This window comes from Enterococcus sp. DIV2453a (genome assembly GCF_050533535.1).
In the GTDB taxonomy this organism is placed as follows: Bacteria; Bacillota; Bacilli; order Lactobacillales; family Enterococcaceae; genus Enterococcus; species Enterococcus faecalis.
Map to the genome: position 1 here is coordinate 848,615 of NZ_CP172899.1, position 56,386 is coordinate 905,000.

The window sequence follows — 56,386 nt, forward strand, 5'->3', positions numbered from 1 at the left end:
AGTTTTACGAGAAAGAGAAGAGTTAACTTTCCCAGCAGATATGTATTTAGAAGGTTCTGACCAATATCGTGGTTGGTTTAACTCAAGTATTACAACAAGTGTTGCTATCAATGGGGTAGCGCCTTATAAATCAATCATTTCTCAAGGGATGGTTCTCGATGGCGAAGGCCGTAAGATGAGTAAATCGTTAGGCAATACTATCTTACCTGAAAAAGTTATCAATCAAATGGGTGCAGATATCTTACGCTTGTGGGTAAGTAGTGTTGACGCGGAAGCCGATGTGCGTGTCTCAATGGATATCTTAAACCAAGTATCTGAAGTGTACCGGAAAATCCGTAATACTATGCGTTTCTTGTTAGCGAATACGAGTGATTTTAATCCAGCTGAGCATACCGTAGCTTATGCTGATTTACGTTCTGTAGATAAATACATGACGGTTCGTTTAAATCAAGTCATTCAAGAAATCCGTGAAAATGGTTATGAAAAATATAATTTCATGCATATTTATCGGACAGTTATGAACTTCTTAACTGTAGATCTATCTTCTTTCTATTTAGACTTTGCGAAAGATGTCGTTTATATTGAAGCTGAAAACGATTATCAACGTCGTTGTATGCAGACTGTTTTCTATCAAACATTGGTTTCATTAACAAAACTATTGACACCAATTATTCCACATACAGCGGAAGAAATTTGGAGTTTCTTACAAGAAGAAGAAGAGTATGTGCAATTAGCTGAATTCCCAGGTTACGAAACGTTTACTAATGAAGAAGAATTGATGGATACATGGGCAGCCTTTATGGATTTCCGTGACAATGTCTTAAAAGCGTTGGAAGAAGCTCGTCATTCTAAATTAATCGGTAAATCGTTAGAAGCCAAAGTGACCGTTTATCCAAATGAACAAATTCGTCAATTAATGACAGCTGTTGATGCAGATATTGCTCAATTACTAATTGTTTCCGACTTTGAAGTATCAAAAGAAGTAGCACCTAGTGAAGCTGTTCAATTTGAAGACATGGCTATTTTAGTTGAAAAAGCAGAAGGCGAAACGTGTGACCGTTGTCGTTCCGTTCGTCAAGATGTCGGCTCAGATGAAAAATTACCAACACTTTGTGGCCGTTGTGCACACATTGTTGAAGAAAATTATCCAGAAGCGGTTGCTGAAGGATTCGAATAAACAAGAAAAAAGATCCGCTAGTCGTTAACTAGCGGATCTTTTTTGGCTTATTTATTGATTAAGTTGACCGCGGTCACGGTACCAGTTATCTGGTTGCCATTCCCAAGTAAAGCCATCTTTTTCTAATAAGTCGAAGGCAGCTTGCGGGCCCATTGTGCCAGCGGCATAATTAGGGAAAGAAACGTCTGTTTTATCCCAAGCATGTCGAATAATGTCAACAATGCGCCAAGATTGGGCAACTTCGTCCCAATGAGAGAAGTTTGTACTATCGCCATTTAGGCAGTCTAATAGAAGTTTTTCGTATGCTTCTGGACTATTTTCAGTCATTTCAGCACTTTGACGGAAATCAAGTTTCACTGGAGTTGTATTGAACCCTTGACCGATTTCTTTTCCATTTAAGGTTAATGAAAATCCTTCAGTTGGTTGGATATAGATAGTTAAAACATTCGGTGGTAAATCGGTTTTATCGCATTCTTCACACGTATCATCTTTGAAGACATTAATAGGTACTTGTTTAAAGACGATGTTAATGCGTGTGCCTTTTTCAGTTAATCGTTTACCTGTGCGAACATAGAAAGGGACGCCAGACCAACGGAAATTATCAATTAAAAATTTACCAGCAACAAAAGTTTCAGTGGATGAAGTTTCTGCCACATTCGGTTCATCACGATAGGCTGCAAATGTTTGATCAGCTAGCTGACCTTCGCCGTATTGGCCACGCACGAAATTTTGAAGGGCTTCTTCTTCAGAATAAAGGCGGATGGCACGTAAAGCTTTTACTTTTTCAGTCCGAATTTCTTTTTCAGAAAAGGCAACAGGAGGCTCCATCGAAAGCAATGCAACGACTTGTAAAATATGATTTTGAACCATATCTTTTAGTGCGCCACTGTGGTCGTAATAGCCGCCACGATCCTCGACACCTAAGCTTTCAGCGAAGGTGATTTGGACATTATCAATGTAACGATTGTTCCATTGTGATTCAAAAATATTATTGGCAAAACGAATGGCTGAAATATTTTGGATCATTTCTTTGCCTAAGTAATGGTCAATTCGGAAAATATCTTGTTCAGGAAATGCAGCACGAATTTCTTCATTTAATTCGTAGGCAGATTCATAATCAGAACCAAATGGCTTTTCGATAATTAGACGATCAAAGCCTTCTTCCGAAATAATATGTTGTGATTTCAAGTGATTAACAATGGTTCCAAAGAATTGAGGGGCCATAGCTAAATAGTAAACATGATTGCCTTCTAAGTGGTATTGTTCATTTAGGCGATCAGATAATTCTTTTAAGGTATTATAATGTTCCGTATCATTCACATTATGTGATTGGTAATAGAAATGACTAGAAAATTCAATTGCCTCTTCGGCCGTAGGATTTAAGTCTTGAATGGTTTCACGAACGATTTCACGATAGTATTCGTCTGTCCATTCCCGACGTGCGGTACCAATCACCGCAAAACGCTCAGCTAATAATCCTTTTTTATATAAGCGGAACAGGGAAGGATACAATTTGCGTTTGGCAAGATCACCTGTCCCCCCGAAAATAGTAAATAATGCTACTTTTTCATTCATTAGTTTTCCTCACTTTCTCTAATCAACGGCTCAACAAAAATTGTGTTTGCTGCTTTAAAGCTGACGGATAGCTCTTTGTTTTCATTATAAATGGTGATCGGTCCTTCATATGCAGCAATTTCTTTAATCGTATATTCTTCTTGAATATTTAAATCAATGGAAACTAAATAATCCAGTAATTCTTTTTCGTCTAAGACACGTGCAATCCGAACTTTTGTGCCAACAGGGTAGTCTGTTAACGTTTGGCGTTTCTCCTCATGAATGGGTTGATTATCTTCGGGAATAACACCACCGTGTGGACAAAATTCTGGATGATTTAAATAATCCGCTAAACGGTTCACAAGCGTCTGTGAAGTAACATGTTCTAAAACTTCTGCCTCTTCGTGCACATCATTCCAAGTGTAATTTAAGTGCTCTACTAAAAAGACTTCCCAGATTCGGTGTTTGCGAATTAACGTACTCGCTTTTTTTAAGCCTTTTTCAGTTAATTGTACCCCTTGATAAGGAGAATGCTCAACCAAATCTTCTTTTACTAACTTTGAAATCATCTCACTAACCGAAGCTGCCGAAACATCGAGTCCAGAAACAATTTGTTTATTATTCACTTTAACTTCGTCGCCACCTAATTCAAAAATTAATTTTAAATAGTCTTCGCGATTTGGTGTCATAGGGGCTCATCCTTTCAAAAAAACATCATCCTAAGTTTATCAGAAAAAGGCGCATTTGACTATTTAATAATATTCAAGTTGTAAGAAAACTTTCTGAATGCTTTTGCAAGGGATGTAAAAAATAAATCACCCACCGCACATACTTCGTTTTATGTGTCGTGGGTGATTTATTAATTGTAAATGGCCCGTTCTAGTGTGTAGGTTTCATCGTCGGCTTCATCGTAAAGCGTCGCAGGGACACCATTTTCACATTGAATGATTAAATGGTAACCTAACTTGTCTAAGATAACTAAGCGTTTAGGGGTTAATTCAACAAGCAAGGCATGCGTTTGTTTGCCATCAATGAAAACATTGAAAGATGAGGTGATTTCTAAGGTGTGTTGCGTGGCTTTCTTCACGTCCACAAACCACCATTGCCCAGTATAGTTGTGTTGAAGCTCCTGTGGGGAAGGGAGCTGTTTATTTTTTTTCCAGAGGATAGAGCCTGCTAATCCAGTAAGTAAAGATGCACCAACCAAGAAAGTCCAATGTTTTTTCAAAGAAATTCCTCCTAACCTTCATTTTCATTTATTCGTCTTCGTTACCTTTATTATATAGAACTTGTCTAAAATATTCGACTAAATCGCTGAGAATTGACAAATATTTAATGATTGACACAAGATAGTAAAATTGTTGGTTTTGGTCTATACTTTTCCTTGTTTTTTTATGGTATAGTGTGTAAGAAAGGAAGTCTGTGTATGAAGTACCCGAATGTCCAACTTGCTTATTTTATCGAACGACCCAATCGGTTTATTGCACACTGTCGTTTAATGGAAACGAATGAAGAAGTAATCACACATGTCAAAAATACTGGCAGAGGGAAAGAAGTTTTTTTACCAGGTGCTGTTGTGGCGCTTAGTTATCAACCATCGCCTAAAAGAAAAACAGATTACGATTTGATTGCAGTAAAAAAAGGTTCTTTTTGGATTAATATTGATAGCCAAGTACCGAATACATTAGTCAATGAAGCGTTAAAAAATGGTCAAATTGTGCTTCCTGGTTTAGTTGGTACGATCCAAACTGTTAAACGTGAGCAACGATTTGCACATTCAAAATTTGATTTTCTAGTGGAAACGGATGCAGACGAACAAGCTTTTGTCGAAGTGAAAGGCATGACTTTAGAAAATAAAGGCATCGGTGCTTTTCCTGACGCGCCAACACTTCGTGGCTTGAAGCATGTCACTGAACTAATGGCTGCAACTAAAGCGGGTTACCGCTGTTACGTTTTGTTTGTGGTCCAATTTGAAGAAATTAAGCAAGCAACGATTCACCAAGAGATGCAACCTGCCTTTGCTGAAAATCTGGGTGCTGCAATTGATCAAGGTGTGCAAGTCCTTGCTTACAATTGCCACGTAACACCAGCAACGATTGAACTTAAGTCACAGGTAACCTTTGATTTATTACAGGCATTTGATGATCCTAATAAATAACTTGAAGAACTCCTAGCGCTTTAAGTCAGGGTAATTACGTGACTTTTGTACGAGAGATTACTATTATAAAGAGAGTAAATAAACAAAAAATGGAGGTTTTTGATTATGATACATTTAGGCGTAATTGGTACCAATTGGATTAGTCATCAATTTGTTGCAGCAGCTTTAGAAACGGGTGCGTACGATTTAACGGCTGTTTATTCTCGGAAACTAGCAACGGCACAAGAATTTGGTTCTCGCTATGGGGATGTGGAATATGCAATTGATTTAGAGACGTTTTTTGGTATTGCACATATGGATACGGTTTATATTGCCTCACCAAATTCATTACATTTTGAACAAGCGAAACAAGCAATTTTAGCGAAAAAAAATGTAATTGTTGAAAAACCAGCTTTTTCAACACCTGATGAGATGGCAGAAATTATTGAATTAGCGAATAAAAATCGTGTGTATTTCTTTGAAGCGGCCCGTAATATTCATGAGCAAAGTTTCCAAAAAATTGCTGAATTATTGCCATTAAAAAACCAAATTTTAGGTGCGAATTTTACGTATATGAAATATTCTTCTCGCTATGATCAAGTATTAGAAGGCAAAGAGCCAAATATTTTTTCTCCTCATTTTTCTGGGGGAGCCTTAGCAGATTTAGGCGTTTATTTAGTTTATGCAGCCTTGGGCTGGTTTGGCGTACCAAAGGAAAGCCATTATTTTGCTAGTAAAATTGCAACAGGTGTCGATGGCTTAGGAACAATTATTTTACGTTATGATCAGTTTGACGTGACGTTAAACACTGGGAAAATTAGTGATTCTTTTGCCCCATCCGAAATTTACTTTGAAAACGGGACCTTGATTTTAGATAGTGTCAATGCTATTTCTTCGGCTGAGTACCATGATCGCGCACATGAAGAACGTGATGTCTTAGATATTCAAGTAGCCGATAATCCAATGATTGAAGAAGCCCGTGATTTTGCAGCAGTTTTAAATAACCCAACAGATAAGTATTGGGGCACCAAGTATGAAGAATGGGTTGAGCTTGCTCGAAATGTCAATAAAGTAGTCACTGATTTACGTCATAGTGCCGGCATTATTTTTGATGCTGATAAATAAGAATTAAGCGATAGGAAAGGAACAATATGAGATTTTTAGAACAACTTCCAGAGGCTTGGCAAGAACAGTGGCAAGTTTCTGGCTTTAACGAACCATCAACAATTCAAGAAAAAAGTTTTACGCCCCTTCGCGAAGGAGAAAATGTTTTAGGAATTTCGCCGACAGGAACTGGAAAAACACTTGCTTACATGCTGCCTTTACTCTTAACTGTTGAAAAAGGACAGGGAAATCAATTGTTGATTATTGCTCCATCTCAAGAATTAGCTATGCAAATTGCTGAAGTTGCTCGGACTTGGGCTAAGCCACTTCAATTAACGGTTCAAACGTTAATCGGCGGGGCAAATGTTTCACGCCAGATTGACAAGTTAAAAAAACGTCCCGAAGTGTTAATCGGAACACCAGGTCGAATTTTAGAGTTAATGAAGAACAAAAAAGTCAAAGCTCAGTTGTTAAAAACAATTGTAATGGATGAAGTTGATCAACTTTTCCAAGAGGAAGAGCTAAGTTTAACCAAGCAAATTTTGACACACACACCAACCGAATACCAACTTGTTTTTTATTCAGCGACTGCTGATCGTGTCGTGAATCAAGCGCAATCTTTAAGCCAAAAATTACAGGTGATTGATGTGACGGAAGAAGATACTTCAGCAGGCCAAGTCGCCCACTACTTTATTCGGTTAGCACCAAGAAAAAAAGCTGATTACTTACGTCGTTTGGCCCATACAGAAGCATTCAGAAGCATGGTCTTTTTCAATCAAGTTGCTGATTTAGGTGCAGCAGAAGAAAAATTAGTTTATGAGAATGTGCCAGCTATTGGTCTGGCTTCAGATCAAAGTAAACAGTTGCGTAAATTGGCGATCGATCAATTTAAAGCAGAACGAGTGAAGTTGTTATTAACCACGGATATTGCGGCACGGGGCTTAGATTTCACAGGGGTCCCTTACGTCGTAAACGTAGATGTTCCTTTAACCGAAGAGAGCTATATTCATCGTTCTGGTCGCGTTGGCCGGATGGGTGCACAAGGGGCAGTGATTACGTTTATCAACGATGGCACCAAAAGGGATTATCAACGTTTGATGAAACAATTGGCCATTCCTTATCAGGAAATCTTTTTATATGATGGTGCACTTCATGAGCAACCAAAAGCCAAAGATGAACTAGAAAAAAAGAACGTAGCCAAAGATACGTATTCAGAAAAAAAGAGTATGAAAGAAAGAAAACCAGAAACAGTAAATTCTGTTGTCAAAGAACCGCAAGAAACACGCAAAAAGAAGAAAAACAAAAAGAAAAACACGAAAAACAAAGGAGCTCGTAAAGCGAAGAAATAACGCTTTACGAGCTTCAAGCAGAACGTTGTATCGAGGAGGATTCCATGAAATCTCGGAAGGAAGAAATCTTAGCGTTACTTCAAAAAAATGAAACTGGCTTAACGGCAGGGGCGGTAGCAGAACAGTTAATGATTGATCGCAGTAATGCCAGCCGTTATTTAAATGAATTATTCAAAGAAAAGAAAATTACTAGAAGTACTGGACGTCCTGTTATCTATTCAGTGCCAACAATCAATGAAGGAGAACAAGTCCATGTAGATGAGTCCACCTCTGTTAGTTTTGACACATTAGTAGGTGCCAATGATTCTTTAAAAGTGAGTATTCAGCAGGCCAAGGCGGCTATTTTATATCCACCAAGAGGTTTGCATACGATTATTTTTGGGAAAACAGGAACAGGGAAATCTCTTTTTGCTGAATGTATGTACCGTTTTGCCATTGATTCAAAAACCTTAGATGAAGATGCCCCTTTTGTCTCTTTTAATTGTGCTGATTATGCACAAAACCCACAATTATTATTTGGTCATATCTTTGGCGTAAAAAAAGGCGCCTATACTGGTGCGAATGAAGATAGTCCAGGCTTAATGGCAAAAGCAGATGGCGGGATTCTCTTTTTAGATGAAATTCATCGTTTACCGCCAGAAGGTCAAGAAATGCTCTTTACGTTTATTGATAAAGGCGTGTACCGTCCATTAGGAGAAAGTGGTCAAACCTATGAAGCCTCTGTTCAAATTATTGGTGCGACAACGGAATCCTCAGAAAACTTTTTAACCACTTTTAATCGGCGGATTCCGATGTCGATTACATTACCATCTTTAGATGCACGGACGCTAGATGAGCGTTATGCCATCATTTCGTTATTTATTCAGCAAGAGGCAACACGTTTGGGCCAACAAATTGATATCGAACGCGAAGCAGTTTTGGCGTTCATGTTATACGATGCAGAAGGAAATATTGGTCAGGTGAAGCGGGACTTAAAATTAGTTTGTGCTAAGTCATTTCTTTATTATCGGACGCACAATTTAGAACATTTGGTTATCCGTAAACGGGATTTGTCGTTACCTGTCCAAAAAGGATTATTAAAAATTAAAGAAGTGCCTGAGCGCTTGGATCAATTTGTCGACAGTAAAAGTAATTATTTATCTTTCCAACCAGGTACCAACAAAATTGTTTGGTCGCAAGATCCAGCTAGAGACATGCAAGTTTACAATGAAATCGAAGAAAAAGTCGCTGACTTGTCCGAAGCTGACTTAGAAAATGTTGATTTAGAAGAATTGATTTCCAAAGATATGAATGCGTATTTTAAAAATTATGTCGAAGAATTAACCCAACATTCTTTACATAAGGAGTTATTACCAGAAGCTATTTGGGACTTAACGAATCGTCTTTATGATATCGCAGAAGAGCGTTTGGAACACACGTACAACGAAACAGCACGCTTTGCCTTTGCGCTTCATTTACAAAGTACGATTGAACGTGTCAAAGAAGGTCACGTGATTGTCCATCCTGATTTAAATAATGTCCGTAAAAACATGAAAAAAGAATTTCAAGTAGCCTTAGATTTATCTTCTATTATTGAAGAAGAGAACAACATAGAGATTCCTTTCGATGAAATTGGCTTTATTAGTATGTTTTTATCTATTAATGTCGGTAAAGAAGAAAGAACTCCAGAAAATAATGTTGGTGTGTTCGTCCTAATGCATGGGGATTCTACTGCCTCAAGTATGTTGAAAACCGCCCAAGAACTTTTAGGAACGTCAATCGGAACAGCGATGAATATGCCGTTAACGATGGAAGTTCAAACAATGTATGAACAATTACGAAACCAAGTAATTACGCAAAAAGAATCGTTAAACAATGGGATTTTATTACTGACGGATATGGGTTCATTAAATTCGTTTGGAAATATGTTGTTTGAAGAAACAGGTATCCGAACGAAGGCGATTACAATGACGAGCACAATGATTGTCTTAGAAGCTATTCGAATGGCAAGCGTGGGACGAAGTTTAGAGGACATTTACCAAAATATTCAACTTTCTTTTGAAAGCGTTGTGAGAGAACAATTTCGTTCTAGTCTGCAAAAACGTCAAAACGTAAAAAAAGCAGTAATCGTGACGTGCTTTACAGGAGAAGGGGTTGCCGCAAAACTATACCAACGAATCTTACCCGTTATTGATGAAACAAAAGTGGAACTGATTCAAATGCAATTTATTGAACGAGAAACGTTTAAAAAACATATCGACAACTTGATGGAAGAATATGAAATTAAGGCCATTGCGGGAACTGTGGATGTTGAATATCAAAATATTCCCTTCTTTTCCGTCTATGATATTTTTGATGATGAAAAATTAAATGTACTGAAACGGATTGCTAGTGATGAAGTGGCAATTGATACAATTGTTCATTCACTAAGTGGCGTCATTACTTCTGTGGACTCCTTACAAAAATTAATTCTCATGTTACAAAAAACAGTTCATCAAATACAAACAGACATGCATATTATTGTTGAACCAGGGGTGGATGCCGGAATCATGATTCATTTGGCTTTTCTGGTAGATGCTTTAATTAAAGGAGAAGAAGCAAGAACTTTTCCAAACTTAGCGGAATATGTTAAAACACATCGTTTAGAAATCGATGTCGTACGCACGAATTTTATGTTAATTGAACGGGCGTATCGTGTGACGATTCCAGAAGCGGAAGTTGCGCATGTTACCCAAATGTTTTTAGAAAATGAAATTAAAAGTAAATAATAATAAATAAAAAAACATCAAGAAATGAGAAAACGCTCTCTTTTTTCTTGATGTTTTCTTTTTGTAAGTTACACACAATTTCATGTGTGCAAGCGTTTTCTTTTAGTGTGTGCACGCTTTTTTCGATGACAAAAGCTGTTATATCAGTATTTTAATGAGGAAAAAACTTGGCACAATTATTGCTATAAATAAAGTGTATAACGTCATAACTTTTAAGGAGATGAAGAAAAAATGGCAAAAAAAACAATTATGTTAGTTTGTTCCGCAGGAATGAGCACAAGTTTATTAGTAACAAAAATGCAAAAAGCAGCAGAAGATCGTGGCATGGAAGCAGACATCTTTGCAGTATCGGCTTCTGAAGCAGATACAAACTTGGAAAATAAAGAGGTGAATGTTTTACTTTTAGGTCCACAAGTTCGTTTCATGAAAGGGCAATTTGAACAAAAATTACAACCAAAAGGGATTCCTTTAGATGTAATTAACATGGCAGATTATGGCATGATGAATGGCGAAAAAGTTTTAGATCAAGCAATCTCATTAATGGGATAAGGAATTAAAACGTTTAGGAAAAGTGAATAGCAAATAAGGATAGTGCATGTTACCAAAGGTTTTGTTTTGTACGCTCGATTCATTCGTTTAATGAGGCTACTGCCTTTTTAATAAATATAAATGGATACAGGAGGAATAAAAATGAACGGATTAATGGCATGGATGGAAAAATATATCTTACCAACTGCCGCAAAAATTGGTGCACAGAAACATCTGGTGGCACTAAGGGATGCTTTTATTGGTACATTACCTGCGACAATGGCTGGATCAGTCGCCGTAATGATTAACGCAATTATTCGAGATCTTCCCCAAGAGTTTGTCTCAACTTATGCGGCAAGTTTGGAAGCAGACAAAGGTATTTTTGCAGTATTGAATGTCATCATTGGGATTAATGGTTTTGTTTGGAATGGTACATTGGCTATCGCTGGTTTGATTTTCGCTTTTTCTTGGGGCTATAACTTAGCGAAAGCATACAATGTGAATGAGCTAGCTGGTGGGATTGTCAGTTTAGCTACCTTAATTTCAGGTGTTGCTTTTGCACCGAATAACACAGCTGAATTAGCTGTAAAAGTGCCAGAAAAGATTGCCAACGCAATTAATGGGGCAGAAATTGGTGCGTCAATTGCTAATAATCAATTGACTGTCAATCCATGGGGTTGGTTAAATCTCAACCATCTAAATGGTAACGCTTTCTTTACAGTGATGATTATGGGCGCTTTATCAACTATTATTTTTTGTAAATTAATGCAAGCGGATTTAACAATAAAAATGCCTGATTCTGTTCCACCAGCAGTTTCAAAAGCGTTTGCGGCAATTTTACCAGCAACAATCGCGTTGTATGTCGTAGCGATTATTAACTTTACGGTGTCAAAACTTTCAGGCGGTCAATTATTAATTGACTTAATTCAAAAATATATCGCGGAACCGTTCCTTGGGTTATCACAAGGACTAGGAGCTGTGTTAATCGTAACGGTTTTTGTTCAAATTTTCTGGTTCTTTGGTATTCATGGGCCAAACGTTTTGGCACCAGTTCTTGAAGGAATTTGGGGACAAGCACAATTAATCAATATTGATATTTTCCAAAAAGGTTATGAAGGAAAAACAGGAACAGCTGCGGTTTTAGCCGCTATTGACGACGGTAAAGCCTACATGTGGGTCCGTGGTTCGTTTGATGCTTTTGCTTGGTTTGGTGGTTCAGGCGGTACAATTGTCCTAATTATTGCAATCTTGTTATTCTCTAAACGAGCAGATTATTTAACAGTCGGTAAATTATCATTAGGACCTGGGATCTTTAATATCAATGAACCGATTATGTTTGGTTTACCAGTTGTTCTGAATCCAATTATGTTTATTCCATTTGTAATTGCGCCATTAGTTGCTACTACAATTGGCTGGGTTGCAACGTATCTTGGGTTAGTCGCCCCAGTTTCTCAACAAGTCGCATGGGTGACACCGCCGTTGCTATTATCTTTCTTAGCGACAGGTGCCGACTGGCGCGCACCAATTGTAGCGTTGGTATGTATGGTAGTCACTTTCTTGATTTGGACACCGTTTGTTATCGCTGCTAACAAAATGGATCCTGCATTAGGCGAAAGAGAGCAATAAGCAATAAAAACAGCAATTACTTGTATAGAAAGGAGCGAGCGGCATGATTTCGATTGCAAGTGCAATGAAGCAAGAGGAAATTATTACTTTATTAGAGGCATATCAAGGGGAAAATGAAACATTTACTTTTAAAGAAAAGAATGGTATTAAGTTATTTTTTGAAGTTGAAGGAGACCCTGAAACTGCTGCACAAGTTGCAAAACAGCTGATTAAGGAACAACCTTGGGGTAGCGTTTTATACTTCCAAGCAACGGTAGTCTAAAAAGATAGGATGGATGAAAATGATTAGAAATGGATTATTTTTATGTAGTATTGGCTTCTTGATTGTTTTGTATTCGTTGAATCCCAGCTCCTTAAACTATGATTTATTAAGTCTGACAACGGGGATTTTTTTCATTGGACTTGGTGGTTACCTGTTTTTTAAAGGAAAAAAAGTTGCTGAAGAAGAGGCGACAAAGGATGAGGTGAAACGGTAATGGAAATTACGAAAACATTAACTATTTCAGCAGATGAATTTTACACGCAATTAATGAATTCTGTTATTTTTGATATCCGTAAGCAAACAGGCAAAACTCTTACAAGAAAGCAGTTACGTAAGTTTGAATATATCAAAGAATATAGTAAAAATAGTCGCGCGAAAATAGTTATTGAAGAAGCTGTAGAAAATAAGACCTATCAATTTCGAACATCCACAACTAAAAATGATTTCTCGGTGCGGTATGAGCTCCAGCCAATTGATGAAAAAAGCTGTGAACTGCGTTATACAGAAACAATGGTTTCTTATGGGGCGTTACAAAAACTGAATGACGCAGTATTAGGTATCTTTTTAAGTTATTTTAAAAAGAAACAGTTTTATAAAATGCTTAAAATGATGGAAACTGCTTAAAGGGAAAAAGCGGCTTTTGTCCAGTTGATTCTCTTCAGCTTTAGAAAGTGAGCGATGAGTCGTTTCGACTTATCGCTCACTTTCTTTTGTTGCCCTATTATTTTGGAAACGCACACAAAAAAGCTGTGTGTAATCGTTTTATTTTTAGTGTGTACACGCTTTCTATGTTGAAAAACGTTGTCATATCAAGGTTTTAAATGTGTTGAAACTTGGCACGCTTCTTGCTTATATAAAGGTGTAAAGCAAAACAAAGAGAATTTAGGAGATGAAGGAAAATGGCAAAAAAAACAATTATGTTAGTTTGTTCCGCAGGAATGAGCACAAGTTTATTAGTAACAAAAATGCAAAAAGCAGCAGAAGATCGTGGCATGGAAGCAGACATCTTTGCAGTATCGGCTTCTGAAGCAGATACAAACTTGGAAAATAAAGAGGTAAATGTTTTATTATTAGGCCCACAAGTTCGTTTCATGAAAGGGCAATTTGAACAAAAATTACAACCAAAAGGGATTCCTTTAGATGTAATTAACATGGCGGACTATGGCATGATGAATGGCGAAAAAGTTTTAGATCAAGCAATTTCATTAATGGGATCATCAAACTAGAGCAGAAAATGGGGTAGAGGTAATGGACGGACAACAGAACTTAGAAGCAATCATGGGTTTAATCATGTATGGCGGAAATGCTAAAAGCGATGCAATGGAAGCGATTGCCGCAGCAAAATCGGGGGATTTTGAATTAGCAGACAAAAAAATTGCAGATGCAGAAGAATCACTTGTACATGCACATCATTCGCAAACAGGAATGTTAACAGAAGAAGCAAAAGGCAATAACATGCAAGTAACATTGTTAACAGTGCACAGTCAAGATCATTTAATGACTGCGATTGCATTTACAGATTTAGCAAAAGAAATTATCGATCTTTATCGCCGTATTGATAACGAGTAATCTCGTTGTCAATACGTCTTATAAGAAAAACGCGCTTGAGAAAGCGTTAATTAGGAGGAATAACAATGGACGGATTTGTTCAATGGATGGAGAAACACTTTATGCCGAAAGCGTCAGTAATCGCAGCGCAACGGCACTTGGTAGCAATTCGTGACGCGTTTGTCGTAACGATGCCATTAATGATTTTAGGGGCTTTGGCGGTATTAATTAATAATATTCCAATTCCAGGATATGAGGACTTTTTAAACAAAATTTTCCCAATGATGTATAACGATGCACCAATTTGGAAAAGCTTTGGTGGTAACATTTGGAACGGTACATTCGCAATCTTTGCCGTTTTAGTAGCCTTTTTAGTAGCACACAATTTAGTTAAATCTTATGGAAAAGACGGCATTGCAGCCGGTACAGTTTCTGTAGCTTCATTCTTCGCAGTTGGCGGCTTAGAAGGCATGGGCGCAACTGGATTATTTATTGCTTTGATTATTGCACTTATTTCAGGAGAACTATTCCAACGTTTATCTGGCAATCCTAAATTAGTTATCAAAATGCCTGATGGTGTACCACCAGCAGTAGCAAAATCATTTGCAGCATTATTACCAGCAATGATTACAATCAGTTTATTTAGTTTAATTACATCAATTCTATTTGCTTTAGGAATTGACAATATCGTTATTTCATTCTATGAAGCAGTTCAACAACCATTTATGGGACTTGCAAACAGCTACCCATCAGCATTATTGTTAGCTTTCATTACACCATTCTTATGGTTCTTTGGTTTACATGGTGCCAACATGGTTGACCCATTAATGCAAACAATCAACGTACCAGCGATTGATGCGAACATTAAAGCTTTAGAAGCAGGTAAAGCAATTCCTTATATTGTAAACAAACCTTTCTTTGATTCATTTGTAAACTTAGGTGGAACAGGGGCAACATTAGGTCTGTTAATTGCTATCTTTATCGTAGGTCGTCGTAACAAACCATACAAAGTCATTACAAACTTAAGTTTAGCACCAGGACTATTTAATATTAATGAACCAGTCATGTTCGGTTTACCAATTGTTTTAAACCCAATCATGTTTATCCCATTTATTTTAGTCCCAATGGTTCTTGTAACTGTTGCGTATGTGGCGACAGCAACTGGTTTAGTGCCAGCTGCAACCTTTATGCCACCTTGGGTAACACCACCAATTATTGGCGGATTTTTAGCAACGAAGAGTATCGCCGGCGGAGTTTTAGCAGCTGTTAACTTATTGATTTCTATTTTGATCTACATGCCTTTCGTAAAAGTAGCAACAGATCAATACTTGAAACAAGAAGCAGCCGCAGAAGCAGCTGAGTAAAAAAATCGAAGGATTGAATCGTCCGGACTCTTACGGAGGGTTCAATCCTTTTTTTAATGATTAAATCGTAAAGGAGCAAACAACATGAAATATCAATTTCCAGAAAATTTTTGGTGGGGTTCTGCAGCCAGCGGTCCTCAAACAGAAGGCGTTTTTGAAGGTGATGGTAAAGGTCAAAATATTTGGGATTTTTGGTATCAAGAAGCGCCAGAAAAATTTTTTCAACAAGTCGGTCCAGATAAGACCTCACAATTTTATAAAAAATACCAAGAAGATATTCAGTTAATGAAAGAAACGGGACATAACTCTTTTCGAACATCTATTCAATGGAGCCGTTTAATTCCAGATCCTACAACAGGAAAAGTCAATCAAACAGCAGTTGATTTTTATAATCAAGTAATTGATGATTTATTAGAACACGGGATTGAGCCCTTTATGAACTTGTATCATTTTGATATGCCGATGGTACTTCAAGAAAAAGGCGGTTGGGAAAGCCGTGAAGTGGTTGATTTGTATGTCGACTTTGCCAAAACTTGTTTTGAATTGTTTGGCGATCGCGTGAAAAAATGGTTTACGCACAATGAACCAATTGTACCAGTTGAAGGTGGTTATCTCTATGGCTGGCATTATCCTGATAAAGTGAATCTAAAAGAAGGGATTCAAGTACTCTATCATGAAGCTTTAGCTAGTGCCAAAGCGATTGCCGTTTATCATTCTATGGACTTATCAGGTGAAATTGGCATTATTTTAAACTTAACGCCGACTTATCCTCGTGATGAGCACAATGAGGCCGATGTAAATGCGGCTAAATTTGTCGATGGTTTCTTTAACCGTTCGTTTTTAGACCCGGCTGTTAAAGGTCATTTTCCAGAAGATATGGTTGCTTGGGCGAAAGCAAATGACTTGTTGCCAGAAACAACGCCAGAAGATTTAGCAATAATTGCTGAAAATACTGTGGACTTATTAGGAGTAAACTACTATCAACCACGTCGTGCCAAAGCAAAAGAAACACCTGTTGAAACACGACCAGAAGGCTTACTTCCAGAAGATTTTTATGATGTTTACGATATGCCTGGCAAAAAAATGAATCCTTACCGTGGCTGGGAAATCTACGAAAAAGGTATTTATGATACATTAATGAATTTAAAAGAAAATTATGGCAACATTCGCTGCTACATTTCAGAAAATGGCATGGGCGTAGAAGGAGAAGAACGCTTTGTCAATGAACAAGGAGTCATTGAAGATGATTATCGGATTGAATTCGTGCAGGATCACTTGAAATGGGTGCATCAAGCGATTCAAGAAGGTAGTAATGTTCAAGGATATCATATGTGGACGTGTATGGATAACTGGTCTTGGCTTAATGCCTATAAAAATCGTTATGGCTTCATCGCTGTGGATTTAGATGATGATGCGAAACGGACCATTAAGAAAAGCGGTCGTTGGTTCAAAGAAATGACAGCAAATAACGGCTTTTAGAAAGAGAACCGTTTCTGTGATAAAATGAATTGATACAATGTGCGAGGAGGAAAGAAAATGACAACTAAAAGAGTCAAAAAAATGGGCAAAGAAGAAATGAAAGAGATGTTTGATCTTGTTATCTATGCTTTTAATCAGGAACCCACGGCGGAACGCCAAGAACGTTTTGAAAAATTGTTGTCACATACGCAAAGCTATGGCTTCCTAATTGATGAGCAATTAACAAGTCAAGTGATGGCGACACCTTTTCAAGTGAATTTCCATGGTGTCCGCTATCCCATGGCTGGAATTGGCTATGTGGCTTCTTATCCAGAATATCGTGGTGAAGGCGGCATCTCTGCTATTATGAAAGAAATGTTGGCTGATTTAGCGAAACAAAAGGTTGCCCTTTCTTACTTAGCACCGTTTTCATATCCATTTTATCGTCAATATGGCTATGAACAAACATTTGAACAAGTGGAGTATACAATTAAAACGGAAGATTGGCCACGTGTTAAACGAGTTCCGGGTACCATTAAACGAGTTTCTTGGGCTGACGGTAAAGAGGTCATTAAAGACGTATACCTTGAAAATCAAAGAGCGCACTCTGGTGGTGTGATCCGTGAAACTTGGTGGCTGGATTATACGCTGAATCGTGCCAGTAAACCAAATAATCAAGCGATATATTATTCGTCAGAAGGGAAAGCAGAAGGCTATGTGATTTATCGGATAGCTGCTGGCACCTTTGAAATCGTAGAATGGAACTATTTAACTAATACAGCTTTTAAAGCTTTAGCTGGGTTTATTGGCTCACATAGTGGTTCCGTTCAATCGTTCCATTGGATTAATGGTTTTGCTGGAAAAGATTTAAATGATTTAATGCCAACGCCAGCAGCTTCTGTAAAAATTTTACCTTACATGATGGCACGAATCGTTGAGTTACAAACATTTCTGGAAAAGTATCCATTTCAATCAGGAGAAAAAGAAACGTATTCTTTAGAGATTGAAGATTCCTATGGGCCATGGAATGAAGGTATTTGGACAATCACAATTGACGAACAAGGAAAAGCGACAGTGACTAAAGGTGCTGTGGAAAAAGAAGGAACTGCTGCTTTGAAAGCAGATATCCAAACGTGGACGCAACTATTCTTGGGCTATCGTTCAGCAGAGACGTTATCTTTTTATGAACGCTTGCAAGGAGACGCAACGACAGCTCAACGTTTAGGCCAACGTTTAGTCAAAGGCATGCCAATTTTAGAAGATTATTTTTAAAAGTGTGTTTATTCGCAAAAAATGACAGAACCTACTATAATAAAAATGTAAAAAGAATTATTTTAGAAAGGTGATGGGGACAATGGCGAAAACGAAACAAGAAAAAGTTGCACGCAATAATAAAATTGGGCAATATATAGCTATTGCGACAGGACTTTATTATTTAGGAAAAATGATTCTTGATCGGCGGCAAAAAAAATAATAGATAAACGAACGACGTGTTTCACTGAAAGAAAGTATCTCGCATAATTATTTATGCAGGATACTTTCTTTTTGTCTATTGACAGATGTAGTGAAGACTTCTAAAATTAAAACAGATTGTTCTCGTAGCTCAGTAGGATAGAGCAACCGCCTCCTAAGCGGTAGGTCGCTGGTTCAATTCCAGTCGGGAACGTAAAAAGGCAAGTAAATTTAGGGAGGAAGACAGATGGCGATTACTATAAATATTTATTATAGTGGGACAAATGGAGGTGCAAGAGAATTTGCCAAAGAAATGATTGCCAGCGGAATTGTAGAGGCGATTCGTGCAGAAAAAGGGAATAGTCGCTATGAATACTTTTTTCCAATGGACGATGAAGAAACAGTTCTGCTGATTGATAGTTGGACAGATCAGGAAGCATTAGACAAACACCACGCTTCTCCAATGATGATCCGTATTACGGAACTTAGAGAAAAATATGATTTGCATATGAAAGTAGAAAGATATGTATCAGATGTAACAGACCCCTTGACAAAAGATGCCGCGTTTATAAGAAAATAACCAGAGTACAATCATTGATCTTAAAATTTAGTGCTAGGAACATCAAGCGTTTCGACTGATGTTCCTAGCACTTTTTATCTTGTAAGGATGAATCATTTGTTACACACGTTAAATTAAAGAAGGACCATTTGTTCTTCAGTCACAGCCGGTTCGGTTAAAATTTTGGCTTGGGCAGCTGCGAGTTTCGCAATAGGTACCCGATAAGGTGAGCAAGAGATGTAGTTTAGGCCAAGTGTTTGGAAAAACGTGATGGATTGCGGATCACCACCGACTTCTCCACATACGCCAATACTCATATTTGGTTTAGTGCGACGCGCTTTCTCTACAGCTAATTGAATCAATTGACCAACACCTGTTTGATCTAATGATTGAAACGGATCTTGGGTAATGATTTTCTTTTCCCGATACGTATTAATGAATTTACCGATATCATCACGAGAAAAACCATAGGTCATTTGTGTTAAATCATTTGTTCCAAAGCTGAAAAAGTCTGCTTCTTCTGCTAACTGATCCGCAATCAGACAAGCTCTAGGTAGTTCAATCATTGTCCCGATTTCGTAAGGGAAAGGAGTCATTTTATGTTCTTCAAAGAGACCGTCAATCGTTTCTTTTAAAATGCGTTTGAGATAGAGAAGTTCTTCTTTTTCGGCGATTAGAGGAATCATCACTTCTGGATAAACAGTAATTCCTTCTTTGACTAATCGAATGGCACTAGTAAATAAGGCTGTAACTTGCATTTTGTATATTTGTGGTTGGGTCACACCTAAGCGACAACCACGATGGCCCAACATTGGATTGGTTTCTTGTAACCGTTCAATTTGTTTGGCGATGGTCACTGGGAACCGTTGTAGTTGCTTCGCCAATAATTGAATATCATTCTTTTCATGAGGTAAAAACTCATGCATCGGCGGATCTAACAAGCGGACCACCATGGGCTTGTCTTGAACTACTTTCAGCATTTGATAAAAGTCTTCCTGTTGAAAATGAAGAAGTTGCTCCAACGCATAGGCTGCTTCCTTTTCAGACTCTGCTAAAATCAGGCGACGCATTTCCAAGACACGCTCTTCCCCGAAAAACATATGCTCTGTTCGCGCTAAACCAATCCCCGCTGCGCCAAAACGGATAGCAGTCTCTAAATCTTGTGTAGTTTCTGCATTGGCACGAACAGTTAAATCAGCGTACGCATCTGCCCAAGACAAGAGCTCTTGAAGGTCATCGTTATTATCAGCAGAAATTGTGGGAATTTCGCCAAGATAAATTTCCCCCGTTGAGCCATCGACGGAAATGATTGTTCCTTCTAAGATGACTTGTGGCCCGCAGTGTAGTTGTTTGGCTTCTTCATTGACGGTTAAACTTTCACAACCAGTCACACAGCAAGTTCCCATTCCTCGTGCCACCACAGCGGCATGAGAAGTCATTCCGCCACGACTGGTCACAATTGCTTCGCTTACAACCATGCCTTCAATATCTTCTGGTGAAGTTTCTTGACGAACAAGAATGACTTTCTTTCCTAGATTGGTCAGTTCTTTGGCTTTTTCTGCTGTAAAAACAATTTGGCCACTTGCTGCACCAGGACTAGCAGGAAGACCCATAGCTAAGCGTTCCATGTGTTGTCGTTTCTCTTGATCAAACACGGGATGAATTAATTGATCAATCGTATCAGGTGTCACACGCAACAGTGCTTCTTGTTTAGTAATGCGATTTTCTTTGGCTAAGTCTAAAGCAATTTTAACCGTAGCTGCGGCGGTTCGTTTCCCGTTTCTTGTTTGTAAAATATATAATTTTTCATTTTCAATGGTAAATTCAATATCTTGCATGTCACGATAATGATATTCTAAAAGTTCTGCGTAATGGCGAAAATCTTGATAAACTTTTGGCATAGTCAAACGTAAACGACGAATGGGTTCTGGCGTCCGAATACCAGCCACTACATCTTCTCCTTGCGCGTTCAAAAGAAACTCTCCAAACAGTTGATTTTCCCCTGTGACCGGATTTCTAGTAAAGACAACGCCAGTGCCACTGTCTAGTCCACGATTGCCGAAAACCATTTCTTGAATGTTGACAGCTGTACCTAAGTCATGTGCAATATGATGTAAGTTTCGATAAACCACTGCACGTTGATTATTCCATGAATCAAAAACAGCTTTGATTGCTTCAAAAAGTTGTGCGACAGGGTCTTGCGGGAAGACCACCTGATGTTGTTCAAAAACTTCTTGGTAGCGGACAATCAAGGCGAAATGATCTGCTTCTTGAAAAGCGGTAATTTTTTTGTTTAGCTCTTGTTCCAAGCGCTCTTTTTGTTGGTCAAATAATTCTTTGGGAATGTGATAGACGACGTCTCCAAACATTTGAATAAGTCGGCGATAACAGTCAAAAGCAAAACCAGGAGAGGTTAAGGTCGCAAATTTTTTCACACGTTGATCATTTAAACCTAAATTTAAAATAGTATCCATCATACCAGGCATCGAGAAGGCAGCACCGCTGCGAACGGAAACTAAGAGAATCTCATTGTCCGCGGTAAAAGATTTGCCTGTTTCAGTTTCTAGATTTTTAACCGCTTTCAAAATTTCTGATTGTAAGTGTTCTTCAAAGAAAGTAGCATCTGCCAAATAGTCCATACAGCAACGGGTTGTAATCGTGAATCCTTGTGGAATCGGCAAACCTAAGCGTGTCATTTCTGCCAAGTTTGCCCCTTTACCACCAAGAGTCTCTTTACCTTCATTGTGTGTTTCGTTAAAAGAATAAATAAACTTTTTCATGCGTGACCTCCGTTTAATATGTGTCTTATATGTTCAATAAACATCATAATAGACGGAAATAAGTTTGTCAATAGAAAAAGTTTCTTGTCAATATGTTGAAAAAACAATAAATATGTGTATAATTGTAAGCGAATGCACAATTTGTTTAAGAGGAATTGAGGAGGAAATGATGAAATTAAGTAAACGACAAGAGCAAATTATCGCTGTTGTAAAAGAGCATCAGCCAGTTAGTGGTGAACGCATTTCGGACATACTAGCCGTTTCACGTGCGACATTGCGTTCTGATTTGTCTTTTTTAACACTTTCAGGAATTTTAAAAGCAAGTCCGAAAGTTGGTTATACTTACGAAAGTGATAATATGGAGGCTTTTTTCTTTTTTGATGTTTTTCAAACAAAAGTTCAGGAGATCATGAGTCCACCATTGATGGTTGCCCAAGACACCTCAATTCGAGATGCGATTACCAACTTGTTTATGTATGATGTCGGTTCTCTTTATGTCATGGATGAAGCAAAAGAATTATTAGGGGTTTTGTCACGAAAAGATTTATTACGGGCCTCTTTAAATACAAATATTGATGGCACACCTGTTGCTGTTTGTATGACAAGAGTGCCACATGTGAAAACCTGCACACCAGAATTTACTATTCTTGAAGCTGCTGACACTTTGCAAAAATACGAAGTGGATTCTTTGCCAGTCGTTGAAAAAGAAAATCCTAAAAAAGTTATTGGAAAAATTACGAAAACGAAAATTTTAACCTATATTACGCAACAAGCGAAAGAAGCCGCACAAAACAGATAAGGGAGCTTAATTATGAAAAAAGAAATCATTGTTTATACTATTTCCGATTCACTTGGAGAAACATCACAAAAATTGTTAGCTGCAGCAAGCGCACAATATCCAGATATTTCTTTTCTTAATCGATACAATTTTTCTTTTGTCACAACAGAAGAAGAATTATTGGAGATTTTAAAAGATGCCTTAAAAGATAAAGCCTTAGTTGTCAGTACATTAGTCAGTAAACAACTAATCACAGCGGCGAAAGAATTTAGTGAACGAACAGGGTTGTTATATTTAGATTTAATGGCGCCATTTTTTGAATTAATTCAAGCGAAAGCCGGAGTAGATCCTATTGAAGAGCCTGGACGACGCCATCAACTAGATCGTGCTTACTTTGATAAAATCTCAGCGATTGAATTTGCTGTAAAATATGATGATGGCAAAAATCCTCAAGGGTTTCTTGATTCTGATATATTGTTGTTAGGCGTTTCGCGGACCTCAAAAACGCCAGTCAGTATGTATTTAGCAAATCAAGGCTACCGCGTTTCTAACTTACCATTAATTCCAGAAGTTCCATTGCCGCCAATTTTGGAAGAAATGGATCCACAAAAAATGATTGGTTTAGTTTGTTCGCCAGAAACATTAGGTCAGATTCGTAGCAGTCGGTTGGCTTCTTTAGGTTTAGGTAATGAGACCAGTTATACCAATGTTGAACGGATTGAACAAGAATTAGCCTATGCCGAAGAAATTTTTGCGAAGTATGGTATCCCAGTGATTGATGTAACCGCAAAATCTGTCGAAGAAACAGCCTTTTTAATTAAAGAAAAACTAGATGAAAGAAATTAAAAAGCTTGGCAACCTCACTAAATTTCAGTGAAGTTGCCAAGCTTTTTATACTTAATTGGGCTTCTTTTTGTTAGTCAATATTTTTTTGATCGACAATGAGTAAAGCAATCATCACGTAGACAATCCAGCTACTTTTAGAATAAAGTGTATAGCGGGGTTGCCATTTGCTAGCAAATTTTTCCTTGTATTCGCGTAATCCTTGGAAGGAGTAGATTTCTGAACCAAATTCATAAATTAACGCAGCAATCCGTTCTTGAATAAAACTTTTTCTTGATTGACCAACGTTGGCTAACGGAGCCATCCCTAAATTGAAATAATGAATATTTTCTGTTTTCATATATTCAAATAAATGAATAAATAGGAAATCCATACTTCCAGAAGGGGCTTTTTCTTTATGGTGACGCATCAAGTCGATGGTACCAACTTCATTTGTGTAACTAGGAATGATATTAGCGAAAGAGACCATTTCTCCTTCAGCATTTCGGACAACAGCAATTGGGTTTCTTTGAAGATACGCTTCATCGAAAAATCCCAGTGAAAAGCCTTTTTCTTTTCGATTGTCTAACCAACTATCTGAAATAGCTTTTAATTCGTGCATTTGTTCGGCACTAAAAGGAGGTTGGAGTACGTCAAATGAATAGCCGGCTTTGGTAATTTTATTAAACACTGCTCGGGTGCCTTTGAATTTTTTCCCAGACATCGTAAATGTTTCTAGATTAACTAAGGCTTCTTCGCCCATTTTGATAAATTCGTAGCCATATTCGTGTAGTAACATCACGCTGTCCTCATTGGTTTCGTAAAAGACGGGGACATAGCCGAAACGATCTGTTTCTTTAAGGAATGCATCAATCGCCGCAGGAAAATCTTCTTTGTTCCCCGAAGGATTGCCCATCACAACGCATTTATTATTAATGGTGTTGAATTGTAAAAAGACAGTCGGTTCTTCTTTGGGATATAAGAAAACCTGTTTATCATGAAGAAAGACAAGTTCACTGTCAATATTCCCGCCATAAGTTGTTAAGATATTATGCAAGATACTATCTTCTGGAAACTCACCCACTTGGTGTTTTTTCCCTTGGAGGTAGCGAACAAATAGAAAGTTAAAACTCATAACTAAGAGGATAGCGATAAATCCTGACAACCAGATCCGTTCGGAAGGGAACAAGAAAAATTCCACAAAATGATGACGATGGTGTGGGAAGTTCGGTAAATTATAAACACCAATTACCAGGTATAACAAAGTCAACAAGCCAAAGATAAACCCATCAATCGTCATCCACTCCCAAGAGTAAACCAGTTGTTCACGGTATAATTCTGATTTTGAAAAAATAACGATAAATAATAAAATAGCTAAATAGAAAATGGAAAACATACTAAAGTCAACAACAAATGAATACAAGATAGCACCAATTAATAAAATAATCGTTGGATAATAGGCTCTTTTAACACGATCAGCAATCCCACGTCCCATAATTAATAATGCAAAGCCTAAAACAATACTCGGAATTTGAATAATAATATGTGAACGGAAGGGGTTAATATCTCTTAACCAATGCACTTGAGTGAAGGCTTCTGGAATAGTGGCTAGGAGCACCATCATAATTCCTGAAAAATAAAGTAAAACCACTTCTAATTTGTGGGCAATTTCCAAAGTAATTTGTTTCAGTAATTGTCGATAATGAGTATCCAATTTTTGGCTTAAGTGTTTTGTAAAGAACAAACAGCCAATTAAGAAAGGAATAATATAATAGAATAAACGATAGAGCAATAACCACAAAACAATAATTTCACGATCGACACCTAAGTTGCTCAGTCCTAAAATCATCATGACATCAAAACTACCTAAAGCCCCTGGAATCATCGAAGCAATCCCAATAATCGAAGCTGCTACATATAAAGGAACAATATCAATTAAAGGAATCGGTACATCTAATAAGTAACCAATACTGATAAAGGTAATTAAAACACCTGTCCATTCTAAAAACGAAGAAACAACTAAAGATAAGCGATTTTTTGCATCGAGGTTACCAAAGGAACTATTTTTTTGGAAATGTAAAATAAGATAAAGTAATGGGAAATAAAGACCGCCACCTAATAACCAAATCCAATATTGCTGTAAATAAGCCATCTTTGGATCAAACTGAACAAGGAAAAAGCAAAGAATACTATAAATAGATAGACCGGATAACACAAAAAGTAAAATATGGGTTAACGCAGGTAAAATTTTCTTTTCCTCTGTTTTATTTCCATAAAATTCAGAACGAAGTCCCATGCTGACCAAACCACCGAATCCACCAATATTATTGATTGTATTGACAATCCAGCTAGATTCAAGGAGTTCCCGTTTTGAGACTTTCAAGTTTAAAATGCGATTTAATGTTAAGTCATAATTTAGCATCGGAGTAACGGAAACTAAACCGATAACCATCATCAATAACAATTTCCATAGCGGAATCTCATCAAAAATCTGTTTTAACTGTTCAAATGAGATCGTTTTACCAATTGATAAAAGTTGGGCAACAACAATAATTGAGACCGCAATAACAAACAGTGTTTTTAGTAATCCTGTATGCGTTTTGATCCAATGAATAATTTGTTTCATTTAGACACCTTCATTTCCTTTAAGAATTTTTCGATTGTTTTATTAAAAATATCTGGTGAGTTTTTGGCAAATAAATGACCCTGTTTATTTACCAAGACCAATTTGCCATCAGGAATGGCATCAGCAATCGCCCGTGAATGGGAAAGCGCAATTAAATCTCGACTGCCAGTAATAACAAGAGTAGGACAGGGGATGTGTTCTAAATCTTGTTTTGTCAGTCCAGTATCTTCAAATAACAGAGCCACGATAGGGAGCCGTGCGCGCAATTTTTTTGAAAAAAAGGCGCCAATACGACAAAACCAATATTGAAAATAAGTGGCAATCGTTACATATTTTTTCAGACCAGACATGGTGACATTTCCAGAATTTAAGACGAGTTTGTTGACGAAATCAGGATATAAATGGGTAAAAACCATGGCAATATTTGCTCCGTCACTAAAGCCCAATAAATTAATTTTTGTTAAGTGTTCTTGTTGAATAATACCAGCTAAATCTTCTGCCAAAAGCGGAAAAGTTAATTGACTTTGTGTATTGGTGGAACGTCCATGTCCGCGGGTATCCACCGCAATAACTTGATACTCCTTGGAGAAATAAGAAATTTGATAATTAAAAAAAGTATGATCATTGCCATTACCATGAAGTAACACAAGGGGGTAATTTGTTTCTTTGCCAAAAATTTGATAAAAAATTTGACTGCCATCTATTGTTTGAAAATATTTTTCTATTGCCATTCTCCGTCACCTATCTCATCTATAATCAATCGAGTCCTCTCTCATTATAGAGTCTTTTGTCTTTTTTTTGTAATAAAAAACAGAAAATTTTCCGAACAGTTTTGTAAGGTGTTGTAATATAGTGTGATATAGTAGAAGATAGCCACCTAAAAATTAGACTAGAGGAGGGAAAGTTGATGTCTTTAATCGTTTTAATTGGTGCCCAAGCTGTCGGGAAAATGACCGTTGGCAAGGCTTTAGAAAAGCAGTTAGATGCTAAATTACTATTTAATCATCAAACCATTGACTTATTTGCAAACTATCTTGGGTATACGGAACGTGCGTTTCAATTGTCTGATTCCGTTAGAAAGGAACTTTTTCATGCCTTTGTAGAAAATCCAGCCACAAATACAACAAAAAACATTATTTTTACAGTGGTGATTGCTTTTGATCAAGAACAGGATTTTCAATTTTTAGAAGAAATATCAGAAATTTTTCTTAGTAAACATGAGTCCGTTTATTTCGTCGAACTCGTCTCTTCAACAGAAATCCGCCTAGAACGGAATGTTCATCCAGAGCGGCTAGAGGCAAAACCTTCAAAACGCGATGTCGACTTTTCTCGAAAAGAATTACTCAATACCTTCAAAGAACATCGGTTAGTAAGCCACGAAGGCGAACTAGAAAGTACATTTCCAAATGTAAAAATAACGAAAATAAATAATTCAAACATGACACCAGAAGAAGTAGCAACGAAGATAATTGCTACTTTTGGTTTGACATAATGTGAAAGGAACATCGGAATCAATGAAAAAGTTTTTTAAATATCTCGGTAGCTTGATGGTCCTTCTTCTAAGCATAGCTTTAATTTTGATAGGATATTTAACCTTCCGAGAGTTTCGACCACGAGCGGTTGAACCAGTTGCTATAAATAAACAATTTTCAGAGCAAACCATCGAAAAAAAGCAATCCATTTCTTTAGTCACGTATAACATAGGCTATGCCGGCCTAGGACAAACAGAAGATTTTTTTATGGACGGTGGCAAAACTGTCCAACCAGTTAATAAGGCAATGGTCCAACAGAATTTAACGGGCATTGAAGAAACCTTGAAAGAATTACCAGCGATGATTTACTTATTCCAAGAAGTCGATCGTCGCTCGCAACGTTCTTATGAAGTCAATCAAGAGGAAGAGTTACAAAAACAGCTACAGCTGAACAGCGCATTTGCTTATAATTTTAAGGTAGATTATGTGCCCATTCCTTGGCCGCCGATTGGACGAGTAGAAAGTGGTTTATTAACATTATCAAATGAAAAAATAACAGAGGCCCAACGCATTGCTTTACCCAATCCCTTTCGTTGGCCCGTTAGCATTAGTAACTTAAAACGAGCACTTCTAGAAACGCGCTTTCCAATTAAAGGCACAGACAAAGAATTAGTGGTTTTTAACTTACATTTGGAAGCCTATGACAATGGGGAAGGGAAGATTGCTCAAAGCAAAAAGTTAGCTGACGTATTATCCCAAGAATACGCTAAAGGAAACTATGTAATTGCTGGAGGTGACTTTAATCAAGTTTTCAAAGGCAGTCATCGATATCCTGACTTAGGGGAAGCTGGTTGGGTACCAGGAGAAATTGATCCTGCAGACTTACCTAAACATTTTTCACTTGCTTATGATGATCAACAACCGACTGTGCGGGTGCTTAATAAGCCTTACACTGGCTCTTATGAAACATCCCAAGTGTATGTAATTGATGGTTTTATTGTTTCTGATAATGTGGCTGTTCATAGCGTGAAAACAAAGGACGAACAATTTAAATATACAGATCACCAACCTGTGAAGATGGAAGTGGGGTTGAAATAGAAAAAGTACAAACGGTGCTCATTGCTTGCACCGTTTGTACTTTTTATTTTATAGATAGCCTTTAGTAATAGAATGAGTGGAATTTAACATATTTGCTGGCGTTCCTGTAAAAAGAAGCTGTCCGCCATTTTCTCCACCTTCGGGACCTAGTTCAATCAACCAGTCGGCACTTTTAATCACATCAATGTGATGTTCTAATAAAATTAAGCTGTTTCCTTCTTCTACCATTCGATTGAAAAGTTGAAGACTTTGTTGGATATCAATTAAGTGTAAGCCATCTGTAGGTTCATCCATTAAATAGATAGCTTTTTTTTGGTGAAGTGTGTCTGCTAATTTTACCCTTTGCAATTCGCCACCGGATAATGTTGAGAGCGATTGATTGAGTTTAAGGTAGCTTAAGCCAACTTCTAGTAAATTTTTTAATGAAAGAGCAAAAGGCTGGTCTTTGAAAAAATCATAGCCATCTTTAACGCTTAAAGCTAGTACTTCAACGATATTTTTTCCGTTATACAGATAATGAAGCACCTCTTCTTTGTAACGCGTTCCGTGACAGGTTTCGCAAATACTAGTGACATCCTCCATAAAAGACATATCGGAGACAATTATTCCTTTCCCCTTGCAAGTAGGACAGGCGCCTTTGGAATTATAGCTAAATAAAGCTGGACTAACATGATTTTCTTCCGCAAACAGTTTGCGGACCTTATCAAAAATATTGAGATAGGTCATTGGTGTGGATCGTAAATTTGCGGTAATGCTTTTTTGTGAAAGATGAATAATTTCTTGGTTATCAGCCTGGGCTTTTTGATAAATTTCTTCCGCTAATGATGATTTACCTGAACCAGCGACCCCACAAATAACAGTCAAAACTCCTAACGGAACTTCGACAGATAGATTGTTTAAATTATGCAGTGTCGCATGTTCGATTGATAAAGACTTCCTTGCTTTTCTTGGTTGGTCGTTTAAAGGGAGCGGCTCTTGAAGCGCTTGACTAGTCAAGGTTTTGGAGACTAAAAATGCGTCATACGTTCCTGAAAACTGGACATGGCCACCATTTTCGCCTGCGAAAGGTCCTATATCGATGATAAAATCAGCTTCTCTAATTAATTGTGGATTATGTTCCACGAGAACCACGGTGTTTCCTTTATTTTTTAAATTGAGCAATGCACGACTGATCCGTTCGATGTCCTTTGGATGTAAGCCAGCACTTGGTTCATCTAAAATATACATAATATCGTTTAAGGAGCTGTTTACATACTTAGCAATTTTAATCCGCTGTGCTTCACCACCAGAAAGTGTTTCAGTTGCCCGTCCTAATGTGAGGTAGGAGAGACCGATATTAATTAATGCTTCTAGACGTACAAGTAGCTCTTCTTGAATAGTTTTTATTAAGGATAGGTCCATTGAACGAATAAAAGAATGTAATTCAGTGAGTGGCATGTCAACAGCATCAGCAATACTTTTCTGATTAATTTTGCAGTTACGAACACGTTCATTGACTCTACTTCCTAAACAATCAGGACATCTTTTTACGGTAACAAAGTGATTAAGGTATTTTTGATGACGTTTGCCTTCGTCTGTATGCAATATGCTACGTTGCATGCGCGGGACGATTCCTTCATACAAAGCTGTATGAGGCCATTCTTTGGGCGGATTAGCCAGTTTTTGTTGTGGAGCATATAAAAATAATGCTAACTCTTCAGGAGAATAGTCCTTGATTTTTTTATCCAAATCAAATAGACCACTATGGGCATAACGCTTCCACCGCCAGTTGCCAACTGTAAATGTGGGGAAATCGATAGGCCCTTCGTTTAATGATTTGTCATAATCAACTAGCTGATGAAGATTGATTTCGGTAATCTTTCCTAAGCCATCGCATGTTGGACATTTTCCATCCGGATGATTAAACGAAAAAGTATCTGAATAACCAACAAATGGAGAACCTGCTCGTGAAAACAGCAAACGTAAAAACGTATAAATATCTGTATACGTTCCCACTGTCGAACGAGAATTACCTGCTACTTTTTTCTGGTCAATGACAATTGCAACAGGAAGATTCTCGATTTTTTCAACTTCTGGACGACCATATTTGGGTAAGTAATTTTGAACAAACGAACTAAATGTATCATTTAGTTCACGACGTGATTCAGCGGCTAATGTGTCAAATACTAAGGAGGACTTTCCTGAACCCGAAAGTCCAGTAACAACAGTTAGTTGCTTTTTAGGGATATTGACAGAGATATTCTTCAAATTATTTTGTGTTGCGTGCTTAATTTCAATCCATTCCATTAAAAAACCTCCGTTTCTATTCTATTTTAGCATATAAAAAGAACCTAGCCTAAAAGTTGAACATGGGAATTTTCAAGAGAACTTTACTTTTTAATCGCTTTCATTTATGCTATAAATAATACAGATTTTTTAACTGTATTAATAGATAAAGGATGTGACTTATGAAGAAGTCGATTTTGTTCAAAAAGTTAGGGATTATTTTATTAATTAGCCAAACACTGGTAGGGGTACCAATGTTGGCACAAGAAAGTATACTAGAAACAACCGTTCAAACAGAAACGGAATCAGTAACAACAGAAACCAGTCAGACGGTAGCTAACTTGGAATCTGAAACTACTAGCCAAACGGTGATGCAGGAAAAAGAATCCTCTTCGGCAATCGCCGAAAGCAGTAGCCGAAATGTGGTTGCAGTAACCACTGAAACCACAAATGAGATACAAAATAGTGATACAGATGGAAAAGCTGTTTCTGCAGAGAGTGTTTTTTCAGAAGCAGATTATAAACAAGCAACTGCACTGGAGTTAGCAACTTTAGTAAGAGAAAAAAAGGTGACGAGCGAAGAATTAGTAAAAATTGCGTTGGCCATCACTAAACGTGAAAATCCTACATTAAATGCGGTCATTACTTTACGAGAAGAAGCGGCTTTGACAGAAGCAAAAGCTTTACAAGATACAGGTCAACCATTTCTAGGTGTGCCGCTCTTACTAAAAGGGTTAGGACAATCCTTGAAAGGTGAAAGCAACACGAACGGTTTTGGTTTTCTCCGAGATCAAGTAGCTGGTGGGACATCGACCTTTGTCAAAGCACTACAAAATGCCGGATTCATAATCATTGGTCAAACGAATTATCCAGAATTAGGTTGGAAGAATATTTCAGATTCAAAGTTATATGGCGTTTCCGTCAATCCATGGAATCCTAACCATTATTCAGGTGGTTCTTCAGGCGGAGCGGGTGCTAGTGTCGCCGCGGCATTTGTTCCCATTGCTTCTGGAAGTGATGCTGGTGGCTCTATCCGCATCCCTGCTTCTTGGACAGGCACCGTAGGCTTGAAACCTTCTAGAGGAGTAATCATTGGCAATTCTAATAGTGTAAAAGGTCAAACTGTTCACTTTGGTTTAAGTCGAACTGTGGCGGATACAAATGCATTATTTGAAACCTTATTAACCAAAAAAGATCTTCCTGCGGGACATTTAAGTCAAGCGCAACCCATTGCTTATACAACAGAATCCCCTGCCGGAACGCCTGTAAGTGCCGAAGCAAAAGAGGCGGTCGCTGAAGCTGTTGCTTTTTTAAAAGACCAAGGGTACACATTGGTTGAAGTGAAGCACCCTGTTGACGGGGAACGTCTAATGAAAAATTATTATACTGTAGCTGCTGGCTCAGCTGGGATTGCCGATTTTATGGTGCGGCAGAAATTGAAAAGACCGCTTGAACGAAATGATGTAGAACTGTTAACATGGGCGCTTTTTCAAACAGGAAAAAATATAACGAGTGAAGAGACAACTGCGGCTTGGACAGATATTGCTTTACAAGCACAAGCGATGGACGAATTTTATCAACAGTATCCTATCTTATTAACACCAACGACAGCTGCCACCGCGCCTAGTATTGATAATCCGTTACTAAAACCAGAACATGCAGCACAGATGGAAAAAATTGATCAATTGTCACCAGCAGAACAAAAACAATTGATTTATGACCAATGGCTGACGGCGTTCACATATACACCGTTTACACAACAAGCAAATTTATTTGGACATCCAGCATTAAGTGTGCCAACTTACGTTTCAAAAGAAGGACTGCCTTTGGGGATTCAATTTAATAGTGCATTAAATGAAGACCGAACATTGCTACAATTAGGCGCTTTATTTGAAAATAACCACAAGATAAATCAACCACATGTAGAAGAACCAGACAAAGACAAAGAACCAGATGCAAGTGGCGAACCAGAAAAAGACAAAGAGCCGGATGCAAGTGGCGAACCAGAAAAAGACAAAGAGCCGGATGCAAGTGGCGAACCAGATAAAGATAAAGATAAAGATAAAGATAAAGAACTAGATACAAGTGGCGAACCAGATAAAGACAAAGAAACAAAAACAAGTGAAGGACCAATCGAAGGAAAAGATCAAAACCAAAACCAAAACCAAAACCAAAACCAAAACCAAAACCAAAACCAAAACCAAAACCAAAACCCAGACAAAGCTGGAAAAACTACTAGTGAGTCATCCTTAGATAATTCGCTGAATTCATCAGCAAATCAGGGAACCAAATCAACAGAAAGTACGCATGCTTTTTCTAATAAAAGTATGATTGGGAAACAAGAACAGCTTCCCAAAAAAGTATTACCAAAAGCAGGTGCAGAAGTACCTAGTACTTTCTGGATTATTTTAGGAGGAGCTTTCTTAGTAACGAGTGGAACGATTTATATAAGGAAAACTAGAAAACGATAACCAGTGAAGGTTGGAGACAATTTATCCCCAATTGTCTCCAGCCTTTTTTCTTTGGTATACTAAAACCAATAGGGAAATGGAGGCGAAAGTAATGAGGGCGTTTGAGAAGATTCCAGCGTTTCAGCAATGGCAAAAAGTTGAAGCTATTCACCGTGGTTGGTCAACTGATTTAAAGTTTAAAGTTACCAAAAATCAAGAAGCCTTTTTATTGCGAATTTTTCAACAAGAAGAGTTATTAGCTAAACAACAAGAATATCAATTTATCAAAAAAGTAGCGGCGTTAGGATTTCCCAGTTCTAAACCTTTTTTATGTGCACCTATTCCTGAAAGTGAACAAGGATACATGTTATTAACGTATCTAGAAGGTGAAGACTTAAGCGATGTTTTACCCGCTCTTTCTCCCAAAAGACAACTGAACTTAGGCGTAGAGGCGGGCCGCTATTTAAACAAAATCCATAAGCTTTTGTTGCCTGAAAGGATTAGTCAAAGAGAGATTGCGCGAAATTTATACGAAAAAAAGCAGAGCCAACTAAATAAGTATAAGGAATCTCAATTTTGTATGCCGTACCAGCAGCCAATAATTTCATATTTAGAAAAACAATTACCGTTATTGCAACAACGGCCTGTGGTTTATCAGCATGGAGATTTCCATGTGGGAAATTTTATTTACTTGCCAACTAGGCAGGTCGGTGTGATTGATTTTAATCGATGGGATTTTGGGGATCCTTATGAAGAATTTTACAAGTTACAATTTTTTTCAAGAAATGTTTCGCCATTGTTTGCTTATGGTCAATTACAAGGTTATTTTGCTGGGAAAGTTCCTACCTTATTTTGGCAGTTTCAAAAGCTTTATACTTTTCACGCAGGACTCTATTCTTTAGTTTGGGCACTGAGCTTTGGTGAAAAAGAAATCAGGACTATGGAACAGCAATACCAACAATTACTAGAGGACTATAATTGTGGAGAATTACTAGTTCCCAAATGGTTTTCAACTATCCAAAGAAAGGGATTGAGATTTTAGGTTTATTTCGATAGAATAAAAATAAAAACAGGAGTTTAAGGAATGAAACTAAACGGGATTATTATGATAGCGGTTGTTGGAAGCGTTTTATCTGGCTGTGGTTGGCAAAAATCGAAAGAGGAATCACAGAAAGTGCGAACCGTACAAACAAACAATGTAAATACTGAAGAAACAAGAGCAATTTCAGCAACCGAAGTTAGTCAAACCACGGCGTTGGAATTAGAGCAAACAACGCAAACACAAGAATTAACTGAATTAGTTACAGAAGAAGGGACGATTTGGAATCAGCAAAAAGCAAAACAGTTAGGACAATACATGGAAACCTGGGGTCAAGAACGCAATCAGAACTATCAAGCGTACCAACCAGGTCACTCTGTAGCTTTTTACACGATTCAAGTGCCTGATGATTTATTGAGTTATGAACCTAAAATACAACCAGCTATTGGGAACAATCCCATTTGGTTAAATTGGTCAGAAACAGGTAGCGAAGGCGGTTATTGTCTGGTGGCAGTATACTCTGACAGTGCGACACAAGTTGCCCAGAAGCATGTCTATTTATTTACTTTAGTGAATGGTGAAGCCAAAGTTTATGTGAGTAAAGAACAGCCAGTAGAAGAGCAACCTTATTTGTTTTTAAAAGAAACAAGCAATACAGAACTGAAAGAACAATTCACAAACCTTGTGAATAATCTTTAATTTTTTATTTAATCAAAAGGAAAAGAAAATTTATCATTGACAAAGTATCCGCTTTCATTTTATTCTGTAGCTACCCCTTGGGAAAGGGCAAAAGGAAGTTTTGAAAGGGATGGAAAAAATGAAGGAAACAAGTTTAGTAATTATTAAGCCAGATGGCGTTGAACGAAAGTTAGTTGGCAAAATCATTCAACGTTTTGAAGATAAAGGTATTGACTTATTGCACCTTAAATTCGAACGACTAACAGTAGAAACAGTGAAGGAACATTATGAGCATTTAAAAGATGAACTATTTTTCCCTGAATTATTAGCCTATATGACAAGTGGCCCAGTGGTTGTGATGGTCGTTGTAGGGGACAATGTGGTTAAAAAAGTGCGTAAATTAGTTGGAGCAACGAATCCGTTAGATGCTGAAAGTGGCACCTTACGAGCGGATTATGGGTTGTCTGTCACCAAAAATTTAATCCATGCTTCTGATTCTGTCCAATCAGCAAAAATTGAGATGCAACGGTTCTTTGGTTAATCAGCGAAAAAGAAGCAATCCTTTATTTTTTTATAAAGGATTGTTTCTTTTTTATTAATTGTCAGAATATTCCGCTTAAATGGTTGACATCTGGAGGTAGAAGAGTAGTATAGACTACATACTAAATACTAAATGACTGCGTGTGCTTCAGGAGGATAAAATGATAACAAGTGATGAATTGACAGAAAACCTTAGTCCGTTTGAATTAAGTCTATTTTTAGAGAAGAAATTACATGAAGAAAATCATAATTTAGAAACATTGTTAAATGCAGGGCGAGGCAATCCTAATTGGACGGCGCCAACACCAAGGGAAGCCTTTTTTTTATTAGGTCAATTTGCTACAAAAGAAACGTTAAGAGAGGGGAGCGAACAAACGGCTGGTATGATTCAGCCAAGTTTTGGTAGAACGCAACGCTTCTTAAACTTTTTAGCAGAAAATCCTAGCAAAGGGGCAACCTTCTTACAAGAAATTTGGACAGCAGAGCATAACTATTTTGGGATGGATAAGGAAATGTGGTTAGATGCCATGTTAGACTATGTGATTGGGGATAATTATCCGAATCCTGTTCGTTGCTTGAAGGCGTGTGAACAACCGATTAAAGCCTATTTAAATCAAGAATTATTTTCCAGCGAAGCACAACCGTTTGATATTTTTGCCGTTGAAGGTGGTACAGCAGGGATTTGTTACTTGTTTGATACGTTGGCAAATAATTATTTACTAGAAAAAGGTGATCGTATTGCGTTGTTATTACCAACGTTTGCTCCTTATCTAGAAATTCCAGAACTACCACGTTATGATTTTGACGTGGTTAAAATCAAAGCAGAGCAAATGATTATTGATGGAAAAACGACGTATCAATACTCAAACAAGGAAATTGATAAACTAAAAGACCCGTCCATCAAAGCGGTTTTTGTCGTAAATCCCAGCAATCCAACTGCCAATGCTATGGGAAAACCTACCATTGAACAAATCAAACAAATCGTTGCAGTGGATAACCCTAAGCTAATGATTTTAACAGATGACGTTTACGGAACTTTTGTGCCAGCTTTCCGTTCACTATTTACGGAGTTACCTTACAATACAGCCTGTATCTATTCTTATTCTAAATACTTTGGCGCTACCGGTTGGCGTGTGGGGACTATTGCGGTCAGTCAAGAGAACATCTTTGATCAATTATTAAAAGAATTGCCAGTGGCTCGAAAAATGGAATTACAGGCACGTTATGCTACATTGAATGCAGACACAAGCCAAATTAACTTTATCAGCCGCTTAGTCGCAGACAGCCGCGATATTGCGTTGAACCATGCAGCGGGACTTTCTTCTATTCAGCAAGCGATGATGGCTTTATTTAGTTTGTATGCTTTGTTAAAAGACGGTCAAGCATATAAAGACGAAGTGATGGATATTTGTCATACGCGTGAAAAGCTCTTGTTCCGCACCTTAGGCATTGAAGAGCCTTTAGCAAGTTTAAATACAGCATATTATTGTGAAATTAACTTTAGAGATTGGACAGAAAAACGTTATGGCCCAGAATTTTCAAGTTATTTAACGAAATCGTGGACGATCACAAAAGTATTAACCTCTTTAGCAGAAAAAGAAAAATTAATGCTTTTAAAAGCGGATGCTTTCGGGAGTGACAAATGGTCAGTTCGAATTTCTTTAGCCAATTTAGCTACTAACCAATATAGTGAAGTTGGTAAACGAATGATTCGCCTATCTGAACACATTAAAGAAGAGTGGTTGCGCCAAAAGCGCCAAGCAATTAAATAAAAAAACGCTAAGTCTCTTAAGCTGCAAGAGGCTTAGCGTTTTTGTTTATTATTTATTCATTTTTCCGTCAGTTTTGGTTTATAAATGTTTGCTACACTGGAGACAAGAGGAAATTAAGCGTTTATAAAAAGGAGAGAAGTGAATGAAACATATTAAAGGAATGTTGGTTTTTATCGGATTATTTATTTTGGTTGGTTGTGCGCCAGATCAAGAGCCAACGAAACAAACAACAAGTGGTCCGCAAGAGACAAAGCAAGTGAAGCAAGTTACCGTCACCAATCAAACGACTTCTGCGGTGGAAAAACAAGCGCCGACTAAAAATGACGAACTGATTGCTAATCAATTGACTTTTGATTCTCATGAATACACGTACGAAGTGGTTACAGGGGCCACACAAACGACATTTGGGACAACCCCACCAGCAAAATATACACCAGAAGAAAAAAAGAAAAAAATGTTTTGGTCCAATCAACCGCCTTTGGGATTAATGACGGGTAACTATTATAAAAATGAAGGTGTATTTACTGGCGGAAATTACGGCATTGTAGAGATTATTACGGAACCTGAAACGCAAAGGATTCTGAATGTTGAGTTTACAGAGTTTGCTAGTGACCCTTATTATGATACACGCTATTCGGGTGTCAACAAACGCCTGTCGGATTATCCTGAATTTCAAGCAAGCAACACGCGCACAGACGATACGTTAGTCACCGTTGTTAATGGTATTACTTATGTAGAAAAACAAATGCGTGACGAAAATCGTGTCACAGGTAATTTTTATACGGTACGTGGTTCATCAACTTCTGCGCGTGAAGGTTTAATGCCTTTAGCAGCAGAGATGGACACTTGGCTAAAAGAGCCATCGAAAGAAACGTATATCGGTTACGCAGAAGATTTAGGCAATGGCCTAATCGCTCGACTTCAAGTGATAACAGAAGAGCAGAAAATAAAACATGTCAGCTATGATGAATACTTTTCAGATGAACAGGAAAAAATCACAGAAACAGCCCTGCGGCCTTTTTATCGTCAATCGAAATATTATTCACCAGGATATAATAAACAAACCAACAATTCTTTTATTCATTTTGTAGATGCACTAACAAAGGCCATTACGACACAACAAACTTTATCCGTTAACGAAGAACAAGAGCTACAGCATCCGTCTTTTACTACTTATCAAAGATTGGCTGAAAAAATCAGCACGTTTCAAAATTCATTGAAGGAATAAGAAAAACGAAAGTAGGGCATAAGTCGTTTCGACTTATGCCCTACTTTTGTAATCTTAAGATTATCAGCTAAACCAAAGTGAGTTCTTTTTAAAGAAATACTTTTATTTTAGCCTTTTATAGATCTAAATAATTTTCTAAGTAATCTGCTAAACCATCTTGATCATTTGTTTTTTCAGTGACATCGTTGGCTACGGATTTAATTTTATCCGTGGCATTGTTCATAGCAACACCCCAACCAGCATAACTTAACATTTCTTCGTCATTATGTTCATCGCCAAAAGCAATGATATCAGCTGGTTTGACAGATAAAAAGTTCGCCACTTGATCAACGCCATGGGCCTTTTGAATTCCTTTTGCGACCATTTCTAAAATAGGCATTGGACCGCCCCAAGTGCGGACATCAATATAATCACCATATTGTTTTGTCAATGTATCAGCAACTTTTTCAGCTTGGTTTGGCGTGGTCCGAACCATCATTGAGGTAGGATTGCTTCGTAAATTTTTAGCATTAAGTAAATTATCTAAGGTTGCTTTGGAAGCAAAAAATTTCGGATCGAACCCATCTAACGTATCGATATAAAATGTTTCTTTGTTTTCAGCAGCAACAAAATCTAATTGTAATTCTTTTTTCTGTGCCAAAATGTCAAAGACTAGGTCACGCTCAATATTGGCTTCGCTTTCCAAGTCCCATTTTTTCTCTGGAATGTGGACTAAAGCGCCGTTAAAGTTAACCATAGGGGTCGTTAGGCCAAGTTGTTGGTAAAATTGATGACTCATTCTATAGGGACGTCCAGTGGCAATACTGACATAATGACCGTTGTCAATCGCTTTTTTTAGTGTTTGTTCGGTTTTTGGACTGATTAAAGACTGTGCATTTAATGTTGTGCCGTCTAAATCAATAGCAATTAATTTTTTCAAGTAAAAATTCCTCCTAAATGCCTTTTACTCAGTCTAGCATAAAACCGAAGATTATCAAGGGGAGAAGTATGTTCATTTATAAGGTTTAAAAAAAAGCTTAAGAAGTATGCTACACTAAAATAAACCGTTTGAAAAAGGAGCGCAGAGCATCTTGAAAAATTCTAGAAATTATTTACGAGTGATCACCTTAATCTATTGTATCTATATGTGGTTATTTGCTACGCATTTTCATTTTATGGCGTTGAACGTGTTGTTAGCCTATATTCCAATTGAACTTAGTTATCTTTTAAACGCAGAAAAACGTAAAAGGGATTGGTTGATAGGTTTTGCTTGGTTAATTTTTTATCCTAATGCGCCGTACCTATTTACGGATTTTTTTCATTTAGAAACGCTATCTATTTATCGAGGCTTTAATACGATTTTTGCAAACCAAATTGGTGATTGGTGGGCGTTTGTTTGCTTAACTAGCGGGATTGTTATATATGGGCTTTTAGGGATGAAAACAGTAACAACTGTTAGCCAGAAATTGCAAAGTTATTGCGGCTATAGAACAATTGTAGTCTTTCAAGCCAGCCTTCATTTCTTGTCTGCTTTGGCGATTTATGTTGGACGTTTTGATCGATTACACAGTGTCTATCTTTTTATGAGTCCAATTGAAACAGTGAAAATTATCTTTTTTGACTGGTCCCTTCAAAAATTAATGTTTATTTTATTAATGATGTTTCTACAGATGCTGTTGTTTGGGCTAATCCAATTATTAGGAAAAGAAGAAGCAATGTAAAGCTTTTTCTTTTTTTTATATCAGCAAAACACGAACGTTATATAGAAAAATATATATAATAGTTAATATTTTGTTGTAAAAAGATAGCGATTCTCTTATAATCAAAGAGTAATTATTCGAAAACATGGATTTTAAGGGAGAGAAGTGCAATTATGAATACGTTTTTCAAATTAAAGGAAAACAAGACAACGGTATCAACTGAAATAATGGCGGGGGTTACGACCTTTTTTGCAATGAGTTATATTTTATTTGTTAATCCGTCCATTCTTTCAGAAACAGGGATGCCTTTTCAGGCTGTTTTTTTAGCGACCATTATTGCTTCAATCATCGGTACATTAATTATGGGGCTGTTTGCTAATGTACCTTACGCTCAAGCACCGGGGATGGGACTCAATGCTTTCTTCACGTTTACGGTCGTTTTTGGGATGGGGTATACTTGGCAACAAGCATTAGCAATGGTTTTTATTTGTGGTTTGATTAATATTTTGATTACAGTGACAAAAATTCGCAAAATGATTATTAAAGCAATTCCAGAGAGTTTACAACATGCTATTGGTGGTGGGATTGGAATTTTTGTCGCTTATGTAGGGTTGAAAAATGCTGGCTTACTAAGTTTCACAGTACAAGCAGAACCTCAAAATGGTGTTGTGAATGGTTCGAGTATCGTGCCCGCTTTAGGAAATTTTGATAATCCAGCCATTATTTTGGCGGTAATTGGGTTAGTTTTAACAACGATTTTAGTTGTCACGAATGTTCGTGGGGCTATTTTAATTGGCATTGTAGTTACTACGTTAGTCGCAATTCCAATGGGGGTGGTAGACACTGCTTCGGTTGATTGGCATGCTAATTCGTTGGGCAATTCATTTAAAGAATTAGGTACAACTTTTGGCGCTGCTTTTGGTGCTGAGGGCTTACAGTCATTGTTTAGCGATTCTTCAAAAATTCCTCAAGTTTTAATGACCATTATTGCCTTCAGTTTATCAGATACGTTTGATACAATTGGAACATTTATCGGTACGGGACGTCGAACAGGAATTTTCTCTAAAGAAGATGAATTAGCTTTAGAAGATAGTAAGGGCTTCAGCACTAAAATGGACAAAGCTCTATTTGCAGATGCTATTGCAACATCTATCGGTGCGATTTTTGGTACATCGAATACGACAACTTATGTAGAAAGTGCAGCAGGAATCGGTGCGGGTGGTCGAACAGGTTTGACATCGGTAGTGGTAGCAATTCTATTTGCCCTAAGTAGTCTTTTTTCACCACTTATTGCTATTGTGCCAGCACAAGCTACGGCTCCAGCGTTAATTTTAGTGGGAATTATGATGTTAGCTTCTTTCAAAGACATCAATTGGACGGATTTAGAAGATGCGATTCCAGCATTTTTTGCTTCAATTTTCATGGGATTATGTTATAGCATCTCTTATGGGATTGCTGCTGGGTTCATCTTTTATGCAGTGGTGAAAGTAGTCAAAGGAAAAGCCAAAGAAGTTTCACCAATTATTTGGGTCATTGATGCGTTGTTTATCTTAAACTTTGTAATCTTAGCTATTTTATAGTAAACAGAAGTGAGGCTGAGATAACAGCGGTTAGCTTCGAAGGTGTTGCATTTGTTCAGCTATTTATCTTAAGCCCAAGTGTTAAGAAGTCTGGCAGATTGGTCGTTTTGACCGGTCTGCCAGACTTTTTTTAAAAGAATTTTCTTTTGAGAGATTCACTCTTTTAGAGTATAGTGGTAGGTGAAGAGGTGATAAGGTGGATAAAAGTATGAAAATAAAATGGAAGCAGAATTTATTAGTCGCATGGATTGGTTGCTTTTTTACAGGGGCGAGTATTAGCTTAGTTATGCCGTTTATTCCAGTATATGTTGAACAATTAGGGACGCCTAAGAGTCAAGTAGAGTTGTTTTCTGGATTGGCAATTTCTGTCACGGCGTTTGCTGCTGCGATTGTTGCACCGATTTGGGGAAATTTAGCTGATCGAAAAGGTCGGAAAATTATGATGATTCGGGCTGCAGCAGGAATGACGATCACAATGGGGGCGTTAGCATTTGTCCCTAATGTATACTGGCTGTTGATTATGCGTTTTATGAACGGGATTTTATCCGGCTATATTCCTAACGCAACAGCGATGATTGCGTCGCAGGCGCCAAAAGAGAAAAATGGCTGGGCTCTAGGAACATTATCAACAGGTGCAATTGCTGGGACGTTAATTGCGCCATCGATTGGCGGTGCGTTGGCACAGTGGTTTGGAATGGAAAATGTCTTTATTATTACCGGTGTTATTTTATTCATTACAACGTTGTTGACTATCTTTTTAGTTAAAGAAGATTTTCAACCAGTTGAGAAAAAGGATTTATTAACGACGAAAGAAATTTTTAGTAAGATGGATCATGTTTCAGTATTGATTGGTTTGTTTGTGACTACGTTAATTTTACAATTAGGAATTACAAGTATCAGCCCAATCTTAACGCTATATATTCGATCTTTAAGTGGCGATACAGAGAATGTATTATTTGTTAGTGGTTTGATTGTTTCGATTGCCGGCGTTTCAGCAATTATTTCTTCTCCAACTTTGGGAAAAATTGGGGACCGCATTGGGAACCAAAAAGTTTTATTAGGCGGATTAATTCTTTCTTTTATTTGTTACATTCCCATGGCGTTTGTGCAAACACCTTTTCAGTTAGGTGTTTTACGATTCCTTTTAGGTTTTTCAACAGGTGCTTTAATGCCATCAATTAATACGTTAATTAGTAAAATAACGCCAACGGAGGGCGTAAGTAGAGTTTATAGTTACAATCAGATGTGTAGTAATTTCGGTCAAGTTTTAGGGCCGATGGTAGGGTCAACAGTTGCCCATGGTTTTGGCTATTCTTCTGTTTTTCTGGTAACCGCTTGTTTCGTTTTAGGAAACATTGGGTTGTCCTTCTTTAATTTCCGAAAAGTTTTAAATAAAAAGCTCTAAACAGTTGAAAAGATAAAAAAACCAGTTACAATAACTTTAGTAACTGGTTTTTTCTTATTTAACAGGTTTGGTTTCTTTCGGTACTGCAAAGTGTGCAATTAATAAAATAATAACGGCTGTTGCCAACGATAGAATCGTTGTCATTTTAAAGTCGTATGAACCACCAGATAATGCACCGCCGATATATCCAACGACTTGGCCTAATGCGAAGGTCCAGAAAAATACAACAAGATAACGCATATGAGCACCTCTTTTCTAGCTCTTAGTTTAGCATATTTTCTTTAAAAGTAAAGAATCCGCGATAGGAAAATAAGAGAAGAGGCAAAAAATAGCAAGGATTCAAAAAGGAGCTGTCCAATGTCATTTCCACAATTACATACCGTTACTTCCTATTCGCTTTTATCTAGTACGGTTAGGATTCGTTCCTATGTAAAACAAGCGAAAGCGTTAGGTTATCAAACATTAGCGATTACCGATATCAATGTCTTGCATGGGGCGGTTGAATTTTATGAAGCATGCCAAGAAGCGGGAATTCAACCAATTATCGGTTTAAGATTAGAATATACCCCAGCAGAAAAAGAAGGGCATTCCGAGTTGCTTTTATTTGCTAAAAATTTAAAAGGGTATCAGCAATTAATGCAACTATCTAGCAGCAAAATGACGACAGAGGGTCCCTTTTACTTAGCAGAACATCAATCCTTATTAAGTGATTTATTTGCCGTGACTTTGTCAGCCAAAGGAGAAGTCGCCCAAACATTTTTTGAAGATGAACAACAAGCGGTTCACGCTTTCCAACAACTTGCTTCATATTTTGATCCTCAGTCGTTATTTGTTGAACATTCTTTTTCAATGAATCAACAACGCAATCCAGCGCTCTTTTCTTTTTACCAAAGAGAACAATTACCTGGCGTGGCTTTGCAAGAGGTACGTCATTTAACAAGGGAAGAAGGCTTTGCCGTAACTGTTCTTGAGAGCATCAAAGAAAATAATCAATTGAATATTACAAGCCAAACACCGGAAATAGAAGGTCTGAATTACTTGCGTGAAGCAGAGACGACGATGGAACAAATGCTTCAAATAGCTGGTGCAGAAGTGGTCCAGAATACGATTCAGCTAGCTGAAAATTGCCGAGTTGACATTCCTTTACATCAAAAATTATTACCGCATTTTCCTGTGCCTGATAATCAAACGGCTGGTTCTTATTTACGTACATTGTGTTTAGAAAAATTACCAGAAAGAGTGCCTCATCTAAATGAAGTTTACCAAAAACGATTAGAAAAAGAGTTAACCATCATTCACAATATGGGCTTTGATGATTACTTTTTAATCGTTTGGGATGTGATGGACTTCTGTCATAACAATCAAATTGTTACAGGCGCTGGCCGAGGTTCAGCTGCAGGCTCTTTAGTGTCCTATGTGCTATCAATTACAGATGTAGATCCAATCAAATATGATTTGCTTTTTGAACGTTTTTTGAATCCAGAACGCTACACGATGCCCGATATTGATTTAGATATTCCTGATAATCGGCGGGAGGAAGTTTTAGCTTATGTCAGTCAAAAATATGGTCATTATCACATGGCGCAAATTGCCACGTTTGGTACGATGGCTGCGAAAATGGTTTTACGGGACGTTGCACGTGTTTTCGGGTTGTCCCAGAGTGAAGCGAATCGTTGGTCGGCAGCTGTCCCAAACAAGCTGAAAATTACGTTAGAAGAAGCGTACCAAGAGTCGAAACGGATGCAAGAATTGGTCAATTTTTCGCCAAATAATCAATTGCTCTATAAAACAGCTGTTCAGCTAGAAGGATTGCCTCGCCATGTTTCTACGCACGCAGCAGGTGTGGTAATTAGTGATGAAAATCTTTTGAATTTGGTTCCGTTACAACCAGGATCGAATGAAATTTTATTGACCCAATTTACTATGAATGATGTTGAAAAAATTGGTCTTCTGAAAATGGATTTCTTGGGCTTAAGAAATTTATCTATCATTGATGATACCCTTACAGCTGTTAAACGCGTCTATAATCGAACCATTCGTTTAAATCAGATTCCATTAGATGACGAAACAACGCTGGCTTTATTTAGAAAAGGGGAAACAAGTGGCGTTTTCCAGTTTGAATCTGCTGGAATTCGGAATGTATTAAGAAAATTAGGGCCAACTAGCATTGAAGATATTGCTGCTGTCAATGCCCTGTATCGTCCTGGTCCGATGCAAAATATTGATGTTTTCATCCGCCGGAAAAAAGGCTTGGAACAAATTAGTTATCCAGAGCCTAGTCTCGCCCCCATTTTAGAAAATACGTACGGAATTATTGTTTACCAAGAGCAGATTATGCAAGTTGCTGCGAAAATGGCTGGCTTCTCTTTAGGGCAAGCTGACATTTTACGTCGAGCCATTAGTAAAAAGAAAAAAGATGTGCTAGATGAAGAACGGAATCATTTTGTTAATGGTGCGTTACAACAAGGCTATCCCAAAGAAACAGCTAACCAAGTGTACGATTATATTGAGCGCTTTGCTAATTATGGCTTTAACCGCTCGCATGCATTTGCCTATTCCTTTATTGGTTTTCAAATGGCTTACTTGAAGGTTCATTATCCGAGTGCTTTTTATGTCGCATTGTTGCATTCTGTTCGTCATAATCCAACAAAAATTAAAGAATATATTGGCGAAGCTAGAAAAAACAAGCAGACGATTTTGCAGCCGTCAATTAACCAAAGTCACTACAGCTTTTACCTAAATCAGCAACAGCAAATTTTATTTGGTTTTAGTTCTTTAAAAGGAATCCGCCGAGACTTCATTCAAAATATTTTAAATGAACGCCGAGAAAATGGACCGTACAAAACGTTCGATGAGTTTCTTTTGCGAATTGACCGTAAGTGGTTGAAAGTTGAAAATATCGAACCATTGATTGCCATCGGTGCATTTGACGAAATTGCACCCAATCGCCGTCAATTAGCGGTAGGTTTAGAGAGTAATATCCAAAGTATTCTTCTCAGCGGTGGTAGTATGGATTTGTTAGAAACGTTGAAGCCAAAGGAAGAAGAAATTGCCGATTATCCGCTAGAAGAGCGACTAGAACAAGAAGAACAATATTTAGGGGTCTATTTATCAGGACATCCGACAGAAGAGTTCAAAAAAACACGCTTAGCCAAGCAAACGCAACTTGTTCATGAACTTGTTGAAAATCAGCCCACGAAATTATTGATTTATGTCAAAAACATTCGGACGATTCGGACCAAAAAGGGAGAACAAATGGCCTTTGTTGATGGGGATGATACAACAGGAAGTATTTCACTAACGTTGTTCCCAACTGTTTTTCGCCAGTTAAGACAGAGTGTCGAGAAAGGGCAAGTTTATTATGTGGAAGGAAAAGTGGAACGCAGTACGTACAATCAAGAATTGCAAATATTGGTTCAACGAATAGAAAAAGCGCAACAAGTAGAAACATCAATTAGTGACGAAACGTGTTTTATCAGAATTACAAAAGATGTCGAACAAACGGACGTTTTTCAGAAAATGAAAGAGGTACTCAGTCGTCATGCTGGACACATTCCAGTGATTGTCTATTTTGAAAAAACAGGAAAGAAAATAGTATTAAATGAAGAAAACTGGGTCGCTCATACAAGCGCTAGTCAGCAACAATTAGCTTACGTTTTAGGCGAGCAAAACGTCATTTTCAAATGATTTACGGTAAAAAATACTAGTTGTTTTCAACTTTTTTCATTTTTTTCTTCTTAACTCAAGACATTTTGGTTCTTTAATGGTAAAATGAATGACGTAATATTTTTGTATATCAATTTTTGCGAAAAGGTTTCTTTTGGCAGTTGAAAGTATATTATATGAGGTGAAATAGCGAATGAAACGCATTGGTATTTTAACCAGCGGGGGAGATGCCCCTGGAATGAACGCTGCAATTCGTGCAGTCGTACGCAAAAGTATTTTTGATGGAATCGAAGTTTACGGTATTAACTATGGATTTGCCGGTTTAGTCGCAGGCGACATCCGTCGTTTAGATGTTGCTGACGTTGGCGATAAGATTCAACGTGGTGGAACATTCTTGTACTCTGCTCGTTATCCTGAATTTGCTACTGAAGAAGGGCAATTAAAAGGAATCGAACAATTGAAAAAATTCGGTATTGAAGGCTTAGTTGTTATTGGTGGAGACGGTTCTTATCATGGCGCAATGGCTTTGACAAAACGTGGTTTCCCCGCTGTTGGAATTCCTGGAACAATTGATAATGATATTCCTGGAACAGATTTCACAATCGGTTTTGATACAGCAATTAACACTGTTTTGGAATCAATTGACCGAATTCGTGATACAGCGACTTCTCATGTTCGTACATTCGTTATCGAAGTAATGGGACGTAACGCTGGTGATATCGCATTGTGGTCAGGCGTGGCAGGCGGAGCAGATGAAATCATTATTCCTGAACATGATTTTGATATGAAAAACGTTGCCAAACGTATTCAAGAAGGCCGCGACCGCGGGAAAAAACATTGCTTAATCATTTTAGCAGAAGGCGTAATGGGCGGAAATGAATTTGCTGATAAACTTTCTGAATACGGTGATTTCCATACGCGTGTATCAATTTTAGGACACGTGGTTCGTGGGGGCTCGCCAAGTGCTCGTGACCGTGTATTAGCAAGTAAATTTGGGTCATATGCTGTTGAACTTCTAAAAGAAGGCAAAGGCGGTTTATGTATCGGTATGTTAGATAACCAAGTAGTTGCAGCTGATATTATTGACACGTTAGAAAACAATAAACACAAACCAGATTTATCTCTTTATGAGTTAAATCATGAAATTTCTTTTTAATCTTGTATATTAGCTAATCTTATTAGCTTTGTATAAACAAATTTGGAATAGGAGCGTTTTAGTAATGAAAAAAACGAAAATCGTATGTACGATTGGACCAGCTAGTGAATCCGTTGATATGCTAGTAAACTTAATTAATGCAGGTATGAATGTTTGCCGTTTGAACTTTTCACATGGTGACTACGAAGAGCATGGTGCTCGTATTAAAAACATTCGTGAAGCTGTAAAAATTACAGGGAAACGCGTAGCGATCTTACTAGATACAAAAGGTCCTGAAATCCGCACAAATGACATGGAAAATGGCGCAATCACAATGAAAATTGGTGATTCAGTACGTATTTCTATGACAGAAGTTTTAGGAACAAATGAAAAATTCTCAATCACTTATCCAGAATTAATCAATGATGTAAACGTAGGTTCACACATTCTTTTAGATGATGGTTTAATCGATTTAGAAGTAACTGATATCGACCGTGATGCAAACGAAATCGTAACAGTTGTTAAAAACGAAGGCGTCTTGAAAAACAAAAAAGGCGTTAACGTACCAGGCGTTTCTGTAAACTTACCAGGGATCACTGAAAAAGATGCTAACGATATCCGTTTCGGAATTGGTCAAGGAATTGACTTTATCGCAGCTAGCTTCGTTCGTCGTGCTTCTGACGTTTTAGAAATCACTAAAATTTTAGAAGAAGAAAACGCAACACACATCCAAATCATTCCTAAAATCGAAAACCAAGAAGGTATCGATAATATCGATGAAATCTTAAAAGTTTCTGATGGTTTAATGGTTGCTCGTGGTGACATGGGTGTTGAAATTCCAACAGAAGATGTTCCAGTTGTCCAAAAAGCTTTAATTAAAAAATGTAATGCTTTAGGTAAACCAGTTATCACTGCAACACAAATGTTAGATTCAATGCAACGTAACCCACGTCCAACACGTGCGGAAGCAAATGACGTAGCAAACGCAATCTACGATGGAACAGATGCAGTAATGTTATCAGGCGAAACTGCAGCAGGGGATTACCCATTAGAAGCTGTTCAAACAATGGCTCGTATTGCAGTTCGTACAGAAGAAACATTAGTTAACCAAGATTCATTCGCATTGAAATTATATAGCAAAACAGATATGACTGAAGCAATCGGACAATCTGTTGGCCATACAGCACGTAACTTGGGTATCCAAACAATCGTTGCGGCAACAGAATCAGGCCATACAGCACGTATGATCTCTAAATACCGTCCAAAAGCACATATCGTTGCAATTACGTTCTCAGAACAAAAAGCACGTAGCTTATCATTATCATGGGGTGTTTACGCAACAGTTGCTGACAAACCATCAAGCACAGATGAAATGTTTAATTTAGCTTCAAAAGTATCACAAGAAGAAGGTTATGCTTCAGAAGGTGATTTAATCATTATCACTGCTGGTGTTCCAGTTGGCGAAAAAGGCACAACAAACTTAATGAAAATTCAAATGATCGGTTCTAAATTAGTTCAAGGTCAAGGTGTCGGCGAAGAAGCAATTATTGCAAAAGCCGTTGTTGCAGGAACTGCTGAAGAAGCAGTTGCTAAAGCGACTGAAGGAGCTATTTTAGTTACAAAAACAACAGATAAAGAATACATGCCAGCAATTGAAAAAGCATCAGCATTAGTTGTTGAAGAAGGTGGTTTAACTTCTCATGCAGCTGTTGTAGCGATTGCGCAAAATATTCCAGTTATCGTAGGTGCTGCAGATGCAACATCATTAATTAATAATGACGAAGTGATTACTGTTGATCCTCGTCGTGGTATTGTTTACCGCGGAGCAACAACAGCTATCTAAGTCTAATTAATTCAATCATTTGATTTTAAGCAATATGTACTCGGACGCAAAGCTGGGACAAACCGATTCGTCAGTTTGTCTCAGCTTTTTTTACAAAGAAGACAGTAGTACGAAATGTTCAGAAAACACGTATTCAGTAAATAAAGAGTTGGGCGCAAACAGTAAAATTATGTCTGAGTTTTAAATTATTTATGTTATTTCACACAAAAATTTTGTTATTTAATTAAATAAGCGCTAAGTTATCTTCAACAGAAAAACAATTATAAAAAAAACGAAAGAAAAACAGGAAATAAGAAAGGGCTGTCAAGAAAATTTCATTGACAAAGCTTTCATACCCCTGTATAATAGCTTTTGTTGCTTAGGAGTGATAATTATGAAGTGGTCTTTGTTAGAATTAAATAAATACAAAGAAGAGCCGCTAGTGTTTTCAGAAACATTGCATCTTAAAGAAGAGCTTCTTCAACGAGATGATACCTTGTTGGATGTAAGTCCAATCAAAGTAGAAGGCTTATTAGCAGTCAATAAATCAGAATATTTACTTCATTATACTATTCAGGTAACTGTAACCGTTCCTTCATCCCGTTCTTTAGAACCTGTGGCTTTGCCAATGCAAATCACGGTCGATGAAGTCTTTATGACAAAAGAACAAATGGATACAAGAGATGAACGATTTGCAGCTGAAGAGATTATTTTATTGGACAAGCCAACAATTGATTTAGATGAATCTGTCGAAGACAACATTCTATTGTCCATTCCAATTCAAGTGCTTACAGAAGAAGAACAAAACAGTCAAGAAATGCCAAGTGGCAATGACTGGGAAGTGATTTCAGAAGAAGCATATTTGGAAAGTAAGCAGAAAGCAGCAGAACAAACAGTGGATCCTCGTCTGGCTAAACTATCAGAATTACTCAGCGATAATGCTGAAGAGGAAGATAACAGCTAGGTTGGAATATATTGTGTATGTAAATACACGCATCTTTACAAGGAGGTGGAACAACAATGGCAGTACCAGCTAGAAGAACTTCTAAAGCGAAAAAAGCAAAACGTCGCACACACTACAAATTAACAATCAAAGGCTTAAATGCATGCTCAAACTGTGGTGAAATGAAAAAAAGCCATCACGTATGTCCAGCATGTGGTCACTACGATGGAAAAGACGTAATGTCTAAAGAAGCATAAGCATAAAAACATTTTTTGAAATGTTGAATCCCCTAGGCTAACCATGGAGCCTAGGGGATTTGTATTTTTTTAAGAAAATATGAAGAAATTGGAAATTTATTGGCACTATATTGTTTTCATATGAAAGATAGTGCGTTATAATAGTGAGGATTATAAGAGAATGCTCATAGAATTTTCGTTGATTATAATATAGGAGGTCATAAAATGACAAAACAACAATTTGGCGTAGTCGGCATGGCTGTCATGGGAAAAAATCTTGCTTTAAACATTGAAAGCAGAGGCTATACAGTTGCGCTGTATAACCGTACAGGATCAAAAACAACAGAAGTGGTTGAAGAACATCCTGACAAAAACTTTCAAGCAACATACTCAATTGAGGAATTTGTGAATGCGATTGAAAAACCTCGTCGAATTATGTTGATGGTTAAAGCTGGACCTGCAACAGATGCGACAATCCAAGAATTGTTACCACACCTTGATAAAGGCGACATCTTAATTGATGGCGGTAATACGTTCTTCAAAGACACAATGCGACGTAATGAAGAACTAGCAAACTCAGGAATTAACTTTATTGGTACTGGCGTTTCTGGCGGAGAAGAAGGAGCCTTGAAAGGACCATCTATCATGCCTGGCGGACAAAAAGAAGCGTATGAGTTAGTTGCGCCAATTCTTGAAAAAATTTCAGCTAAAGCAGAAGACGGTGAACCATGTGTGACTTACATTGGCCCAAATGGTGCTGGACATTATGTAAAAATGGTTCATAATGGGATTGAATATGGGGACATGCAATTAATTGCTGAATCCTACGATTTAATGAAACAAATCTTAGGTTTATCTGTTGATGAAATGGCAGAGATTTTCAAAGAATGGAACGAAGGCGAATTAGACAGTTACCTTATTGAGATCACGGCTGACATTTTGACACGTAAAGATGATGAAGGAACCGACCAACCAATCGTTGATGTTATTCTTGATGCAGCAGGCAACAAAGGAACAGGTAAATGGACAAGCCAAAGTGCGTTAGATCTTGGCGTACCATTACCATTAATTACAGAATCAGTATTTGCACGTTTTATTTCGGCTTACAAAGAAGAACGCGTAAAAGCAAGTGGCATTTTATCAAAACCTGCAGCCTTTAACTTTGCAGGCGATAAAAAAGAATTGATTGAAAAAATTCGCGAAGCATTATACTTTAGTAAATTAATGAGTTATGCGCAAGGGTTTGCACAACTCCGTGCAGCTTCTGAAGAATACGGATGGGATTTACCATTTGGTGAAATTGCAAAAATCTGGCGAGCAGGTTGTATTATCCGTGCACAATTCTTACAAAAAATTACCGATGCATATGAAAAAAATCCAGCACTTGAAAACTTGTTGTTAGATGAATACTTCGTAGAAATTACGAAAAAATATCAACAAGCCGTTCGTGAAGTTGTTGCGATTGCTGTTCAAGCAGGTGTTCCTGTACCAACATTCTCATCTGCAATTGCTTATTACGATTCTTATCGTTCAGATCGCTTACCAGCGAATTTAATTCAAGCACAACGTGATTACTTCGGTGCTCATACGTACGAACGCACAGACAAAGAAGGAATCTACCATTATAGCTGGTACAACGAAGAATAAACACGCTGGAGACCATGAGTGTGGCTCACCATGCTCATGGTTTTACTGTGGCTTAAAAAAGAACCAGACAGATTGAGTAGTAATTCTCTAATAAGTAGTAAGGAATAAAAAGGTTGAGCTTGAGTATAGCTTTTAAAGAGAAAGGACAATTAATCAAATGAGCAACATTTTAATTATTGAAGATGAAAAGAACTTAGCGAGATTCGTTGAGCTTGAATTAAAACATGAGGGGTATACGACAGAAGTACACTACAATGGTCGTACAGGATTGGAAGCCGCTCTTAACAACGAATGGGATGCTATCCTTCTTGATTTGATGTTACCAGAATTGAATGGATTAGAAGTATGTCGCCGTGTTCGCCAAGTGAAAAATACACCAATTATTATGATGACTGCGCGTGATTCAGTAATTGACCGTGTTTCTGGTTTAGACCATGGAGCGGATGATTATATTGTTAAACCATTTGCAATTGAAGAATTGTTAGCTCGTTTACGTGCGTTACTTCGTCGTATTGATATTGAGGGCGATAAAAACGTTGCAAAACAAACAACGATTACATATCGTGACTTAACAATTGAAAAAGAAAATCGTGTCGTTCGTCGTAATTCTGAAATGATTGAATTAACAAAACGCGAATACGAATTACTATTAACGCTAATGGAAAACGTGAACGTTGTCTTGGCACGTGATGTGTTACTAAATAAAGTTTGGGGCTATGAAACAGAAGTAGAAACAAACGTTGTGGATGTATATATCCGCTACTTGCGAAATAAAATTGACGTACCTGGAGAAGAAAGCTACATCCAAACTGTCCGTGGAACTGGCTACGTTATGCGTTCGTGAGAACTAATTAATGAAAAGAACGATTAAAAAAGAACTGGAAGGCCCATCTTTAACTATAAAGTGGGCTTTCGCAAGTTCTTTCTTTATATTTGTAGTTTTTACCATTTTTGCGGTGATTACCTATAAGTCTTCTGTCAGTCTTATTGTTGCCAAAGAAAAGGAAAATGTCGAAGCAACGATTGCAGAAGTAACAAATCGATTAGCTAATGCCAATGAAAATTTAACGGTAACAGACGTTTTTGACTATTTAAAAACGCCGAGTGAAAGAGATGAAAACTACTATAATAAGCATACAGCAGTAGAAGGTTCGTTTATGGAAATGGACAGTTTCATATCTGAACTAGGACAACCAGAACTTTATTTATCTGTGTATGACACAAACCAAAAGCTAGTTTTTAAAACACAAAATGAATATGATAAGTTATTACAATTGGATCGACAATTACCTGTTGTTCGAACCGTTTTTGATAAAACCGGTTTTTATTCCGTGGAACCTATTTTTTCAAAAGAAACACGAGAAAAGATTGGCTATATTCAAGCGTTTTATGAACTTTCTTCTTTTTATGAAATTCGTAATCATTTATTATTAACACTTGTAGTTTTAGAAGTGATTTCTCTGATTGTAAGTAGTGTCTTAGGCTTTATCCTCTCTTCTTATTTCTTAAAACCATTAAAAGTATTGAGAGATACGATGGATACAATCCGCAAAGACCCGCAATCAGATGTCCACATGCCGGAGATTAATACGAGAGATGAGTTAGCAGATATCTCGGAAATCTTTAATGAAATGTTAGATCGTATGAGACGCTATATCGAACAACAAGAGCAGTTTGTTGAAGATGTTTCCCATGAATTAAGAACGCCCGTTGCGATTATGGAAGGCCATTTAAACCTTTTAAATCGTTGGGGGAAAGACGATCCTGAAATTTTAGATGAATCATTAAAGGCCAGTTTACAAGAAATTAGTCGTATGAAGAGTTTGGTCCAAGAAATGCTTGACCTTTCACGCGCTGAACAAGTGGACACCCAATATGCAAATGAACGAACAGATGCTAAACAAGTAGTCTACCAAGTATTTAATAACTTCCAATTGGTTTATCCTGAGTTTCATATCACATTAGATGACGATTTACCAACCGAAGTTGAACTGAAAATCTATCGTAATCACTTTGAACAATTGCTAATTATTCTATTAGATAATGCGATTAAATATTCAACAGATCGAAAAGAAGTGCATATTTCCATTTCTCGAACGATGAATGAATTTGAAATAGCTGTGCAAGATTTTGGTGAAGGAATCACTGAAGAAGACTTGGAGAAAATATTTGATCGATTCTACCGAGTAGATAAAGCCCGTGCAAGAAATAAAGGCGGTAATGGCTTAGGTCTATCGATTGCAAAACAATTAGTCGAAAACTATAAAGGACGTATTGATGCAGAAAGCGTATTGCATCAAGGAACGATCTTTAGAATTTTTATCCCAATCGCTGGAATAAAAGAAGAGAGCAACGTACAATAAAGTACGTTGCTTTTTTTACGAATGATTAACGAACATTTCAGTAAGAGAAAAGGGATTATAAGATAAAGAAACGAATGTTTTCTTTGCAGAAAATATTCATCGTTCGAAATTGAAAAAAATGTTATTTTTCTGCAAAATAATAGTTGCGTTTTAGAAAAATCCTTGGTATATTAATATCTGTTCTGACAAACAGTTCGTTAAGAAAAAAGTTTTAAAAAGTTAAAAATTTTTCTTGACGAAAAGATAAATAACATGTTAGAATAACAAAGTCGTTAAAGAGATTGCTTTTAAATCAATCATTTGATCAAAAAAACTTGTTATAAAATAACAAAAAAGTTTTAAAAAGTTGTTGACAAACAACTGAGATAATGATAAGATATAGAAGTTGTCACAACAGACGACAACAACCGAGCAAAACAACTTGAAAAAACTTTTGAAAAAAGTTCTTGACATTCAAACGAAAGTTTGTTATGATGTAAAAGTTGCTGCGAGGTAACGTAGACCTTTGAAAACTGAACAAAGAATAGACGAACCAAATGTGTAGGGCGTCTTGATTCAATTCAAGACAACAAACATTTTTAACAAGCAAGCAATATGCTAGCAAACAAATTGAGCTTAACAATCGCAAGATTGTTCTAACTTTTATTATGAGAGTTTGATCCTGGCTCAGGACGAACGCTGGCGGCGTGCCTAATACATGCAAGTCGAACGCTTCTTTCCTCCCGAGTGCTTGCACTCAATTGGAAAGAGGAGTGGCGGACGGGTGAGTAACACGTGGGTAACCTACCCATCAGAGGGGGATAACACTTGGAAACAGGTGCTAATACCGCATAACAGTTTATGCCGCATGGCATAAGAGTGAAAGGCGCTTTCGGGTGTCGCTGATGGATGGACCCGCGGTGCATTAGCTAGTTGGTGAGGTAACGGCTCACCAAGGCCACGATGCATAGCCGACCTGAGAGGGTGATCGGCCACACTGGGACTGAGACACGGCCCAGACTCCTACGGGAGGCAGCAGTAGGGAATCTTCGGCAATGGACGAAAGTCTGACCGAGCAACGCCGCGTGAGTGAAGAAGGTTTTCGGATCGTAAAACTCTGTTGTTAGAGAAGAACAAGGACGTTAGTAACTGAACGTCCCCTGACGGTATCTAACCAGAAAGCCACGGCTAACTACGTGCCAGCAGCCGCGGTAATACGTAGGTGGCAAGCGTTGTCCGGATTTATTGGGCGTAAAGCGAGCGCAGGCGGTTTCTTAAGTCTGATGTGAAAGCCCCCGGCTCAACCGGGGAGGGTCATTGGAAACTGGGAGACTTGAGTGCAGAAGAGGAGAGTGGAATTCCATGTGTAGCGGTGAAATGCGTAGATATATGGAGGAACACCAGTGGCGAAGGCGGCTCTCTGGTCTGTAACTGACGCTGAGGCTCGAAAGCGTGGGGAGCAAACAGGATTAGATACCCTGGTAGTCCACGCCGTAAACGATGAGTGCTAAGTGTTGG

46 protein-coding genes, 1 tRNA gene and 1 rRNA gene (2 of these 48 cut by a window edge) are annotated in these 56,386 nt (G+C 37.6%); 39 read left to right on the plus strand and 9 right to left on the minus strand.

The features are described 5' to 3' along the window. Window positions 1–1,177, plus strand: the end of a protein-coding gene (gene ileS / locus IGK03_RS04310) for an isoleucine--tRNA ligase (RefSeq protein ID WP_010713806.1). The gene continues 1,604 nt to the left of window position 1, outside the view; 1,177 of the gene's 2,781 nt are visible here — the last part of the coding sequence; the start codon falls outside the window, past its left edge; its stop codon occupies window positions 1,175–1,177. A gap of 51 nt (window positions 1,178–1,228) precedes the next feature. On the opposite strand, the gene zwf is transcribed toward ileS, so the two are convergent. From zwf to IGK03_RS04325, 3 genes are all read right to left on the minus strand, one after another. Continuing rightward, window positions 1,229–2,752 (minus strand): glucose-6-phosphate dehydrogenase, encoded by a 1,524-nt coding sequence (gene zwf, locus IGK03_RS04315; RefSeq protein WP_049095735.1) that lies wholly within the window; start codon window positions 2,750–2,752, stop codon window positions 1,229–1,231. Then, entirely contained in the window at window positions 2,752–3,420 is a 669-nt protein-coding gene (locus IGK03_RS04320) for a metal-dependent transcriptional regulator (protein WP_002355907.1), read from the minus strand. Before IGK03_RS04320 ends, zwf begins: the two co-directional genes overlap by 1 nt. A gap of 170 nt (window positions 3,421–3,590) precedes the next feature. Further along, window positions 3,591–3,959 carry a DUF4828 domain-containing protein gene (locus tag IGK03_RS04325; RefSeq protein ID WP_049095736.1) on the minus strand — a complete coding sequence of 123 codons (369 nt, stop codon included), beginning with the start codon at window positions 3,957–3,959 and terminating at the stop codon, window positions 3,591–3,593. Window positions 3,960–4,157: 198 nt separating this feature from the next. Between IGK03_RS04325 and sfsA the strand changes: the two genes are divergently transcribed. From sfsA to IGK03_RS04405, 16 genes are all read left to right on the plus strand, one after another. Then, the gene (gene sfsA / locus IGK03_RS04330; protein WP_002378135.1) at window positions 4,158–4,889 is read left to right on the plus strand and encodes a DNA/RNA nuclease SfsA; all 732 of its coding nucleotides are present in this window, start codon (window positions 4,158–4,160) and stop codon (window positions 4,887–4,889) included. Window positions 4,890–4,994: 105 nt separating this feature from the next. Beyond that, window positions 4,995–5,993, plus strand: a complete 999-nt coding sequence (locus IGK03_RS04335; protein WP_002383416.1) for a Gfo/Idh/MocA family protein — start codon at window positions 4,995–4,997, stop codon at window positions 5,991–5,993. Window positions 5,994–6,019: 26 nt separating this feature from the next. Next, window positions 6,020–7,321, plus strand: a complete 1,302-nt coding sequence (locus IGK03_RS04340; RefSeq protein WP_202334787.1) for a DEAD/DEAH box helicase — start codon at window positions 6,020–6,022, stop codon at window positions 7,319–7,321. 44 nt (window positions 7,322–7,365) lie between these two features. Beyond that, on the plus strand, window positions 7,366–10,068 hold the full coding sequence (locus IGK03_RS04345; RefSeq protein WP_202334788.1) for a sigma 54-interacting transcriptional regulator: 2,703 nt from the start codon (window positions 7,366–7,368) through the stop codon (window positions 10,066–10,068). A 231-nt stretch (window positions 10,069–10,299) separates the two neighbouring features. Beyond that, on the plus strand, window positions 10,300–10,617 hold the full coding sequence (locus tag IGK03_RS04350) for a PTS sugar transporter subunit IIB (protein ID WP_002355913.1): 318 nt from the start codon (window positions 10,300–10,302) through the stop codon (window positions 10,615–10,617). A gap of 141 nt (window positions 10,618–10,758) precedes the next feature. Next, on the plus strand, window positions 10,759–12,222 hold the full coding sequence (locus IGK03_RS04355; RefSeq protein WP_002369870.1) for a PTS sugar transporter subunit IIC: 1,464 nt from the start codon (window positions 10,759–10,761) through the stop codon (window positions 12,220–12,222). A 43-nt stretch (window positions 12,223–12,265) separates the two neighbouring features. Continuing rightward, window positions 12,266–12,484: a hypothetical protein gene (locus tag IGK03_RS04360; RefSeq protein ID WP_002378139.1), complete on the plus strand. Its 219-nt coding sequence runs from the start codon at window positions 12,266–12,268 to the stop codon at window positions 12,482–12,484. A 13-nt stretch (window positions 12,485–12,497) separates the two neighbouring features. After that, complete coding sequence (locus IGK03_RS04365; protein ID WP_002355916.1) at window positions 12,498–12,698, plus strand: DUF3188 domain-containing protein; 201 nt, start codon at window positions 12,498–12,500, stop codon at window positions 12,696–12,698. Continuing rightward, a complete protein-coding gene (locus IGK03_RS04370; RefSeq protein ID WP_002355917.1) occupies window positions 12,698–13,108 on the plus strand; it encodes a DUF3284 domain-containing protein in 411 nt (136 codons plus the stop codon). The genes IGK03_RS04365 and IGK03_RS04370 overlap by 1 nt, the downstream gene beginning before the upstream one ends. A gap of 275 nt (window positions 13,109–13,383) precedes the next feature. Further along, the gene (locus tag IGK03_RS04375; RefSeq protein ID WP_002355918.1) at window positions 13,384–13,710 is read left to right on the plus strand and encodes a PTS sugar transporter subunit IIB; all 327 of its coding nucleotides are present in this window, start codon (window positions 13,384–13,386) and stop codon (window positions 13,708–13,710) included. 22 nt (window positions 13,711–13,732) lie between these two features. Then, on the plus strand, window positions 13,733–14,053 hold the full coding sequence (locus IGK03_RS04380; protein WP_002355919.1) for a PTS lactose/cellobiose transporter subunit IIA: 321 nt from the start codon (window positions 13,733–13,735) through the stop codon (window positions 14,051–14,053). 65 nt (window positions 14,054–14,118) lie between these two features. Continuing rightward, complete coding sequence (locus IGK03_RS04385; protein ID WP_002355920.1) at window positions 14,119–15,396, plus strand: PTS sugar transporter subunit IIC; 1,278 nt, start codon at window positions 14,119–14,121, stop codon at window positions 15,394–15,396. Between the two features lie 84 nt (window positions 15,397–15,480). Then, a complete protein-coding gene (locus tag IGK03_RS04390; RefSeq protein WP_202334789.1) occupies window positions 15,481–16,875 on the plus strand; it encodes a glycoside hydrolase family 1 protein in 1,395 nt (464 codons plus the stop codon). A 57-nt stretch (window positions 16,876–16,932) separates the two neighbouring features. Next, window positions 16,933–18,126, plus strand: coding sequence for a GNAT family N-acetyltransferase (locus tag IGK03_RS04395; RefSeq protein WP_010715080.1), 1,194 nt, complete (start codon window positions 16,933–16,935; stop codon window positions 18,124–18,126). A gap of 320 nt (window positions 18,127–18,446) precedes the next feature. Next, window positions 18,447–18,520: transfer RNA gene (locus IGK03_RS04400), tRNA-Arg, on the plus strand. A gap of 33 nt (window positions 18,521–18,553) precedes the next feature. Then, window positions 18,554–18,886, plus strand: coding sequence for a putative quinol monooxygenase (locus IGK03_RS04405; RefSeq protein WP_202334790.1), 333 nt, complete (start codon window positions 18,554–18,556; stop codon window positions 18,884–18,886). Between the two features lie 113 nt (window positions 18,887–18,999). On the opposite strand, the gene ppdK is transcribed toward IGK03_RS04405, so the two are convergent. Continuing rightward, window positions 19,000–21,645 (minus strand): pyruvate, phosphate dikinase, encoded by a 2,646-nt coding sequence (gene ppdK, locus IGK03_RS04410; protein WP_137685741.1) that lies wholly within the window; start codon window positions 21,643–21,645, stop codon window positions 19,000–19,002. A gap of 169 nt (window positions 21,646–21,814) precedes the next feature. Between ppdK and IGK03_RS04415 the strand changes: the two genes are divergently transcribed. After that, complete coding sequence (locus tag IGK03_RS04415; protein WP_002355926.1) at window positions 21,815–22,444, plus strand: helix-turn-helix transcriptional regulator; 630 nt, start codon at window positions 21,815–21,817, stop codon at window positions 22,442–22,444. A gap of 12 nt (window positions 22,445–22,456) precedes the next feature. Continuing rightward, a complete protein-coding gene (locus tag IGK03_RS04420; RefSeq protein WP_002355927.1) occupies window positions 22,457–23,269 on the plus strand; it encodes a pyruvate, water dikinase regulatory protein in 813 nt (270 codons plus the stop codon). 70 nt (window positions 23,270–23,339) lie between these two features. On the opposite strand, the gene mprF is transcribed toward IGK03_RS04420, so the two are convergent. Both mprF and IGK03_RS04430 read right to left on the minus strand, forming a co-directional pair. Continuing rightward, window positions 23,340–25,871, minus strand: a complete 2,532-nt coding sequence (gene mprF / locus IGK03_RS04425; RefSeq protein WP_002358907.1) for a bifunctional lysylphosphatidylglycerol flippase/synthetase MprF — start codon at window positions 25,869–25,871, stop codon at window positions 23,340–23,342. After that, complete coding sequence (locus tag IGK03_RS04430; protein WP_002361424.1) at window positions 25,868–26,602, minus strand: alpha/beta fold hydrolase; 735 nt, start codon at window positions 26,600–26,602, stop codon at window positions 25,868–25,870. The genes mprF and IGK03_RS04430 overlap by 4 nt, the downstream gene beginning before the upstream one ends. A 176-nt stretch (window positions 26,603–26,778) precedes the next feature. On the opposite strand from IGK03_RS04430, the gene IGK03_RS04435 reads away from it, so the two are divergent. Both IGK03_RS04435 and IGK03_RS04440 read left to right on the plus strand, forming a co-directional pair. Next, the gene (locus tag IGK03_RS04435) at window positions 26,779–27,363 is read left to right on the plus strand and encodes an AAA family ATPase (protein ID WP_002364651.1); all 585 of its coding nucleotides are present in this window, start codon (window positions 26,779–26,781) and stop codon (window positions 27,361–27,363) included. Between the two features lie 22 nt (window positions 27,364–27,385). Next, a complete protein-coding gene (locus IGK03_RS04440) occupies window positions 27,386–28,441 on the plus strand; it encodes an endonuclease/exonuclease/phosphatase family protein (RefSeq protein WP_049095783.1) in 1,056 nt (351 codons plus the stop codon). A gap of 48 nt (window positions 28,442–28,489) precedes the next feature. Here IGK03_RS04440 and IGK03_RS04445 read toward each other — a convergent pair whose 3' ends face one another. Then, a complete protein-coding gene (locus IGK03_RS04445) occupies window positions 28,490–30,727 on the minus strand; it encodes an ATP-binding cassette domain-containing protein (protein ID WP_430602504.1) in 2,238 nt (745 codons plus the stop codon). A gap of 161 nt (window positions 30,728–30,888) precedes the next feature. On the opposite strand from IGK03_RS04445, the gene IGK03_RS04450 reads away from it, so the two are divergent. The 6 genes from IGK03_RS04450 (at window position 30,889) to IGK03_RS04475 (ending at window position 38,413) form a co-directional block, all read left to right on the plus strand. Then, window positions 30,889–33,177 (plus strand): amidase family protein, encoded by a 2,289-nt coding sequence (locus IGK03_RS04450; RefSeq protein WP_430602506.1) that lies wholly within the window; start codon window positions 30,889–30,891, stop codon window positions 33,175–33,177. Between the two features lie 76 nt (window positions 33,178–33,253). Beyond that, a complete protein-coding gene (locus IGK03_RS04455; protein WP_049095793.1) occupies window positions 33,254–34,198 on the plus strand; it encodes an aminoglycoside phosphotransferase family protein in 945 nt (314 codons plus the stop codon). Window positions 34,199–34,240: 42 nt separating this feature from the next. Continuing rightward, window positions 34,241–34,894, plus strand: a complete 654-nt coding sequence (locus IGK03_RS04460; RefSeq protein WP_033624885.1) for a DUF4767 domain-containing protein — start codon at window positions 34,241–34,243, stop codon at window positions 34,892–34,894. Between the two features lie 109 nt (window positions 34,895–35,003). After that, the gene (ndk, locus tag IGK03_RS04465; protein ID WP_002381321.1) at window positions 35,004–35,414 is read left to right on the plus strand and encodes a nucleoside-diphosphate kinase; all 411 of its coding nucleotides are present in this window, start codon (window positions 35,004–35,006) and stop codon (window positions 35,412–35,414) included. Between the two features lie 160 nt (window positions 35,415–35,574). After that, window positions 35,575–37,185 (plus strand): aspartate 4-decarboxylase, encoded by a 1,611-nt coding sequence (gene aspD, locus IGK03_RS04470; protein WP_002355939.1) that lies wholly within the window; start codon window positions 35,575–35,577, stop codon window positions 37,183–37,185. Window positions 37,186–37,327: 142 nt separating this feature from the next. Continuing rightward, on the plus strand, window positions 37,328–38,413 hold the full coding sequence (locus tag IGK03_RS04475) for a lipoprotein (RefSeq protein WP_002386205.1): 1,086 nt from the start codon (window positions 37,328–37,330) through the stop codon (window positions 38,411–38,413). Window positions 38,414–38,528: 115 nt separating this feature from the next. Here the strand turns inward: IGK03_RS04475 and IGK03_RS04480 are convergent, their stop codons facing one another. Beyond that, window positions 38,529–39,332, minus strand: a complete 804-nt coding sequence (locus tag IGK03_RS04480) for a Cof-type HAD-IIB family hydrolase (protein WP_010775688.1) — start codon at window positions 39,330–39,332, stop codon at window positions 38,529–38,531. Window positions 39,333–39,537: 205 nt separating this feature from the next. On the opposite strand from IGK03_RS04480, the gene IGK03_RS04485 reads away from it, so the two are divergent. The 3 genes from IGK03_RS04485 (at window position 39,538) to IGK03_RS04495 (ending at window position 43,077) form a co-directional block, all read left to right on the plus strand. Beyond that, window positions 39,538–40,113, plus strand: coding sequence for a DUF1361 domain-containing protein (locus IGK03_RS04485; RefSeq protein ID WP_002385113.1), 576 nt, complete (start codon window positions 39,538–39,540; stop codon window positions 40,111–40,113). Window positions 40,114–40,265: 152 nt separating this feature from the next. Next, window positions 40,266–41,672 (plus strand): NCS2 family permease, encoded by a 1,407-nt coding sequence (locus IGK03_RS04490; protein ID WP_002355943.1) that lies wholly within the window; start codon window positions 40,266–40,268, stop codon window positions 41,670–41,672. A gap of 208 nt (window positions 41,673–41,880) precedes the next feature. After that, window positions 41,881–43,077, plus strand: coding sequence for a multidrug efflux MFS transporter (locus IGK03_RS04495; protein WP_002381323.1), 1,197 nt, complete (start codon window positions 41,881–41,883; stop codon window positions 43,075–43,077). Between the two features lie 54 nt (window positions 43,078–43,131). Here the strand turns inward: IGK03_RS04495 and IGK03_RS04500 are convergent, their stop codons facing one another. After that, the gene (locus tag IGK03_RS04500; RefSeq protein WP_002355945.1) at window positions 43,132–43,317 is read right to left on the minus strand and encodes a YjzD family protein; all 186 of its coding nucleotides are present in this window, start codon (window positions 43,315–43,317) and stop codon (window positions 43,132–43,134) included. 117 nt (window positions 43,318–43,434) lie between these two features. On the opposite strand from IGK03_RS04500, the gene dnaE reads away from it, so the two are divergent. From dnaE to IGK03_RS04545, 9 genes are all read left to right on the plus strand, one after another. Beyond that, window positions 43,435–46,764: a DNA polymerase III subunit alpha gene (gene dnaE / locus IGK03_RS04505; RefSeq protein WP_002366416.1), complete on the plus strand. Its 3,330-nt coding sequence runs from the start codon at window positions 43,435–43,437 to the stop codon at window positions 46,762–46,764. A 172-nt stretch (window positions 46,765–46,936) separates the two neighbouring features. After that, window positions 46,937–47,899 carry a 6-phosphofructokinase gene (gene pfkA, locus IGK03_RS04510; protein ID WP_002355947.1) on the plus strand — a complete coding sequence of 321 codons (963 nt, stop codon included), beginning with the start codon at window positions 46,937–46,939 and terminating at the stop codon, window positions 47,897–47,899. 64 nt (window positions 47,900–47,963) lie between these two features. Continuing rightward, complete coding sequence (pyk, locus tag IGK03_RS04515; RefSeq protein WP_002355949.1) at window positions 47,964–49,721, plus strand: pyruvate kinase; 1,758 nt, start codon at window positions 47,964–47,966, stop codon at window positions 49,719–49,721. 373 nt (window positions 49,722–50,094) lie between these two features. Then, a complete protein-coding gene (locus IGK03_RS04520) occupies window positions 50,095–50,664 on the plus strand; it encodes a YceD family protein (protein WP_002363429.1) in 570 nt (189 codons plus the stop codon). 56 nt (window positions 50,665–50,720) lie between these two features. Further along, a complete protein-coding gene (gene rpmF / locus IGK03_RS04525) occupies window positions 50,721–50,900 on the plus strand; it encodes a 50S ribosomal protein L32 (protein ID WP_002355952.1) in 180 nt (59 codons plus the stop codon). 204 nt (window positions 50,901–51,104) lie between these two features. Next, window positions 51,105–52,526, plus strand: a complete 1,422-nt coding sequence (gndA, locus tag IGK03_RS04530) for an NADP-dependent phosphogluconate dehydrogenase (protein WP_002355953.1) — start codon at window positions 51,105–51,107, stop codon at window positions 52,524–52,526. 157 nt (window positions 52,527–52,683) lie between these two features. After that, the gene (locus IGK03_RS04535) at window positions 52,684–53,370 is read left to right on the plus strand and encodes a response regulator transcription factor (RefSeq protein WP_002355954.1); all 687 of its coding nucleotides are present in this window, start codon (window positions 52,684–52,686) and stop codon (window positions 53,368–53,370) included. Between the two features lie 10 nt (window positions 53,371–53,380). Next, the gene (locus IGK03_RS04540) at window positions 53,381–54,889 is read left to right on the plus strand and encodes a HAMP domain-containing sensor histidine kinase (protein ID WP_002363430.1); all 1,509 of its coding nucleotides are present in this window, start codon (window positions 53,381–53,383) and stop codon (window positions 54,887–54,889) included. A 643-nt stretch (window positions 54,890–55,532) separates the two neighbouring features. Beyond that, window positions 55,533–56,386 (plus strand): 16S ribosomal RNA (locus tag IGK03_RS04545); it runs 707 nt beyond the window's last position.

Coding starts and splice junctions, on each gene's coding strand:
- zwf (WP_049095735.1), bottom strand. CDS start 2,752: ATGAATGAAAAAGTAGCATTATTTACTATTTTCGGGGGGACAGGTGAT.
- IGK03_RS04320 (WP_002355907.1), bottom strand. CDS start 3,420: ATGACACCAAATCGCGAAGACTATTTAAAATTAATTTTTGAATTAGGT.
- sfsA (WP_002378135.1), top strand. CDS start 4,158: ATGAAGTACCCGAATGTCCAACTTGCTTATTTTATCGAACGACCCAAT.
- IGK03_RS04335 (WP_002383416.1), top strand. CDS start 4,995: ATGATACATTTAGGCGTAATTGGTACCAATTGGATTAGTCATCAATTT.
- IGK03_RS04340 (WP_202334787.1), top strand. CDS start 6,020: ATGAGATTTTTAGAACAACTTCCAGAGGCTTGGCAAGAACAGTGGCAA.
- IGK03_RS04345 (WP_202334788.1), top strand. CDS start 7,366: ATGAAATCTCGGAAGGAAGAAATCTTAGCGTTACTTCAAAAAAATGAA.
- IGK03_RS04350 (WP_002355913.1), top strand. CDS start 10,300: ATGGCAAAAAAAACAATTATGTTAGTTTGTTCCGCAGGAATGAGCACA.
- IGK03_RS04355 (WP_002369870.1), top strand. CDS start 10,759: ATGAACGGATTAATGGCATGGATGGAAAAATATATCTTACCAACTGCC.
- IGK03_RS04360 (WP_002378139.1), top strand. CDS start 12,266: ATGATTTCGATTGCAAGTGCAATGAAGCAAGAGGAAATTATTACTTTA.
- IGK03_RS04365 (WP_002355916.1), top strand. CDS start 12,498: ATGAAAATGATTAGAAATGGATTATTTTTATGTAGTATTGGCTTCTTG.
- IGK03_RS04370 (WP_002355917.1), top strand. CDS start 12,698: ATGGAAATTACGAAAACATTAACTATTTCAGCAGATGAATTTTACACG.
- IGK03_RS04375 (WP_002355918.1), top strand. CDS start 13,384: ATGGCAAAAAAAACAATTATGTTAGTTTGTTCCGCAGGAATGAGCACA.
- IGK03_RS04380 (WP_002355919.1), top strand. CDS start 13,733: ATGGACGGACAACAGAACTTAGAAGCAATCATGGGTTTAATCATGTAT.
- IGK03_RS04385 (WP_002355920.1), top strand. CDS start 14,119: ATGGACGGATTTGTTCAATGGATGGAGAAACACTTTATGCCGAAAGCG.
- IGK03_RS04390 (WP_202334789.1), top strand. CDS start 15,481: ATGAAATATCAATTTCCAGAAAATTTTTGGTGGGGTTCTGCAGCCAGC.
- IGK03_RS04395 (WP_010715080.1), top strand. CDS start 16,933: ATGACAACTAAAAGAGTCAAAAAAATGGGCAAAGAAGAAATGAAAGAG.
- IGK03_RS04405 (WP_202334790.1), top strand. CDS start 18,554: ATGGCGATTACTATAAATATTTATTATAGTGGGACAAATGGAGGTGCA.
- ppdK (WP_137685741.1), bottom strand. CDS start 21,645: ATGAAAAAGTTTATTTATTCTTTTAACGAAACACACAATGAAGGTAAA.
- IGK03_RS04415 (WP_002355926.1), top strand. CDS start 21,815: ATGAAATTAAGTAAACGACAAGAGCAAATTATCGCTGTTGTAAAAGAG.
- IGK03_RS04420 (WP_002355927.1), top strand. CDS start 22,457: ATGAAAAAAGAAATCATTGTTTATACTATTTCCGATTCACTTGGAGAA.
- mprF (WP_002358907.1), bottom strand. CDS start 25,871: ATGAAACAAATTATTCATTGGATCAAAACGCATACAGGATTACTAAAA.
- IGK03_RS04430 (WP_002361424.1), bottom strand. CDS start 26,602: ATGGCAATAGAAAAATATTTTCAAACAATAGATGGCAGTCAAATTTTT.
- IGK03_RS04435 (WP_002364651.1), top strand. CDS start 26,779: ATGTCTTTAATCGTTTTAATTGGTGCCCAAGCTGTCGGGAAAATGACC.
- IGK03_RS04440 (WP_049095783.1), top strand. CDS start 27,386: ATGAAAAAGTTTTTTAAATATCTCGGTAGCTTGATGGTCCTTCTTCTA.
- IGK03_RS04445 (WP_430602504.1), bottom strand. CDS start 30,727: ATGGAATGGATTGAAATTAAGCACGCAACACAAAATAATTTGAAGAAT.
- IGK03_RS04450 (WP_430602506.1), top strand. CDS start 30,889: ATGAAGAAGTCGATTTTGTTCAAAAAGTTAGGGATTATTTTATTAATT.
- IGK03_RS04455 (WP_049095793.1), top strand. CDS start 33,254: ATGGAGGCGAAAGTAATGAGGGCGTTTGAGAAGATTCCAGCGTTTCAG.
- IGK03_RS04460 (WP_033624885.1), top strand. CDS start 34,241: ATGAAACTAAACGGGATTATTATGATAGCGGTTGTTGGAAGCGTTTTA.
- ndk (WP_002381321.1), top strand. CDS start 35,004: ATGGAAAAAATGAAGGAAACAAGTTTAGTAATTATTAAGCCAGATGGC.
- aspD (WP_002355939.1), top strand. CDS start 35,575: ATGATAACAAGTGATGAATTGACAGAAAACCTTAGTCCGTTTGAATTA.
- IGK03_RS04475 (WP_002386205.1), top strand. CDS start 37,328: ATGAAACATATTAAAGGAATGTTGGTTTTTATCGGATTATTTATTTTG.
- IGK03_RS04485 (WP_002385113.1), top strand. CDS start 39,538: ATGTGGTTATTTGCTACGCATTTTCATTTTATGGCGTTGAACGTGTTG.
- IGK03_RS04490 (WP_002355943.1), top strand. CDS start 40,266: ATGAATACGTTTTTCAAATTAAAGGAAAACAAGACAACGGTATCAACT.
- IGK03_RS04495 (WP_002381323.1), top strand. CDS start 41,881: ATGAAAATAAAATGGAAGCAGAATTTATTAGTCGCATGGATTGGTTGC.
- IGK03_RS04500 (WP_002355945.1), bottom strand. CDS start 43,317: ATGCGTTATCTTGTTGTATTTTTCTGGACCTTCGCATTAGGCCAAGTC.
- dnaE (WP_002366416.1), top strand. CDS start 43,435: ATGTCATTTCCACAATTACATACCGTTACTTCCTATTCGCTTTTATCT.
- pfkA (WP_002355947.1), top strand. CDS start 46,937: ATGAAACGCATTGGTATTTTAACCAGCGGGGGAGATGCCCCTGGAATG.
- pyk (WP_002355949.1), top strand. CDS start 47,964: ATGAAAAAAACGAAAATCGTATGTACGATTGGACCAGCTAGTGAATCC.
- IGK03_RS04520 (WP_002363429.1), top strand. CDS start 50,095: ATGAAGTGGTCTTTGTTAGAATTAAATAAATACAAAGAAGAGCCGCTA.
- rpmF (WP_002355952.1), top strand. CDS start 50,721: ATGGCAGTACCAGCTAGAAGAACTTCTAAAGCGAAAAAAGCAAAACGT.
- gndA (WP_002355953.1), top strand. CDS start 51,105: ATGACAAAACAACAATTTGGCGTAGTCGGCATGGCTGTCATGGGAAAA.
- IGK03_RS04535 (WP_002355954.1), top strand. CDS start 52,684: ATGAGCAACATTTTAATTATTGAAGATGAAAAGAACTTAGCGAGATTC.
- IGK03_RS04540 (WP_002363430.1), top strand. CDS start 53,381: ATGAAAAGAACGATTAAAAAAGAACTGGAAGGCCCATCTTTAACTATA.